At 70.0% G+C, this 55,804-nt stretch carries 55 protein-coding genes and 3 pseudogenes (1 of these 58 cut by a window edge); 36 read left to right on the top strand and 22 right to left on the bottom strand.

Annotated elements, in window-relative coordinates; genetic code table 11:
* The 4 genes in view from FLX08_RS13155 to FLX08_RS13140 are tightly spaced (at most 48 nt apart) and all read right to left on the bottom strand, a layout consistent with a single transcriptional unit that may run on beyond the window.
* Nucleotides 1-189, bottom strand: the 5' portion of a protein-coding gene (locus tag FLX08_RS13155) for a zinc-dependent alcohol dehydrogenase family protein (RefSeq protein ID WP_208761420.1). 879 nt of this gene lie to the left of the window's left edge; the window shows 189 of its 1,068 coding nt (coding positions 1-189); its start codon is at nt 187-189; the stop codon falls past the left edge of the window.
* Nucleotides 186-1,199, bottom strand: coding sequence for an ABC transporter permease (locus FLX08_RS13150; RefSeq protein WP_142619116.1), 1,014 nt, complete (start codon nt 1,197-1,199; stop codon nt 186-188). The genes FLX08_RS13155 and FLX08_RS13150 overlap by 4 nt, the downstream gene beginning before the upstream one ends.
* An 8-nt stretch (nt 1,200-1,207) precedes the next feature.
* Nucleotides 1,208-2,701 carry a sugar ABC transporter ATP-binding protein gene (locus tag FLX08_RS13145; protein WP_142619115.1) on the bottom strand — a complete coding sequence of 498 codons (1,494 nt, stop codon included), beginning with the start codon at nt 2,699-2,701 and terminating at the stop codon, nt 1,208-1,210.
* 48 nt (nt 2,702-2,749) lie between these two features.
* Entirely contained in the window at nt 2,750-3,739 is a 990-nt protein-coding gene (locus FLX08_RS13140; protein WP_142619114.1) for a substrate-binding domain-containing protein, read from the bottom strand.
* 162 nt (nt 3,740-3,901) lie between these two features.
* Here FLX08_RS13140 and FLX08_RS13135 point away from each other — a divergent pair, with 162 nt between their 5' ends.
* From FLX08_RS13135 to FLX08_RS13115, 5 genes are read left to right on the top strand one after another with little or no spacing between them, the layout of a single operon-like run.
* Nucleotides 3,902-4,666 (top strand): SDR family NAD(P)-dependent oxidoreductase, encoded by a 765-nt coding sequence (locus FLX08_RS13135; RefSeq protein ID WP_142619113.1) that lies wholly within the window; start codon nt 3,902-3,904, stop codon nt 4,664-4,666.
* 18 nt (nt 4,667-4,684) lie between these two features.
* Nucleotides 4,685-5,389 (top strand): FadR/GntR family transcriptional regulator, encoded by a 705-nt coding sequence (locus tag FLX08_RS13130; protein WP_142619112.1) that lies wholly within the window; start codon nt 4,685-4,687, stop codon nt 5,387-5,389.
* On the top strand, nt 5,386-6,531 hold the full coding sequence (gene dgoD, locus FLX08_RS13125) for a galactonate dehydratase (protein WP_142619111.1): 1,146 nt from the start codon (nt 5,386-5,388) through the stop codon (nt 6,529-6,531). The genes FLX08_RS13130 and dgoD overlap by 4 nt, the downstream gene beginning before the upstream one ends.
* Before the next feature lie 5 nt (nt 6,532-6,536).
* Entirely contained in the window at nt 6,537-7,169 is a 633-nt protein-coding gene (locus tag FLX08_RS13120) for a bifunctional 4-hydroxy-2-oxoglutarate aldolase/2-dehydro-3-deoxy-phosphogluconate aldolase (protein ID WP_208761419.1), read from the top strand.
* Nucleotides 7,166-8,110 (top strand): sugar kinase, encoded by a 945-nt coding sequence (locus FLX08_RS13115; RefSeq protein WP_142619109.1) that lies wholly within the window; start codon nt 7,166-7,168, stop codon nt 8,108-8,110. The genes FLX08_RS13120 and FLX08_RS13115 overlap by 4 nt, the downstream gene beginning before the upstream one ends.
* 62 nt (nt 8,111-8,172) lie before the next feature.
* Here FLX08_RS13115 and FLX08_RS13110 read toward each other — a convergent pair whose 3' ends face one another.
* Both FLX08_RS13110 and FLX08_RS13105 read right to left on the bottom strand, forming a co-directional pair.
* Nucleotides 8,173-8,844 carry a hypothetical protein gene (locus tag FLX08_RS13110; protein ID WP_142619108.1) on the bottom strand — a complete coding sequence of 224 codons (672 nt, stop codon included), beginning with the start codon at nt 8,842-8,844 and terminating at the stop codon, nt 8,173-8,175.
* A 53-nt stretch (nt 8,845-8,897) separates the two neighbouring features.
* A complete protein-coding gene (locus FLX08_RS13105; protein WP_142619107.1) occupies nt 8,898-13,127 on the bottom strand; it encodes an nSTAND1 domain-containing NTPase in 4,230 nt (1,409 codons plus the stop codon).
* A gap of 218 nt (nt 13,128-13,345) precedes the next feature.
* Here FLX08_RS13105 and FLX08_RS13100 point away from each other — a divergent pair, with 218 nt between their 5' ends.
* The 4 genes from FLX08_RS13100 (at nt 13,346) to FLX08_RS13085 (ending at nt 15,782) form a co-directional block, all read left to right on the top strand.
* Nucleotides 13,346-13,768, top strand: a complete 423-nt coding sequence (locus FLX08_RS13100) for a hypothetical protein (protein WP_142619106.1) — start codon at nt 13,346-13,348, stop codon at nt 13,766-13,768.
* Between the two features lie 210 nt (nt 13,769-13,978).
* Nucleotides 13,979-14,542, top strand: coding sequence for a dihydrofolate reductase family protein (locus FLX08_RS13095; protein ID WP_142619105.1), 564 nt, complete (start codon nt 13,979-13,981; stop codon nt 14,540-14,542).
* A 56-nt stretch (nt 14,543-14,598) separates the two neighbouring features.
* Nucleotides 14,599-15,138 (top strand): NUDIX domain-containing protein, encoded by a 540-nt coding sequence (locus FLX08_RS13090; RefSeq protein WP_244312609.1) that lies wholly within the window; start codon nt 14,599-14,601, stop codon nt 15,136-15,138.
* A 95-nt stretch (nt 15,139-15,233) separates the two neighbouring features.
* Nucleotides 15,234-15,782, top strand: a complete 549-nt coding sequence (locus tag FLX08_RS13085; protein ID WP_142619104.1) for a dihydrofolate reductase family protein — start codon at nt 15,234-15,236, stop codon at nt 15,780-15,782.
* A 10-nt stretch (nt 15,783-15,792) separates the two neighbouring features.
* Here FLX08_RS13085 and FLX08_RS13080 read toward each other — a convergent pair whose 3' ends face one another.
* Together FLX08_RS13080 and FLX08_RS13075 are read right to left on the bottom strand one after the other, a co-directional pair.
* The gene (locus tag FLX08_RS13080) at nt 15,793-16,218 is read right to left on the bottom strand and encodes a nucleoside deaminase (protein ID WP_142619103.1); all 426 of its coding nucleotides are present in this window, start codon (nt 16,216-16,218) and stop codon (nt 15,793-15,795) included.
* Nucleotides 16,215-17,063, bottom strand: coding sequence for a TIGR03619 family F420-dependent LLM class oxidoreductase (locus FLX08_RS13075; protein WP_142619102.1), 849 nt, complete (start codon nt 17,061-17,063; stop codon nt 16,215-16,217). The genes FLX08_RS13080 and FLX08_RS13075 overlap by 4 nt, the downstream gene beginning before the upstream one ends.
* Before the next feature lie 93 nt (nt 17,064-17,156).
* Here FLX08_RS13075 and FLX08_RS13070 point away from each other — a divergent pair, with 93 nt between their 5' ends.
* The gene (locus FLX08_RS13070) at nt 17,157-17,618 is read left to right on the top strand and encodes an Lrp/AsnC family transcriptional regulator (RefSeq protein WP_142619101.1); all 462 of its coding nucleotides are present in this window, start codon (nt 17,157-17,159) and stop codon (nt 17,616-17,618) included.
* Between the two features lie 19 nt (nt 17,619-17,637).
* On the opposite strand, the gene FLX08_RS13065 is transcribed toward FLX08_RS13070, so the two are convergent.
* Nucleotides 17,638-18,093, bottom strand: coding sequence for an SgcJ/EcaC family oxidoreductase (locus tag FLX08_RS13065; RefSeq protein WP_142619100.1), 456 nt, complete (start codon nt 18,091-18,093; stop codon nt 17,638-17,640).
* A gap of 93 nt (nt 18,094-18,186) precedes the next feature.
* Between FLX08_RS13065 and FLX08_RS13060 the strand changes: the two genes are divergently transcribed.
* Entirely contained in the window at nt 18,187-18,639 is a 453-nt protein-coding gene (locus tag FLX08_RS13060) for a MarR family winged helix-turn-helix transcriptional regulator (RefSeq protein WP_244312608.1), read from the top strand.
* A gap of 29 nt (nt 18,640-18,668) precedes the next feature.
* Here FLX08_RS13060 and FLX08_RS13055 read toward each other — a convergent pair whose 3' ends face one another.
* Nucleotides 18,669-19,196, bottom strand: coding sequence for a MarR family winged helix-turn-helix transcriptional regulator (locus tag FLX08_RS13055; RefSeq protein ID WP_142619099.1), 528 nt, complete (start codon nt 19,194-19,196; stop codon nt 18,669-18,671).
* An 89-nt stretch (nt 19,197-19,285) separates the two neighbouring features.
* On the opposite strand from FLX08_RS13055, the gene FLX08_RS13050 reads away from it, so the two are divergent.
* A complete protein-coding gene (locus tag FLX08_RS13050) occupies nt 19,286-21,556 on the top strand; it encodes an LLM class flavin-dependent oxidoreductase (protein ID WP_142619098.1) in 2,271 nt (756 codons plus the stop codon).
* A gap of 61 nt (nt 21,557-21,617) precedes the next feature.
* Nucleotides 21,618-22,790 (top strand): hypothetical protein, encoded by a 1,173-nt coding sequence (locus tag FLX08_RS13045; RefSeq protein WP_142619097.1) that lies wholly within the window; start codon nt 21,618-21,620, stop codon nt 22,788-22,790.
* Nucleotides 22,791-22,805: 15 nt separating this feature from the next.
* Here the strand turns inward: FLX08_RS13045 and FLX08_RS13040 are convergent, their stop codons facing one another.
* Complete coding sequence (locus tag FLX08_RS13040) at nt 22,806-23,759, bottom strand: helix-turn-helix transcriptional regulator (protein WP_142619096.1); 954 nt, start codon at nt 23,757-23,759, stop codon at nt 22,806-22,808.
* Nucleotides 23,760-23,855: 96 nt separating this feature from the next.
* Between FLX08_RS13040 and FLX08_RS13035 the strand changes: the two genes are divergently transcribed.
* Nucleotides 23,856-24,413, top strand: a complete 558-nt coding sequence (locus FLX08_RS13035; RefSeq protein WP_244312607.1) for a DinB family protein — start codon at nt 23,856-23,858, stop codon at nt 24,411-24,413.
* 386 nt (nt 24,414-24,799) lie between these two features.
* On the opposite strand, the gene FLX08_RS13030 is transcribed toward FLX08_RS13035, so the two are convergent.
* Together FLX08_RS13030 and FLX08_RS13025 are read right to left on the bottom strand one after the other, a co-directional pair.
* On the bottom strand, nt 24,800-25,177 hold the full coding sequence (locus FLX08_RS13030) for a helix-turn-helix domain-containing protein (RefSeq protein ID WP_142619094.1): 378 nt from the start codon (nt 25,175-25,177) through the stop codon (nt 24,800-24,802).
* Nucleotides 25,174-25,581, bottom strand: coding sequence for a hypothetical protein (locus tag FLX08_RS13025; protein ID WP_142619093.1), 408 nt, complete (start codon nt 25,579-25,581; stop codon nt 25,174-25,176). The genes FLX08_RS13030 and FLX08_RS13025 overlap by 4 nt, the downstream gene beginning before the upstream one ends.
* Before the next feature lie 142 nt (nt 25,582-25,723).
* Between FLX08_RS13025 and FLX08_RS13020 the strand changes: the two are divergent.
* Nucleotides 25,724-25,888, top strand: a pseudogene (locus FLX08_RS13020) (mycothiol transferase); the annotation flags it as partial.
* A 75-nt stretch (nt 25,889-25,963) separates the two neighbouring features.
* Here the strand turns inward: FLX08_RS13020 and FLX08_RS13015 are convergent.
* On the bottom strand, nt 25,964-26,527 hold the full coding sequence (locus FLX08_RS13015; protein ID WP_142619092.1) for a TetR/AcrR family transcriptional regulator: 564 nt from the start codon (nt 26,525-26,527) through the stop codon (nt 25,964-25,966).
* A 240-nt stretch (nt 26,528-26,767) separates the two neighbouring features.
* On the opposite strand from FLX08_RS13015, the gene FLX08_RS41350 reads away from it, so the two are divergent.
* From FLX08_RS41350 to FLX08_RS12995, 4 genes are all read left to right on the top strand, one after another.
* Nucleotides 26,768-27,046 (top strand): DUF1330 domain-containing protein, encoded by a 279-nt coding sequence (locus tag FLX08_RS41350; RefSeq protein WP_208761417.1) that lies wholly within the window; start codon nt 26,768-26,770, stop codon nt 27,044-27,046.
* 137 nt (nt 27,047-27,183) lie between these two features.
* A complete protein-coding gene (locus FLX08_RS13005; RefSeq protein WP_142619091.1) occupies nt 27,184-28,062 on the top strand; it encodes an alpha/beta fold hydrolase in 879 nt (292 codons plus the stop codon).
* A 41-nt stretch (nt 28,063-28,103) separates the two neighbouring features.
* A complete protein-coding gene (locus FLX08_RS13000) occupies nt 28,104-29,030 on the top strand; it encodes a helix-turn-helix domain-containing protein (protein ID WP_341874325.1) in 927 nt (308 codons plus the stop codon).
* A gap of 432 nt (nt 29,031-29,462) precedes the next feature.
* A complete protein-coding gene (locus FLX08_RS12995) occupies nt 29,463-29,894 on the top strand; it encodes a hypothetical protein (RefSeq protein WP_142619089.1) in 432 nt (143 codons plus the stop codon).
* A 60-nt stretch (nt 29,895-29,954) separates the two neighbouring features.
* On the opposite strand, the gene FLX08_RS12990 is transcribed toward FLX08_RS12995, so the two are convergent.
* The 3 genes from FLX08_RS12990 to FLX08_RS12980 all read right to left on the bottom strand — a co-directional run bounded on the left by FLX08_RS12990 (nt 29,955) and on the right by FLX08_RS12980 (nt 33,128).
* The gene (locus FLX08_RS12990) at nt 29,955-30,797 is read right to left on the bottom strand and encodes a carbohydrate ABC transporter permease (RefSeq protein WP_076437094.1); all 843 of its coding nucleotides are present in this window, start codon (nt 30,795-30,797) and stop codon (nt 29,955-29,957) included.
* 10 nt (nt 30,798-30,807) lie between these two features.
* Complete coding sequence (locus FLX08_RS12985; protein WP_142619088.1) at nt 30,808-31,764, bottom strand: carbohydrate ABC transporter permease; 957 nt, start codon at nt 31,762-31,764, stop codon at nt 30,808-30,810.
* An 86-nt stretch (nt 31,765-31,850) separates the two neighbouring features.
* Entirely contained in the window at nt 31,851-33,128 is a 1,278-nt protein-coding gene (locus FLX08_RS12980) for an ABC transporter substrate-binding protein (RefSeq protein WP_142619087.1), read from the bottom strand.
* 456 nt (nt 33,129-33,584) lie between these two features.
* On the opposite strand from FLX08_RS12980, the gene FLX08_RS12975 reads away from it, so the two are divergent.
* Both FLX08_RS12975 and FLX08_RS42040 read left to right on the top strand, forming a co-directional pair.
* Nucleotides 33,585-34,616 (top strand): PaaX family transcriptional regulator, encoded by a 1,032-nt coding sequence (locus tag FLX08_RS12975; RefSeq protein WP_208761416.1) that lies wholly within the window; start codon nt 33,585-33,587, stop codon nt 34,614-34,616.
* Between the two features lie 524 nt (nt 34,617-35,140).
* A complete protein-coding gene (locus FLX08_RS42040) occupies nt 35,141-36,451 on the top strand; it encodes an RICIN domain-containing protein (protein WP_142619085.1) in 1,311 nt (436 codons plus the stop codon).
* Between the two features lie 76 nt (nt 36,452-36,527).
* Here the strand turns inward: FLX08_RS42040 and FLX08_RS12965 are convergent, their stop codons facing one another.
* On the bottom strand, nt 36,528-37,790 hold the full coding sequence (locus FLX08_RS12965) for an MFS transporter (protein ID WP_167530393.1): 1,263 nt from the start codon (nt 37,788-37,790) through the stop codon (nt 36,528-36,530).
* 84 nt (nt 37,791-37,874) lie between these two features.
* On the opposite strand from FLX08_RS12965, the gene FLX08_RS12960 reads away from it, so the two are divergent.
* Together FLX08_RS12960 and FLX08_RS12955 are read left to right on the top strand one after the other, a co-directional pair.
* Nucleotides 37,875-38,513 carry a FadR/GntR family transcriptional regulator gene (locus tag FLX08_RS12960; RefSeq protein ID WP_280117098.1) on the top strand — a complete coding sequence of 213 codons (639 nt, stop codon included), beginning with the start codon at nt 37,875-37,877 and terminating at the stop codon, nt 38,511-38,513.
* 144 nt (nt 38,514-38,657) lie between these two features.
* Nucleotides 38,658-39,170, top strand: a complete 513-nt coding sequence (locus FLX08_RS12955; protein ID WP_142619082.1) for a DUF6461 domain-containing protein — start codon at nt 38,658-38,660, stop codon at nt 39,168-39,170.
* A gap of 89 nt (nt 39,171-39,259) precedes the next feature.
* On the opposite strand, the gene FLX08_RS12950 is transcribed toward FLX08_RS12955, so the two are convergent.
* Nucleotides 39,260-40,510, bottom strand: a complete 1,251-nt coding sequence (locus FLX08_RS12950) for a hypothetical protein (protein ID WP_142619081.1) — start codon at nt 40,508-40,510, stop codon at nt 39,260-39,262.
* 193 nt (nt 40,511-40,703) lie between these two features.
* On the opposite strand from FLX08_RS12950, the gene FLX08_RS12945 reads away from it, so the two are divergent.
* The 3 genes from FLX08_RS12945 to FLX08_RS12935 all read left to right on the top strand — a co-directional run bounded on the left by FLX08_RS12945 (nt 40,704) and on the right by FLX08_RS12935 (nt 42,901).
* The gene (locus FLX08_RS12945) at nt 40,704-41,156 is read left to right on the top strand and encodes a hypothetical protein (protein WP_244312605.1); all 453 of its coding nucleotides are present in this window, start codon (nt 40,704-40,706) and stop codon (nt 41,154-41,156) included.
* 103 nt (nt 41,157-41,259) lie between these two features.
* Complete coding sequence (locus FLX08_RS12940) at nt 41,260-42,003, top strand: N-acetyltransferase (RefSeq protein WP_142619079.1); 744 nt, start codon at nt 41,260-41,262, stop codon at nt 42,001-42,003.
* A gap of 88 nt (nt 42,004-42,091) precedes the next feature.
* A complete protein-coding gene (locus FLX08_RS12935; RefSeq protein ID WP_142619078.1) occupies nt 42,092-42,901 on the top strand; it encodes an AAC(3) family N-acetyltransferase in 810 nt (269 codons plus the stop codon).
* A 315-nt stretch (nt 42,902-43,216) separates the two neighbouring features.
* Here the strand turns inward: FLX08_RS12935 and FLX08_RS12930 are convergent, their stop codons facing one another.
* Nucleotides 43,217-44,317: an acyltransferase family protein gene (locus FLX08_RS12930; protein ID WP_208761415.1), complete on the bottom strand. Its 1,101-nt coding sequence runs from the start codon at nt 44,315-44,317 to the stop codon at nt 43,217-43,219.
* Between the two features lie 292 nt (nt 44,318-44,609).
* Between FLX08_RS12930 and FLX08_RS12925 the strand changes: the two genes are divergently transcribed.
* The 3 genes from FLX08_RS12925 (at nt 44,610) to FLX08_RS42915 (ending at nt 46,637) form a co-directional block, all read left to right on the top strand.
* Nucleotides 44,610-45,800 (top strand): sensor histidine kinase, encoded by a 1,191-nt coding sequence (locus FLX08_RS12925; RefSeq protein ID WP_142619077.1) that lies wholly within the window; start codon nt 44,610-44,612, stop codon nt 45,798-45,800.
* Entirely contained in the window at nt 45,797-46,435 is a 639-nt protein-coding gene (locus tag FLX08_RS12920) for a response regulator (RefSeq protein ID WP_142619076.1), read from the top strand. The genes FLX08_RS12925 and FLX08_RS12920 overlap by 4 nt, the downstream gene beginning before the upstream one ends.
* 73 nt (nt 46,436-46,508) lie before the next feature.
* Entirely contained in the window at nt 46,509-46,637 is a 129-nt protein-coding gene (locus tag FLX08_RS42915) for a hypothetical protein (RefSeq protein WP_280117097.1), read from the top strand.
* Between the two features lie 742 nt (nt 46,638-47,379).
* On the opposite strand, the gene FLX08_RS12915 is transcribed toward FLX08_RS42915, so the two are convergent.
* Nucleotides 47,380-49,524 (bottom strand): helix-turn-helix transcriptional regulator, encoded by a 2,145-nt coding sequence (locus FLX08_RS12915; RefSeq protein WP_244312604.1) that lies wholly within the window; start codon nt 49,522-49,524, stop codon nt 47,380-47,382.
* Between the two features lie 66 nt (nt 49,525-49,590).
* Here FLX08_RS12915 and FLX08_RS12910 point away from each other — a divergent pair, with 66 nt between their 5' ends.
* The 3 genes and pseudogenes from FLX08_RS12910 to FLX08_RS42035 form a co-directional block, all read left to right on the top strand.
* Entirely contained in the window at nt 49,591-50,658 is a 1,068-nt protein-coding gene (locus tag FLX08_RS12910) for an alkene reductase (RefSeq protein WP_142619075.1), read from the top strand.
* 1 nt (nt 50,659) lies between these two features.
* Nucleotides 50,660-51,091, top strand: a complete 432-nt coding sequence (locus tag FLX08_RS12905) for a hemerythrin domain-containing protein (protein WP_142619074.1) — start codon at nt 50,660-50,662, stop codon at nt 51,089-51,091.
* A gap of 216 nt (nt 51,092-51,307) precedes the next feature.
* A pseudogene (locus FLX08_RS42035) lies at nt 51,308-51,595 on the top strand (ISL3 family transposase); the annotation flags it as partial.
* A 983-nt stretch (nt 51,596-52,578) separates the two neighbouring features.
* On the opposite strand, the pseudogene FLX08_RS12895 reads toward FLX08_RS42035, so the two are convergent.
* Nucleotides 52,579-52,905: pseudogene (locus tag FLX08_RS12895) on the bottom strand (cell division protein FtsK); the annotation flags it as partial.
* Between the two features lie 107 nt (nt 52,906-53,012).
* Here FLX08_RS12895 and FLX08_RS12890 point away from each other — a divergent pair.
* The 4 genes from FLX08_RS12890 (at nt 53,013) to FLX08_RS12875 (ending at nt 55,668) form a co-directional block, all read left to right on the top strand.
* Nucleotides 53,013-53,447 carry a VOC family protein gene (locus tag FLX08_RS12890; protein ID WP_142619197.1) on the top strand — a complete coding sequence of 145 codons (435 nt, stop codon included), beginning with the start codon at nt 53,013-53,015 and terminating at the stop codon, nt 53,445-53,447.
* 591 nt (nt 53,448-54,038) lie between these two features.
* On the top strand, nt 54,039-54,881 hold the full coding sequence (locus FLX08_RS12885; RefSeq protein WP_142619072.1) for a Scr1 family TA system antitoxin-like transcriptional regulator: 843 nt from the start codon (nt 54,039-54,041) through the stop codon (nt 54,879-54,881).
* A gap of 95 nt (nt 54,882-54,976) precedes the next feature.
* Nucleotides 54,977-55,393 carry an ATP-binding protein gene (locus FLX08_RS12880; protein WP_142619071.1) on the top strand — a complete coding sequence of 139 codons (417 nt, stop codon included), beginning with the start codon at nt 54,977-54,979 and terminating at the stop codon, nt 55,391-55,393.
* An 8-nt stretch (nt 55,394-55,401) separates the two neighbouring features.
* Nucleotides 55,402-55,668 (top strand): hypothetical protein, encoded by a 267-nt coding sequence (locus FLX08_RS12875; protein WP_142619070.1) that lies wholly within the window; start codon nt 55,402-55,404, stop codon nt 55,666-55,668.
* Nucleotides 55,669-55,804 lie beyond the last annotated feature (136 nt).

Here is a 55,804-nt window from a genome sequence, read left to right as displayed (position 1 = left end):
CTTGTATGCCGCGCCCTCCTGGCCGACGTGGGTCTTGTGCCCCCGATAGATGTAGGACAGGTCGCTGCCGCAGATGCCGGACGCGCCCACGCGTACGAGCAGCTGACCGGGGCCGGGCGTGGGCACCTCCACGTCGCGGAGCACGGCGGTGAAGTCGCCGGGCAGGTAGACGCCTTTCATGGTGGTCATGCGCTACGGGCTCCGTTCCGCTTGGAGAGCAACACGTTGATCAGCACGGCGCCGACGATGATGACGCCGCGGACCACGTCCTGGAAGAAGGCGTTGACCCCGAGCAGCACGAGGCCGTTGCCGATGACGGTGATGAAGGCGACACCGAGCAGGGTGCCGAGCAGTGATCCCTTGCCGCCGGCGAGGGAGGTGCCGCCGATCACGACCGCGGCGATCACGTCGAATTCGAGGCCCACCGACGCGCCGCCGTTGCCGGACCCGAGGCGCGCGGCCAGCAGCAGGCCGCTGACCGCGGCGAGCAGGCCCGTCGTGGCGAACAGGATCACCCGGATCCGCGAGACGTTGATACCCGCGAGGCGGGCGGCCTCGGCGTTGCCGCCGACCGCGAAGACCGAGCGGCCGTACGCCGTGCGGTTGGCCACGAAGAGGAACACGACGAACACGACGGCCATGATGATGGCCGGGGTCGGGATGCCGAGGATGCTCCCGGCCAGCACGTCGAGGAAGCCGTTGGCGTCCAGCGGCACCGGCAGGCCGTCGGTCATGTACTGCGCCAGCCCGCGCAGCGCGCTCCACAGGCCGAGCGTGGCCACGAACGACGGGATGCCCCAGCGGGCGCGCAGGAAGCCGGCCCCGGCCCCGAGCAGCAGGCCCACCGCGAGGCAGACCAGCACGGCGAGGGCGAACGGGATGTGCCACTCCCCGGTGGCCTTGGCCAGCAGGACCGACGAGAACGCCACGGCGGGGCCGATGCTGATGTCGATCTCACCGGCCACGATGACGAGGGTCATCGCCCAGGCCACGACGCCGATCGTCGCCGCGTCGCGCAGGATGGCCAGCTGGTTCGTCACGGACAGGAAGCCCGGCGCGGTGGCGGACAGCACCACGAACAGCACCACGATGGCCCCGATGAGCCCGATCTCGTTCAGCCGTTGCGTGTTGCGTCCCAGCCGCCCGCCCCGGGCGTCCGCCTTGGCCGCGGGCGGGCCGGTGGGCGTGGTCGTGCTCATGTTCTCCCTCACTCCTCGGCAATGGCCAGGGCCATGACCCGGTTCAGCTCGATCTCGTCGCCGCTCAGCTCGGCCACGGCGCGGCCGCCGCGCAGGACGACGATCCGGTCGCAGACGTCGGCCAGCTCCTCCACCTCGCTCGACACGAAGACCACGGCGCGCCCGTCGTCGGCCAGCAGGCGCATCTGGTCGTAGATCTGGCGCTTGGCCTCCACGTCCACGCCGCGGGTGGGCTCGTCGAGCAGCAGCACGTCGCTTCCCGCGTGCAGCCATCGGGCGAGCACGGCCTTCTGCTGGTTGCCGCCGCTGAGCGTGCCGATCGGCGTCCCCGGACGGGCCGTCTTGATCGCCAGGCGGTCGATGAGCGCCCGGGCGGCCTGCCGTATCGCCCGGCGGTCCAGCACGCCCGACCTGCTCACCTTGCGCAGGTCGCTGATGACGATGTTCTCGTCGACGCCCATCAGCGGCACGATCCCCTCGCGCCGCCGGTTCTCCGGCGTCATCCCGAGCCCCCTGGCGAGCATCGCGGCGAACGCGCCGGGCCGTACGGCCTCGCCGCGCAGGCGGATCTCGCCGGAGGCAGGGCGGTCGAGCCCGACCAGGGCGCGCAGCGTCTCGGTGCGGCCCGAGCCGAGCACCCCGGCGATGCCCAGGATCTCGCCGGGCCGCACGTCGATGTCGAGGCCGTTCAGCCGGTCGCTGACCAGGGCGCGCGCCGACAGCACCGGCGGCTCGGCGCTGGGGCGGCGGGTGCGGGCCGCCACGGCCTCGGGCGCCGTGCCGAGCATCATCGCGACGATCTCGTGCGTCGAGGCCGTGCGCACGGGCAGCGTCTCGACGATCCGGCCGTCGCGGACCACCGTGGCGGTGTCGGCCACCTGCCGGATCTCGTCCATGCGGTGGCTGACGTAGATGACCGCCACGCCCTGCTCCGCGACGGTCCGTACGACGTCGATGACCTGCCGGACCTCGGCGGCGGCCAGGGAGCTGGTCGGCTCGTCGAGGATGAGCAGGGTGGGCCGCTGGGCGACGGCGCGGGCGATCTCCACGAGCTGCTGCCCGGCGGAGCCCAGCGCGCCGACCGGGCTGTCGACGTCGATGTCCACGCCGATGCGCGCCATCGCCTCCTTCGCACCGGCGCGCATCCTGCGCAGGTCGAGCGCGCCGCGCGAGCGCGGCCAGGCCCCCAGGAACAGGTTCTCCGCGACGGTCATCTCCGGCACCAGGCTCAGCTCCTGGTAGACGGTCGCGACCCCCAGCGCGGCGACGTCGCGCGTGCCGAGGCCCGCCAGCGACGTGCCGCGTACGAGCGCCTCGCCCGAGTCGAGGTGCTCGGCGCCGGACAGGACCTTGATCAGGGTGGACTTGCCGGCGCCGTTCTTGCCCAGCAGCGCGCGGACCTCGCCGCGCCGCACCGCGAAGTCGACGTCGCTGAGAGCGGTGACGCCGGGGTAGCGCTTGGTGCCCGCACGCACCTCCGCGACGACGTCGGTGTTCGACATGGGAGCCTTCCTGGGAGCCTTCGGTGGGGGACGAGTCGCCTGGACGGTTTACGGGATGCCGTCGGCGTGCTCGGTCAGCCACTTCTCGTTGGTGGCCTTGTCGTCGGCGGTGTAGAGGATCGGGTCGACCGGGATGACGAACGAGTCGTTCTTGGCGCCGCTCGACGCCTTGCGGGCGGCCTCGTACGCGAGCTTGCCCACGGTCTGCGCGGGGACGTCGATCTCGGCCTTGAGGATGCTGCCGTCAACGAGCGCCTTGGCGATGTCGACGGTCATGTCGCTGCCGAAGACGACGGTCTTGCCCACGCGGGAGCGCGTGGTGACGGCCTTGATGCCGGCCAGGGTGCCGCCGCCCGCCACGGCGTAGAACGCGTCGAGCTCGGGGTTGGCGGTGATGATGTTCTCGGCGACCGGGGTGGCCTTGTCGACGACCGCGCCCTCCTGGTCGGCGACGTACTGGGCGCCCGGCACCGACTCGGCCAGACCGTCCTTGAAGCCGCGCTTGCGCTCCTTGCAGACCTCGACGAAGTCGCAGTTGAGGATGGCGATCTTCGGCTTGTCGATCTTCTGGGAGGTGAAGTACGTCCCGGCCTGCTCACCCAGCTTCTTGCCGAAGACGTACGGGTCGGACAGGACGTAGCCCCACACGTACTTCTTGGCGTCCGCGTCGTTGATGCAGGTGTTGTAGCAGACGACCGGGATGCCGGCCTTGCTCGCCGCCGCGATCGCCGGGGTGGACGCCGTGGCGGAGACGGCCGAGGTGATGATCGCGTCCACACTGGAGGCGACCAGGGTCGACATGAACGAGGACTCCTTGGCCGCGTCGCCCTGCGCGTTGTTGCCCAGCAGCTTGAGCTGCGAGTCCTGGGCGGCGGCGGTCTCGATGCCCTTTTTCACGCCGGCGTAGAAGCCCTGCGAGTCCAGGTAGATCACCCCGACGCGGAGCTGTTCCTTCCCGCCCGATGCGCCGCCGGACCCGGCGGACTGACCGCAGGCGGCGAGCAGGGCGCCGACGGCCAGCAGGGCGATGCTCCGCATCGCCGTGAGTCGAACTGATGCCACGAATGGCCTCCCATGAGTCTGTCTTCGGTTGGCGACGCCACCGGGTAGGGCGCGCTGCGCCACGTCCAGATGATGAGGCGGTCGTAACGTGCCTGTCAATAAATTGTCATAAAAAAACACTTATCGTAGAGTGGCGGCGTGAACCTCCCCGGACCTTCCACGGAGGCCGGATGCTGCGCGGTCGTGACCGGCGCCGCCTCCGGCATCGGCGCGGCGACCGCCAGGCGTCTCGGCGCGACGGGCATGCCCGTCCTGCTGTGCGACATCTCCCCGGCGGGGGAGGACGTCGCCGCGGCTGTCGCCGAGGCGGGCGGCACGGCAAGATTCGTGCGCATGGACGTCAGCGACGAGAGCGCGTGGGGGGAACTCCGCCGCGTCGCCCACCGGGAGTACGGTCCGGTGCGGCAGCTCGTCAGCAACGCCTACGTCGTGGACGTCAGACCCGTCCACGACCTGGGCGCGGCATCGTGGCACCGCCAGCTGGAAGTGAACCTCACCGCCTCCTACCTGGCCTTTCGCACGCTACACGAGGATCTGCGGGCGACGTCGGGGGCGGTCGTCCTCGTCTCGTCGGTGCACGCCCTCGTCGGCCTGCCCGGCCACCCGGCGTACGCGGCGACGAAGGCGGCGCTGGTGGGTCTCGGCCGCCAGCTCGCGGTGGACTACGGTCCCGGGGTGCGCGTCAACACCGTGCTGCCCGGGCCGATCATGTCCCCCGCGTGGGACCGCGTGGCGGAGGAGGACCGGCGCCTGAGCGTGGAGGCCACCATCGCCAAGCGGTTCGGCGACCCCGCCGAGGTCGCCGCGGCGATCGCCTTCCTGCTGTCGGACGAGGCGTCCTACATCACCGCCACCACCCTCGTCGTCGACGGCGGCTGGAGCGCGACGAAGAACTCCTCCTGAGAGGGATGACCGCAGAGCATGAGCACCTACAAAGGGCGTGGCATCCACGGCCAGGTCGTCGAGATCATCGGCCGCCGCCTCGTCACCGGGCAGTTCGCCGAGAACGGGCGCATCGACCTGGTCGAGCTGGAGGCCGAGCTGGAGGTGTCCCGCACCGTGGTGCGCGAAGCGCTGAAGGTGCTGGCCGGCAAGGGCCTGGTCGACTCGCGGCAGAAGCGGGGCACGGTGGTGCGCCCCCGCAGCGAGTGGAACCTGCTCGATCCCGACGTGATCAGCTGGGAGTTCGAGAACCGGGGCAGCGAGATGCTCGGGCAGCTCGCCGAGGTGCGGCAGATGTTCGAACCGGCCGCCGCCGCGCTGGCCGCCGGCCGGCGCACCGACGCCGACCTCGCCGAGCTCGAAGCCGCTCTGGAGGACATGACCGCGGCCAGGACCCCGGCCGAGGCGGCCTCCGCCGACCTGCGTTTCCACCGCGCCGTCCTGGCCGCGACGGGCAACGAGCTCCTGGTCCGCATGGAGGTCGTCATCGAGTCGGTGCTCGCCGAACGCGACCGCATCGTCCACGACGTCGTCACCACCGACGATCCGGTGCCGAGCCACCGGGCCCTGCTCGACGCCGTCCGGGCGGGGGACGGCGAGGCGGCCAGAACCTGCGCGCTCGCGCTGCTCGACAAGTCCATGGCCGACGTCGACCGCGCGGCCCGCCTGCAGGGAGACCGGTGAAGATCACCCGCATCGAAACGTTCCTGGTCCCGCCCCGGTGGCTGTTCTGCCGGGTCGAGACCGACGAGGGACACGTCGGCTGGGGCGAGCCGGTCGTCGAGGGACGGGCCGACTCGGTCAGGGCGGCGGTCGGCGAGATCGCCGAGCTGCTCGTCGGGGCCGACCCGCTGCGCATCGAGGACCACTGGCAGGTCATGACCAAGGGCGGCTTCTACCGGGGTGGGCCGGTGCTCGCCAGCGCCGTCGCCGGCCTCGACCAGGCCCTGTGGGACATCGCCGGCAAGGCGCGCGGCGTCCCCGTCCACGAGCTGCTCGGCGGTCCCGTACGCGACCACGTCCGGGCGTACGCCTGGATCGGCGGCGACGAGCCCGGCGAGATCGAGGAGGAGGCCCGGCGCCAGGTGGAGGCGGGCTTCACCGCGGTGAAGATGAACGCCAGCGGCCGCATGTCCCCCATCGCGAGCCCGGGCGAGATCGGCGAGGTCATCGAGCGCGTCACGGCGGTCCGCGAGGTGCTCGGCCCCGGCCGGGACGTCGCGGTCGACTTCCACGGCCGGGTGTCCTATCCGAACGCCCGGCGGCTGCTGCCGCTGCTCGAACCGCTCACGCCCCTGTTCGTCGAGGAACCGGTCGTGCCGGAGTCGCTGCCCCAGGTGCGCAGCCTCGTGGAGGCGTCGAACATCCCCATCGCCCTGGGCGAGCGGCTCTACTCCCGCTGGGACTTCCTGCCGGCCTTCCAGGCGGGCGTCGCCGTGGCGCAGCCGGACCTGTCCCACGCCGGCGGCATCTCGGAGGTCCGCCGCATCGCCGCCCAGGCCGAGGTGTTCGGCGCCCTGCTCGCGCCCCACTGCCCGCTGGGGCCGATCTCCCTGGCCTCCAGCCTCCAGGTGGCGTTCGCGACCCCCAACTTCCTGATCCAGGAACAGAGCATCGGCATCCACTACAACGACGGCAACGAACTGCTCGACTACCTGGTCGATCCGTCCGTCTTCGCGTTCAGCGAGGGCCGGCTCTCCCGGCCGGCCGGGCCGGGCCTGGGCATCGTGGTCGACGAGGCGGCCGTACGTGAGGCCGACAAGCGGGGTCACGCCTGGCGCTCGCCGATCTGGCGCTACCCCGACCACTCCTTCGCAGAATGGTGACCGGCGTGCAACCACACGATCTGCTCGATCTCCTCACGACCAGGCGGCTCCTGGCCATCGTCCGCGGCGACGACCCGGCGGCGGCGCTGCGCAGCGTCGAGGTCCTCGCCGAGGAGGGCGTGACCCTGATGGAGGTCTCGCTCAGCGGCGCCGGCGCGCTGTCGGTCATCCGGCAGGCGGCCTCCGCCCTGGGTGCGGGCGTGCACCTCGGCGCGGGCACCGTGCTGACCGCGCGCGACGCCGTGGCGGCCCGGGACGCGGGCGCGACGTTCGCCGTCACGCCCGGTCTCGGCGAAGGGGTGGACGAGGCGCTGCGCCTCGGAATGCCCGTGCTCGCCGGGGCGATGACCCCCACCGAGGTCATCGCCGCGACCGCGCGGGGCGCCGCCGCCGTCAAGCTCTTCCCCGCTTCCACGGGCGGGGTCTCCTATCTGCGCGCGCTGCGGGACCCGTTCCCCCGCGTGCCGTTCGTGCCGGTCGGCGGCGTCGGCCTCGACAGCGTGCGCGACTATCTGGAGGCCGGCGCGGTCGCGGTCGGGCTCGGCTCACCGCTGCTCGGTGACGCCCCGCGCGGCGGCGACCTGGACGGCCTGCGCCGCCGGGTGAGAACGGCGCTCGACCTGGTGGGCGCGCGATGAGGGCGGACGTCCTGACCATCGGCGAGGCGATGGTCACGGTCCGCTGCGCCGGGCCGCTGCGCCTCGGCGGCGACTCGCGGGTGTCCACCGCCGGTGCGGAGGCCAACGTCGCGATCGCCCTGTCGCGCCTCGGGCACACGGCCCGCTGGACCGGCGCACTCGGCGACGACGAGCCCGGCGAGCTGGTCCTGCGCACGCTGCGGGCCGAGGGCGTGCTGACCGACCACGTCGTGCGGCGCACGGACGCCCCGACCGGCCTGCTGCTCCGGGACGTGGCCGCCGGGGGCCGGGCCCGGGTGCACTACTACCGCCGGGACTCGGCCGCCGCGACGCTGTCGTGGGACGAGGTGCGGCCCGCCGTCGAGGCCGGTCAGGCGGGCCTGCACATCACCGGCATCACGCCGGCGCTGGGGCCCGCGCCGCTGGAGGCCGTCACCTCCGCCGCCGGACACGCCCGCGCGGCGGGCGCCTGGGTGAGCCTCGACGTCAACCACCGTTCCCTGCTGTGGTCCCGGGAGGAGGCCGCGCGGGCGCTGCGCCCGCTGCTGCCGTACGTCGCGGTGCTGATCGCGTCCGACGACGAGCTCGGCCTCGTGGCGGACGGCGACGGCGAACGCGACCGCGTGGCGGCCCTGCTGGACGCCGGTATCGAGGAGGTCGTCGTCAAGCGCGGCGCGGCGGGCGCGAGCTACCACGACGCGCGGACCTCGTTCGACGTCCCAGCGCGGAAAGTGCCCGTGGTGGACGTCGTCGGCGCGGGCGACGCGTTCACCGCCGGATATCTGTCCGGGCGGCTCGACGGGCTCGACGCGTACGGCCGGCTGGAACGGGCGACCCTGCTGGGGGCCGCGAGCGTGGCCTGCGCCGGAGACTGGGAGGGGCTGCCCACCCGGGCGGAGCTGCCCGCACTCGCCCTGCCGGACGGGGAGACGCTGCGCTGACGTCCGGGATGGTGAGATCGGCCTTGCGTACGGTTGCGCACCGCCCCAGCCGTCACCCGGACCTACGTGATCTGATCGAGCCGGAACATCGCGGCCAGGTCCGCGGCCAGTTCCGCAACGGTTCGGGAGCCGTCGACGGGCACGACCGGCAGCCCGAGCTCGCGGGCCTGGCGTCGCACCTCCTCGTCCCAGAGCCGGTCGCGGGCCAGTCGCTTGGCCAGGGCGTCCGCATGGTCACCGTCTCCCCAGTTGGCCCGCGCCCGGGCGGGATCGGTGAACCGGGTGCCCAGCGCACGGGCCCGGAACTCGGGCGCGGGCAGGAGGAAGACGGCCTGTTCCGGCCGGGTGACCAGCGGCGCGACCTCCCTCGGCAGCGTACGGAAGTCGTCGACGAGGACGGGACGGTCGGCGGGCAGGGCGAGCAGGTCGTCGACGACGAACCCGAAGGTCTCGCCGTGCAGGCTGGGCATGGCGTGGAAGATCTCCTCGGCGGTGCGGCTCGCCCATCTGTCCTCACGGGGCGTTCGCAGCAACGCCCACAGGTGGGGCTGTCGCCGCGGATCGCACCTCTTGACGTAGCCGAGTTCGGCTCGGTCGCCGTCGTAGACGAGCACGTCGTGCCGTTCGGCCAGGGCCCGGGTGACGGTGCTCTTGCCGGCTCCGGTGCCGCCGGCGATCCAGCGGACGTGCGCGAGCCTGCTTCGGAGATCTGCGGGGGAAAGACGGCGTGTCATGTCCGGCAGTCTGGCAAACGCGAGCGGAGCCCGGTGCGGGACGACGGCGGCGGTCAGCAGGTGCGCCGATAGTCCACGGTGGGGAAGTGGGCGGCCCACTCCGCACGGGTGAGGTCGCGGCCGATCGCCGCGCAGAGCCTTCCTGGGAGCGGGCCGGGCCTCAGCTCCCAGCGGATGATCCGGCCGTCCTCCCCGCCAGAGATCAGGTCTCCGCCCGCGGTGAAGGCAAGACCCCTGATCGGCGCGGTGTGCCCGGTCAGCGTGGCCGCGGGCGTGCCGGTCCCGAGGTCCCAGACGATGATCGTGTGGTCGTCTCCCGCGGACGCGAGCGAACGCCCGTCCCTGCTGAACGCGAGGGCCTGGACCGGTGCGGTGTGCCCGGTCAGCGTGGCGTACGACGCCCAGGTGCGCGTGTCCCAGAGCTTCACGGTGCGGTCGGCGCCCGCCGTGGCCACCGACCCGCCGTCCGGGCTGAAGGAGACGTCGAGCACCGAGCCCTGCCCGGTCCTGAGGGCGCGCACCTGCCTGTCGCGGGCGAGATCCCAGACGACCAGGTCACCGGAGGGGCCGGTGGTGGCGAGCAGCGGATCGCGGGGGCTGAACGCCAGCGCCGAGACGAGATATCCGCCCGCGAACGGCACCTCGACCGGCCTGACCGGATCGCTCACGTCCCAGCGGAACCGGCCGAGCGCGGTGGCGACGACGAAGCGCCCGCGCGGATCGAAACCGACGTCGGTTGACGCGCCGAGCCCCTGGTAGGCCGCCGTGCCGAGCCTCCGTCCGCTGCCGGCGTCCCAGAGGGTGAGCGTGTGGCTGCGGGTGACGGTCGCGATACGACGACCGTCCGGGCTGAAGGCGACGGCCCTGACGTGATCGGGGTGGTCGCCGAGCGTGGCGACCGGCTTCCCGGTCACGTCCCACAGCCGGACCGTCCTGTCGCTGCTCGCCGAGGCCACGAGCCGGCCGTCCGGGCTGATCTCGATGTCGTTCACGGCCTGGTTGTGTCCGCTGAACGGAGGTACGGCCTGCTCCCGGACCACGACGGTCCGGCCCAGCCCGGCCGAGGCGAGCATCGATCCGTCGGCGCTCAGGGCGAGGGACAGCGTCTCCGTGCGGCTTCTGTCCTGATAGGTCTCGACCGGCTGCCGTCGCGCCACGTCCCAGACGGTGATGAGGCCGTCCTCGTCGGCGACGGCGATCCGGCCCGCGGCCGGAGCGGACATGTCCCAGGTGTACGGCGACCGCTCGGGCAGCCCGGGCAGGCGGGTCACGTGGTCGTGGGCGATCCGCCAGAACCGCACGCCGTAGTGAGACGATCCCGTGGCGAGCATTCCGCCGGCGGGATCGAAGCCCAGCCTGTGGACGTTCACGGCGTCGAGCGCCGCGATCTTCGCGCCGGAGGCGGCGTCCCACACGAGGGGTTTCTCGGTGCCGCCCGTGGCCGACACCAGGAACGCCTGGTCGGGACTGAAGGCGAGCGCCACGACCTCCTCCCGGTGTCCCTTCAGGGTGCGCATGCTTCCGTCGCGCAGGTCCCACAGCTCGACCGCGCCCTTGTCCACTCCGATTGCGATCCTCGTCCCGTCCGGGCTGAGCGCCATCGCGTCGGTGAGCCGCTCCCGCTGCCGCTGGAACACGGGCCGGCGGGAGGCCACGTCCCACACGACGACCACGCCCCTGCTCGATTGGAGCGTGGCGTCCCTGACGACGGAGGCGAGCATCCTGCCGTCGCGGCTGAACGCCGCCGCCCTGGCGTGGATCTCCCCCGGCCCGGTCCGGGGCAGCGGCCCGGGGAAGGCGGCGACGCGGGTGCGGGTGCGCAGGTCCCAGAGGCCGACCGCGCCGTCGGTCCCGGCCGCGGCCAGCCGCGACCCGTCCGGGCTGAACGCCAGCCCGAAGACCGCGGGTCCCTCCACGTTGAGCTCGACCCGGCGGCGCGCCGCGGCCGACACGCTCAGCAGGGCGCCCCGCGTCTCGGGCTCAGGGTCGAGCCGGTAGGCCGCGATCGCCAGCAGACCGGCGAGATCGGGATCGGTGGCGAGGAGCGATCGGGCCTGCAGGGACTGCTGCCGCGACAGGGCGACCAGCTGCTGGTGGCCGGCCTCCCTGCCCTGCCGTACGGCGACGCCGCCGCCGAGCAGGGCGAGCAGGAAGAGCGCGGCCATCCCGGCCAGCAGGCGTTGCAGCAGCCGGGCGCGGCGCCGCGCCGCCGTGCGCTCGCCGTCCTCCAGCGCGCGGCTGGCCCGCAGGAAGGCGCTTTCGACGTCGTTGAGCTCCTGCGGGTGGTCCTCCGCCCAGGTCCCGGCCACGAGAAGCTGGGCGCCCCGATAAAGAGCGCCCGGGTCACGGTCCAGCTCCCGCCACGTCTGGGCGGCGTCGGTGAGCCGCCGGTGGACGAGCAGGTTCTCGCGGTCGTCGGTGAGCCAGCGGTGGAGCCGCGGCCACGCCCTGATCAGGGCCTCGTGCGCCACGTCGGCCGTCTCCTCCGCGAGGACGACGAGCCGTGCGGCGGCGAGCCGGTCGAGCACACGGGCGGTGACACCGGCGTCGGCCACGCCCACCAGTTCCGTACGGGAGATGGGCCGCCTGGTGTCCTCCGTGCCGTCTCCCAGCGCGGTCAGCCGCAGGAAGATCCGGCGGGCGGCCTGCCGCTCCGCCGCAGCGAACTCCCCGAAGACCCGTTCCGCGCTCTGCGCGATGGCCCCGCGTACGCCGCCGGCCGCCTGGTAGGCCGCCAGCGTGAGCCGCGCGCCGGTCGCGTTCCGCCAGGTCTCCAGCAGCGCGTGCGAGACCAGCGGCAGGCTGCCCGGCTCCTCGGCGGCGTCAGCCAGCACCGTGGCCAGCAGGTCGGGGTCCACGGTGAGCCCCGCCCGGGCCGCGGGCCGTACGACGATCTCCTGGAGGTCCGGCGACGACACCGGCCCGACGAGCATCTGCGCCTCGCCGCCGAGCGCCTCGACCAGGGCGGGATGCTGGGTCAGGTGGGCGAGGAAGTCGGCGCGGACGCCCAGCACGAGGACGACGCGGCGGCCCGCGTCCAGTGCCAGGCCGAGGAGGGCCTCGACGAACAGGCGGCGCTCCGCGTCGCCCCCGCACAACGTGAAGATCTCCTCGAACTGGTCCACGACCAGCAGCAGGCGGGTCTCCGGCACGCCGCCCAGCGCGACGGCCAATGCGTCCGGATCGCGGGCCAGATCGTCGCGCAGCGCCACCGGGTCGCCGCCCGACGCCTTCGCCACCACGTCGGCCAGCGCGTCCAGCGGGTGTTCCCCCGGCGTCATGAGCAGACCCCGCCACGGCGCGACCGTACGGCTCTCGCCTGAGACGGACCCCAGCAGACCGGCGCGCAGCAGGGACGACTTGCCGCTCCCCGAGGCGCCGAACACCCCGACGACGGGAAGCCGCTCGACCAGTTCGCGCAGCCGCTCGGCCAGGAGAGACCGGCCGAAGAACCAGTCCGCGTCCTCCGGCTGGAACGCCATCAGACCCCGGTAGGGGCAGTCGTCCGTCTTCCGCCGCTCCGCCTCCGGGGGCGCGGCCAGGGCGGGAAGAAGGTGCTCGTCGCCCCGGAGCATGGCCTCGTGCAGCCGCTGGAGCGCGGGGCCGGGCTCGATGCCGAGCTGGGCGTTCAGGACGTCGCGGGTCTCGCGGAAGACCTCCAGCGCCTCGGCCTGACGCCCGGACCGATACAGCGCGAGCATGAGATGCCCGTGCAGGCTCTCCCGATAGGGGTGCTCCGCGACGAGGCCGGCGAGCTCCGCGGCCACCTCCACGTGCCGGCCCAGGACGAGCTCGGCCTCCGCCAGCCGCTCGTACGCCACGAGCCGCGCCTCGTCGAGTCGCCTGGCCTCGTCGGCGACGAGCGCGCAGTCGGCGAACTCCTCGAACGCCGGCCCCCGCCAGAGGTCCAGCGCCGCGCGGAGCCGGTCACGGGCGGATTCGAGGTCTCCCCGGTCGAGGGCCGCGCTCCCCTGGGCGGCGAGGCTGCGGAACCGCGCCGCGTCGAGCGCGTCGGGGATGATCGCGTAGCCGCCCGGCCGCCCGGGCAGGACGTGCGCGCCGTACGCCCGCCGCAACCGATGGACGTAGAGGTGGATGTTGCGCCGCGCGGACGCGGGCGGCCGGTCGCCCCAGACCGCGGCGACCAGCCAGTCGACGGACACCGGCTGGCCCGCCTTCGACAGCAGTGCGGCCAGGGTGAGCCGGAGTTTCGGCGCGCCGCCGACAGGGATCAGGTGACCATCGCGGAAGACGCTGAGCGGCCCCAGGACGTGAAATTCCACTCAGATTCCGCCTCTGTCGGAACACCGGAGTGAAGAATCCAGGATCGCCGCCCGATTTGTCAATGATCCGGTCAGGGCGGCCACTCGGGACCCTTCCACCGCCCGCCGAACATGCCCCCGCCAGCGGCTATACGCCTCGTATACCGGTCCGTCCGAAGCTCGATCCGACCCGATCCCGATTCGGCTCGAAGCCGTTCGGACCACGAAGAGGAGACACGATGGCCACACACGGAAGCGGAACGCGGATCTCGTTCCGGCGGCTGACGGCGGCGGGGATCATGGCGTCGGCGTTCCTGGGCACGGTGCTGGTCGCCGGGCCGGCCTCGGCGGAGCCGTACGGCACCCGCAGCTGCAACAACGCCCCTCCGCTTATCTCGTGTGGGGCGGGGACGCTGGAGCCGCACAGCTCGGAGAGATGGCTTGAGGTGAAGCTGAATCCCAGCGGCGCCCTGGTCTGCCACGTCCGCTGGGACCTGTACGACATCTCGAACAACTGGAGCTGGGCGGCGGGAGGCACCAAGTATCTCGCGACCAGCAGCACGACGTTCAAGGTCTACAACCTCACGGTCGGCCACCAGTACAGGCTGGAGGCCGTCTCCGACAACTGCATGCTCTCGATCCGGCTGCGCAACTGGACCTGACCCCGACGGCCGGCGGGCGCGGGGCCACACCCGCGCCCGTCGTCCTCTCCAGGGCGAGCGGACGGATCACCAGGCGGGATATCGGCAGGGGCATATCCCGCCCGGCGCCACCCGCACCCACCGTGGCACCGAAAAAAAGAATTGTCTTGACAGTGGAAGTGGTCGGCTGCGAGTCTGGGGTCACGCAAGCGCGAGACCGAGGAGATCCAGATGCGCAAGATCGTCGCCAGCTTCTTCATGTCCCTCGACGGCGTCGTCGAGGCGCCCGATCAGTGGCACTTCCCCTACTTCAGCGAGGAGATGGGCGCGGCCGTCGGCGCGCTGATGTCCGAGTCGGACGCGATGATGATGGGCCGGGTCATGTACGAGAGCTGGGCGGCCTACTGGCCCGCCAAGGCCGGCACGGACGACCCCTTCGCCGACTTCATCAACGACATCCCCAAGTACGTCGTCTCCTCGACCCTCGACACGGTCGAATGGCACAACTCCACCCTCGTCACCGGCGACTTCGTCGAGGAGATCACCAAGCTCAAGCAGCAGCCGGGCAGGACGATCGGCATCAGCGGCAGCACCAACCTCGTGCGCTCGCTGATGCGGCACGACCTGCTCGACGAGCTCCGGCTGCTGGTCCACCCGATCGTCGTGGGCAAGGGCCAGCACCTGTTCGAGGAGGGCCTGGAGATCCCGATGACGCTCGCGTCCTCGGAGACCTTCCCGACCGGCGTGCTGTCCCTCGCCTACCGGCCCGCCGCCGGCCAGACCACGGAGAAGTGACCGCCGGGCCGAGCGCTCACGGACGTACGGCCCGAGCGTGGGTAGGATCCGGCCACGTGACCGAAGCACAGCCCGTGATCCGGCAGGTGTCCTCCCGCATCGTCTACACCAACCCGTGGATGACCGTCCGTGAGGACGCGATCGAGCACCCCGACGGCTCTCCCGGCCTGTACGGATACGTGGTAAGGCCCGACTTCGTGCTGATCGTGCCGGAGGAGGACGACGGCTTCCACATCGTGGAGGAATACCGCTATCCGATCGGCCGCCGTTCGTGGAGCTTCCCGCAGGGGTCGGCCGAGGCGGACAGCCGTGAGGACGAGGCCCGGCGCGAGCTGGTGGAGGAGACCGGGCTCCGGGCCGACCGGCTGCGCTACCTGGGACGCATGGACAGCGCCCACGGAATGACCGACCAGGGGCTGCACGTCTACGTGGCCACCGGCCTCACCAAGGGCGAACCCCGCCGCGAGCACACCGAGCAGGACATGCGCCAGCGGTGGGTGCACCACACCGAGTTCGAGCAGATGATCCTCGACGGCGTCGTCAGCGACTCCTCGTCCGTCGCCGCCTACCTGCTCTGGCGGCTGCGCAGGCCGTAGCCGCGGGCCGTGTCGTTTTTCTACAAGACCCGCGCGGGCGTCCCCGCCTAGCCTCCCTCTGCAGCCACCGTCACACGGCTTAAGGAGCGGAGCACATGGCCAGGATCGTCGCCAACTTCTTCATCTCGCTCGACGGCGTCGTCGAGTCGCCCGACCAGTGGCACTTCCCCTACTGGAACGACGAGATGGGCGCCGTGGTCCAGGCGGGCATGCAGACCTCGGCCGGGATGCTGATGGGCCGCAGGCTCTACGACGAGTGGTCCGCCTACTGGACGACGACGGACCAGGACCCGGAGATCGCCGCGGCCTTCAACAGCGCCCCCAAGTACGTCGTGTCGTCCACCCTCGAGAAGGCGGACTGGAACAACACCAGCGTCGTCAACGGCGACGTCGCCGCGCGCCTGCGCGAGCTCAAGGAGCAGATCCAGGGCGGCGACCTGCAGATGTCCGGCAGCGCGACGACCGTGCGGTGGCTGCTCGCCAACGGGCTGCTCGACGAGCTGAACCTGCTCGTCCACCCGATCGTCGTCGGCCGGGGGCAGCGGCTGTTCGAGGACACCCCGGCCCACAAGCTGAAGCTGGTGAAGTCGGAGACGTTCACGACCGGCGTGCTCAACCTGAGCTACGTCCCGGACGCCGGCTGAGAGCAGCGCGTCAGAGGTAGTACCCCTCGACCGGCACGCGCGCCTCGTCGAAGAGCGCCGGCCCCTCCTGCCGGAAGGACGACGGGCCGGCCGGCGGCTTGAGCGTGCCGAGCTGCTCGGTGGAGAGTGCGAAGACGACACGGCCGAGCCCGGAGCGTTCGATGGCGCCCGCGCACATGCCGCACGGCTGGCAGCTCGTATACATGGTGGTGCCGGCCGCGGCGCCCGGGTCGAGCTCGCGGGCGGCCCAGCGCGCGAGCTTCAGCTCGGGATGCGCGGTGATGTCGGCCTCCGTGATCGAGGTGTTGCGCTCCTCGGCGAGCACGTCGCCGTCCGGGCCCGCCAGCAGCGAGCCGAACGGCGGGTTGCCGCCCGCCCGCGCCTCGGCGGCCAGCTCGATCGCCCTGCGGAGGAACTTCTCGTCGGCGGGTGTCATGAATGCTCCTTCGTGTGAGCGGCGGCCACGGTTTCGAGCATGTGCCACGCCGCCTCCGGATGGTTCGTCTCTTCGGGGTCCCCCTGATAGGGGTCGAGCAGCACGGTCTCGGCGCCCAGGAGGCGCAGCCGTTCCAGGTCGTCCATGACCTGGTCGAGGGTGCCCTCGCCTGCTCTTCGGCCCTCGCCCGTCACCGGGGTGGCGGTGAGGCGCAGCAGGATGCGCGGCGCGAGCACGGGGGCGGGACGCCCCAGGCTCTCCGCGACGGCGGCCAGCCGGTCCATCCGCTCGTCCAGCCACGGGAGGGTGAAGCGCAGGGGATGCCACGCGTCGCCGAGGAGCACCGCCCTGCGCAGAGCGGCGTCGCTGCCGCCGCCGACCCAGATCGGAATGTGCCCGGCGCGGTAGTCCTCCTCGTCCTGCCAGGCCAGGCGCATCGCGCGCAGGTGCTCGTCGGTCAGCGCGCCGCGCCGCTCGTACGGCACGCCCAGCGCCTCGAACTCCTGCCTGGCCCAGCCGACCCCCACGCCGAGGACGAGCCGTCCCCCGCTCAGATCCTGGAGGTTGGCCGCCATCCGGGCGGTCAGCAGCGGGTGGCGGTAGGGCACGATCAGCACGGTGGTGCCCAGCCTGATCCTGGTGGTGATCCCGGCGAGCCACGACAGCGTGGTGAAGGGCTCGTAGAACGGCGCGGGATACTGCTCGGCCACGTCGGGGGTCACCACGACGTGATCGGACACCATGAGCAGGTCGAACCCGAGCCCCTCCACCGTCTCGGCCCAGCCGCGCAGCACGCCGGGCCGGGTGCCCGGCCCGAAGTTCGGGACGTTGACGCCTAGTTTCACCGCACCAGCCTATTGAGGCGATCACGCCATCCGGAAGAAAGAACTCCCTGCTTGTCGGCGGTTCCGCCGTGGATCCCCCGGTATATTCGGCCGATGGCCGAGAGTCTCGACGCGACCGACTGGTCCATCCTGGCCGAGCTGCAGCGCGACGGCCGGGTGCCGCTCACCGAGCTGGCACGGCGGGTCAGCCTCAGCCCCTCCGCGACGACCGAACGCGTACGGCGGCTGGAGGCGGCCGGCGTCATCAGCGGCTATCGCGCGGTCGTCGACCTGGGGAAGGTCGGATATGCCGTGCTCGCCGTGGTGCGGCTGAAATATCCGGGCAACCGGCACGAGCCGCTGCACCGGCTGCTCGGCGAGCGTACGGAGATCCTGGAGTGCCTGCGCACCACCGGCGACGACTGCTACACACTGAAGGTCGCCGCGACCTCCATGGCCCACCTGGAGAAGGTGATGGACGAGCTCGCCCGGTTCGGCAGCACCACCACCAACATCGTCTACAGCGAGACGCTCCCCTACCGGGGACCGCATGCTCCCGCGCCGCCGGGCGGGTAGGCGAGGTCCCCGACCACGCTCAGGACGAGACGGCGGCGGGCCTGGTGGCGGGCTGGGCCTTGAACGAGACGGCCTCCATGAGGGCCTTGTGCTTGGTGTTCTGGAAGGCGGCCACCTTCCAGCCGCCGTCCGCCTGACGGACCAGCGTGTAGGTCTGGATCTTGCCGAGCCTGCCGGGCCTGCCCTTGTGCACGTCGCCTCGGGTGACGACCAGGGCGGTGTCCGGGCCGGAGAAACGGACGCCGACGATCTCACTGGCGAGCCGGGTGCCCTTGAGGAAGCTCTCGAACAGGGCCTGGTGGGCGCGGCCGATCTCGGCGCCGCCGACATAGAGGGTGCCGACGTAGGTGACGTAGGTGGCGTCGGCGGTGAACTCCGCGCCGTACGCGGCGCCGTCCCCGGCGTTCCATGCGGCGGTGAGGCGGTCCAGAACAGCGGTGACGGCGGCGACCTCGGAGGTGATGGAGACGTTCATGGCGCATACCCTCTTCGTGATAGCTTCTTCAAAGCAGTTACTTCTTTGGAGATTTCTCTTCTCTGAGGAAGAGATTAGGAAAGGGGTCGGCACGTGTCAACACCCGACGACCCGGGAGCGGTCTACCGGCGCTACCTCAGCGCCGTGATGCTGCACGGTCACGCCGGCGCGAAGGCCGTCGGCCTGGGCGCGACCGACCTGTACGCGCTGAACATCCTCGGGCTGGGCGGCGCGATGACCCCCGGCGAGCTGGGCCGGCGCACCGGCCTGACCACCGGGCCCACGACGAGGCTGATCGACCGCCTGGAGCAGGCGGGCTACGTGCGCCGGGCGCCCGACCCGGACGACCGCCGCAAGGTCATCGTCGAACTCGTCGCCGGCCCTGGCGGCCTCGACGAGGCCCTGGCCCCGGCCCGCCGGAAGATCGGCGCCATCGTGCAGGGCTACTCGCCCGAGCAGCAGGCCGTCCTCTTCGACTACTTCGCCCGCGCCGCCGACGCGTACGTGGAGGCCACGGCGGAGCTCAACGACAAGCGGGCCGACTGACCGACGCCGGCCGGGTCACTCCTCCCGGGTCACTCCTCCCGGGTCAGCACGGCCGATCGCGCGACGGCCGCGCAGCGGTCCTCGCCGGCCGGGGCCGCCCCGGTGGCGGCGTGCTCCAGCAGCGCCAGGAGGGCCCGCCGGTCCTCGGGCGGGAGGGTGGACAGCAGCTCGTCCTCGGCCTTGGCGACCCGCGCGTCCACCTCGGCGAGGAGCCGCCGGCCGTGCTCGGTCGGCACGATGCGCCGCGCCCGGCGGTCGGACGGGTCCTGCTTGCGCTCCAGGAGATCGCACCCCTCGAACTTGTCGAGCAGATAGGTCATGACCGTACGGTCGATGCCGAGGCGGGCGGCGAGCGCGGCCTGCGTGGGCGGGGCCTCGTGCACGACCGCGGAGAGCACCTGATAGCCGCGCACGCCCTGCGGCAGGTCGCGTGAAGCGTCCTCGACGCGCGTGTTCCACTCGCGCAGCAGCACGGCGAGGGACCAGCCGAGCACAGAGCCGTGTGACGAACCCTGCGGGGAGTGCGTCGCGGTTTCGGCTGCTTCGCGTGTGGTCACCTCTCCACTCTAACGCGGAATATGATGACTTCTCGATAAGTTGTGCCGCATATAGTCTGTTGGACAGATTACTTTCCGGAGAGGTCGGCATGACGGACTACGGCCACGAACTGGCCTTCGGCACGTTCCTCACCCCCCAGAACCGCGACCCGCAGGGGCCGGTCCGGCTCGCCCAGGTCTCCGAGGCCGCCGGTCTGGACCTCGTGACGTTCCAGGACCACCCCTACCAGCCGGGGTTCCTGGACACCTGGACGCTGCTGTCCTGGGTCGCCGCGCGCACCGAGCGGGTCACGCTCTCGGGCAACGTCATCAATCTGCCGCTACGCCCGCCGGCCGTGCTGGCCCGCGCCGCGGCGTCGCTCGACCTGCTGTCCGGCGGCCGGTTCGCCCTCGGCATCGGCGCGGGCGGCTTCTGGGACGCGATCGAGTCGATGGGCGGCACCCGCCTGACACCGGCCGAGTCGGTGACCGCGCTGGAAGAGGCCATCGAGATCATCCGCGGCATCTGGGACGCGGGCGAGCGCCGCATCCTCCGCGTCGACGGCAAGCACCACCGCGTCGCGGGCGCCAAGCGCGGCCCGGCCCCCGCGCACGACATCCCCGTCTGGCTCGGCGCCTACAAGCCGCGGATGCTGCGCCTGGTGGCACGCGAGGCCGACGGCTGGCTGCCCTCGCTCTTCTACCTCAAGGACGGCGACCTGCGGCGCGGCAACACGATCATCGACGAGGCCGCCGCGGAGGCCGGGCGCGATCCGGCGCAGATACGTCGCCTGCTGAACATCGGCGGCGCGGTCACCGAGACCCGCCAGGGCTTCCTCCAGGGGCCGGTCGAGCAGTGGGTGGAGGAGCTGACCGCCCTGGCGCTGGAGGACGGCATCGGCACCTTCATCCTGGGCTCCGACGACCCGCGGCTCATCCAGGTGTACGGCGAGGAGATCGCCCCCGCCGTACGGGACGCGGTGGCGCGCGAGCGGACGGCCGCCGGCACCGTCCCCGCGACCGCCCGCCGCGGCGCCGCCGCCATCGCACTGCGCCGCGAGGGGATCGACTACGACAGGGTCCCGGCGAGCCTCGCGGCCGACACCGTCGAGCCCGGCGACCGCGCCTACGAGTCCGTGCGGCACAACTACCTGCGCACCGGATCCCCCGGCCTGGTGCTGCGCCCCCGGACGACCGGCCAGGTCGTCGAGGGGCTCGCGTACGCCCGGTCCCAGGACGTCCCGTTCGGCGTACGCTCCGGCGGGCACGGGATCAGCGGCCGTTCCACGAACGACGGCGGCATCGTGCTCGACGTCGGCGCGCTCAACGCCGTCGAGGTCGTGGATCCGGCCACCCGCCGGGTGCGGCTGGGCGCGGGCGCGACGTGGGGCGAGGTCGCCGAGGCGCTGGTGCCGTACGGCTGGGCGATCAGCTCGGGCGACTTCGGCGGCGTGGGCGTGGGCGGCCTCGCGACGACGGGCGGCATCGGCTTGCTCGGGCGCAAGTTCGGCCTGACGATCGACCGCGTCGTCGCCGCGGAGGTCGTGACCGCCGACGGGCGGGTGCTGCACGCCTCGCAGGAGGAGCACCCCGACCTGTTCTGGGGCCTGCGCGGCGCCGGGGGCAACCTCGGCGTGGTCACCTGGGTCGAGATCGAGGCGATGGAGCTCGGCGACATCGTCTTCTCGCAGATGACCCTGGACGCCCGCGACACGGCCGGGCTCCTGGAACGCTGGGGCGCGGCGGTCGAGAAGGCGCCGCGCGAGCTGACGAGCTTCCTCATCCTCTCCCCGCCGCGCCGCGGCCGGGAGGCGGTCGCCCAGCTCCTGACCGTGTACGCCGGCGCGGACACCGAGGCCGCGGTGAGCGAGCTCGAACGGCTCGCCGAGGCCGCCCCGCTGCTGGGGCACGAGGGATACGTGCTGCCCTATTCGGGCGTTGTGCAGCCGGCCGAGAAACACCACACCGGCGGCGGGAACCCCGCCGTACGCTCCGGACTGGTCAGCCATCTCGACGGTGACGTGAGCCGCGCCTTCGAGCGGATGGCGAACTCCGGGGTGTCCTACTTCATGCAGATACGCGCCACCGGCGGAGCATCGCACGACCTGGCTCCCGACGCGACCGCCTATCCGCACCGGCACCAGAACTTCGCGCTCACCGCGATGGGCGCCTCTCAATCGGCCGTGAACGCCGCCTGGGACGCCGAGGTCGCGCCGTATACCGACGGCCTCTATCTGTCCTTCGACACCGACACCCGGCCAGAACGTCTGCTCGACGCGTTCGGCGAAGCCAACCTCGCCCGGCTGCGGCAGGTCAAGCGCGCCTACGACCCGGACAACGTGTTCCGCGCCAACTTCCCCATCCCCCCGGCGGACGAGTGACAGACGGGTGAGTGGATCACCCGTCTGTGCGGGTGATCCACGTGCCGACTACCCTTCAGGCATGTCCGGTCGGAAGCCGAGCTCACCCCCGCGGCCGATCGCACCGGGGGACATCGTCATCGCGTTCTCCGAGACTCTCGACGCGTGGACGGCCGCGCAGATCACCGGCCTCGACCCGGACGGGCAGATGGCGGGAGTGCTCGATCTGGACTGGTCGGGGCCGGAGCCCACCTCCGTGGCGGACCTCGGTGAGGTGTCGCCCCTGGTGTTGACGCACACGAACTGGGGCGATCACCTGTCCCATTGCAACTACGAGTGGGTCCTGCCTCGCAGTTACAGGGTCATCGGCTCGTTGCCGCTGTTGTGCAGCGAGCCCGCGCAGAGCTATTCGACCGGATGGCGGCTCGGCGAGCGGCTCGCCCTGCAGAGGCGCCGGGACAGGGGCGAGCGCACCCCCTGGTCGGATCCTCGCGAGCTGAGCATCACGGGCACGGACGTCGGCCGGATGACGAGCGAGCCGGTCGAACCCCGCCGGGACATCAGGCACCTGCGCGTCACGGAGGTCGAGTCGCTCGACTGCGAGCGGCTCGCCGAGCACTTTCCCGAACTGACGACGCTCTCCCTGTCCGGCGATCTCGGCCTGCTCGTCCACGCGTCGGGTCTCAACCGGCTGGCCTCGCTCCGGCAGCTGTGGATCACCGATCTCTTCGGCATGAGCGCGTCCGATGCTCTGCTGCCCGAACACGTTCCCGCGCTGGAGTTGTTGTATCTGGGCAGCATCCCGCACGAGTACGCCGTGGCCATGCGGTCCAGATGGCGACCCCAGGTCGCGTACGGCACCTACGTCGACATCACCGCCGCCCGCACACCCGAATGGATCGCGGAGAACCGCGACAACCCGTTGCGCCACTGGGATGGTCGCGAGCAGATCAGCAGGACCTGCTTCAGAAAGGCCGTGGCGCAGTACAAGAAGACGCGGGCGGCGCTGATCGCGGCGCTTTCCGACGGCTCTCAGGAAGACCGGCCGGCCCGGCTGCACGAGATCGGCCGCGAGTATGGCGAGGCCTTCAACCTGCTCGATCGACGGACGGGATTCATCGAGACCGTGGAACGCGAGGAGCTCTACGCCGCCCTCGACGTCATGGTGAGCGACGCCGAACGGGCCCTCGGTGTACGGCTCGAATCGGCGGCGGACATTCTCGCGGCCGGAGTGGACGCCGTACGCGACTGGTAGGACGCCCCCAGGGCGTCAGGCGCGTTGGAACCGGGCCGCCCATTCGTGGACGCGGTCGAGCAGTTCGGGCGGGTGGACGACGTGGAAGTCCGCGCCGAGCACGCCCAGCGACATGATGGGCCAATCCAGGGAGTGCGTGGTCATCCGGATGCGGCAGTGCCCGGCGTCGACCTCCTCGACGGTGCACCACCGGCCGATGCGCTCGCGCGCGACGGAGGCCGGGGCGTCGGCGAGCACCTCCACCCGGTAGGGACGCGGCAGGTTGTCCAGGCCGGCGCGGACGAAGTCGGCGGCGTCGGCGGCCGGCAGCTCGCGGGGACGAAACCGGGCGCCGGTGCTCTCGGGCCCGACGAGCCGGTCGACCCGGAAGCTCCGCCAGTCGTGCCGGGTGAGGTCGAACGCGACCAGATACCAGCGGCGGCCGAGACGGACCAGCCGATGCGGTTCGACGTGCCGCTCGGTCCGCGTGCCGTCCGCGGAGGTGTAGGTGATGCGGAGCCGTTCACGGTCGCGGCAGGCCAGCGCGGCCGCGGTGAGCACGCCCGGGTCGACGCTCGTCCCGTCCTGGCCGTCCCATCCGGCCGGCACGGTCATCGTGCGCAGCGCCTCGACCCTGTGCCGCAACCGGGCGGGCATCACCTGCACCACCTTGGCCAGCACCCGCACCGACGACTCCGCGATGCCCTCCACCGCCCCGAGAACGGCGGTCTGCAGTCCCACGGCCAGCGCGACCGCTTCCTCGTCGTCGATGACCAGCGGCGGCAGCGCCGCCCCGGCGGCGAGCTGATAGCCGCCGTCGACCCCGCGCTGCGCCTCGACCGGATAACCCAGCTCGCGCAGCCGGTCGACGTCCCGGCGCAGGGTGCGTACGGAGACTCCCAGCCGTTCGGCCAGCTCCCCACCCTGCCAGTAGCGGTGGGTCTGGAGCAGGGAGAGCAACCGCAGCGTCCGCGAGCTGGTGTTCGCCATGTTCTCGATTGTCGCGTCGATTCAGGCCAGAAAGTGACCGCTATGGTCCCTAGCGTGGTCACCGACCGACGAACGGAACAACGGAAGGCGGAGCCCGTGACCACCACCGAGACGAGCATCGGCGACCTCGACGACGCCCCGGCCGTCGGCGGCGAGCGCGCCGACCTGCTGGCGGCGCTGGCCCAGAGCCGGCACTTCCTGCGCTTCACCACCCGCGACCTGACCGACGAGCAGGCCGCGCAGCGGACCACGGCCAGCGAGCTGTGCCTGGGCGGCCTGATCAAGCACGTGACCCTGGTCGAGCGCAATTGGGTGGACTTCATCCTGAACGGCCCGTCGGCGATGGGCGACGCCGCGACCATGACCGAGGCCGAGCAGACCTGGTGGACCGGCCAGTTCCACATGCGGCCCGGCGAGACGCTCTCCGGCGTGCTGGCCGCCTACGCCGAGGTGGCCCGCCGTACGGACGAAGTGGTGGCCACCCTGCCCGACCTCGGCGCGACCTGGCCGCTGCCGAAGGCCCCGTGGTTCGAGCCGGGTGCGCGCTGGTCGGCCCGCCGCGTGCTGGCGAACATCATCGCCGAGACCGCCCAGCACGCCGGCCACGCCGACATCATCCGGGAGTCCCTGGACGGCGCCAAGAGCATGGGCTGAGCCGCGAGAACGGGCAGGCCCCTCGCCTGAGGGCCCTGCCCGAAGCTCACCCGGCCGAGACTCCGGCTGTGCCCGATCACGGAGCTGTACCTGCGCTCGATCTACCTATAGGCCGTCCTGCTGGGCGTGCCCCAGAAGCAAGGGCTCACCCTTCTGGAGGAGCGCATGGTCGCCGCGCTCGATACCTCGCTGGCGGCGACAATGACCGAGCTCGAACGCGAAGTCAGCTCTTTCGCCATCGGCTGTGGGCGCAGCATCTGAACCCCGTACGGGGCCCCAGCCATCTGCTGACCGCCTACCAGCGCCGGCACGTGCTCTGCGAGCGCTCTACGTCGCCGTTTCACGCCCTGAAACAGCGCCACCGTCCTGCGCTCTGTCAGCTGAATTCAAGCTGAGCGCTGCTCGGGCTGGGACTGGCGCAGTTGTGCGAGGTCCAACTCAATCCGGCGCCCGTGGACGGTGACTACGATGCTGGCACCCTCGGCACCGGTGGCCACCAGATAATCGAACAGCGTGGACAGCAGCATGTCGTTACGGTTCTCCAGGCGGGAGACGACCCCTTGGCCGACCCCGAGCTTCCTGGCCACCTCCACCTGGGTCATCTGCCCGGCCTTGCGGATCATCGCGAGGTTCATCGCGTGGACGCGATCCATCTCCTCGGCCGACTCGTGTGCCTTGGCGACCTCGGCCGCGATGTCCGGATCAGCCAGGAGTCGCTCCAGGTGGTCATTGCCGCGGACGAAGGTCCGCTCCGGCTCGGTCATGGCTTCTCCTCGTACGAGGTTTCCCGTTTCCACTGAGCGATGAGGGCGTCCGCCCGGGTGGCGACGCTGTTGTAGAAAACATCCCCGATCCGGGCCTTGTCACCGGCGAACAGCGCGACGACGACTGTCCCGCTTTCGGGCGGAAACCAGCAAATCAACCGGATCGCCACCTCCGGATGGTAGGCGTGCGAGACTCGCCACAGCGGATAGCGCCGTGACTGGCGTACCCACCGGAGCGTGGCCGTCTCCTCGTCTCTGTGTGGAGGTTCGGCCAGCTTCCGCAGCTGATCCAATGCCCGGGCGGTGAGGACCAGCTTCAGTCGAGATCGATGGTCACCTGCCCTCGCTTCCGCCTCAAGCCGGTCGAGCCAGGCCCCGAAGTCAGCCGGCCAGTCGATGTCCACAGCCCACAGTATGGCATGGAAGGCATATGACTTGCACGTCATATCAAAAAGGTGAACCTTCTCAGCACCCCGTCCAATCGGACCCCCGACTTGCCCCAGCGCGCCCGGGTGACGTCCCCTTGGGTGGTGTAACTCCAAGCTGTCGATGCAAACCCCCAGACCGCTGCCGAAGGCCCCGTGGTTCGAGCCGGGTGCGCGCTGGTCGGCCCGCCGCGTGCTGGCGAACATCATCGCCGAGACCGCCCAGCACGCCGGCCACGCCGACATCATCCGGGAGTCCCTGGACGGCGCCAAGAGCATGGGCTGAGCCGCGAGAACGGGCAGGCCCCTCGCCTGAGGGCCCTGCCCGAAGCTCACCCGGCCGAGACTCCGGCTGTGCCGATCACTGCTCAGGTGTCTCGGTCAGCCGGGCCGCCGCCTTCCTCGCCGCGCGCAGGATCTCTTCGGAGACAGGGGTGCCCGCCGTCGCCCGGGCGAGCAGGAGGGCGCCCACGAGAGTGGACAGGGCCGCCAGTCCGGTGTCCCCGGGAGCGATCCACCCGGCCATGTCGCGGATCCCGGCGGCGTAGGTGTCGCGCCATTCGGGATCCCGGGCGAAGTCGCCGGCGAACCCGGCCGCCGGGCATCCGTTGCCGGGGTCGTCACGTGCTTCGGGTGACAGGTAGGCGTCGATCAGCGACGACCACGCGGCATCGTGACCGGCGTGGTCGCCGTCCAAGGCCGCCAGACGCCGCAGCATGTCGGAGAACGCCTCGGCCGTGGCCTCGTCGACGAGCGCCGCCTTGGAGGCGAACTGCTTGTAGAAGCCGCCCTGCGTCATGCCGACCGACTGCATGACGTCGGCGACGCTCACGTCGCGCACGCCCTTCTCACGGAAGAGTCGCGAGGCGGATTCCACCACACGCTGTCGGTTGGCCCGTGCCTCGGCCTGTGATGCTCGGCTCATCTTCGATCCCTCGTCGCTCCGATCGAGAACGTGTCGGAGGCTTGATGCCAGGTGTCCGGGGGGCGGCGTACCGCGGAAAACCGGATTACAAGCGCAATCTATACCGGGCGGGCCAGCCGGAGACTCACCGTGAGGTGCGTCACGAAACCCGGCCACCCGTACGCCCTACTTAGATTACGACTGTAATCTAAAGACGCTGCGGCGAACTCGCGTGCGCAGCCACTCGACGGGATGGCCGACATGAGCACCTACCTGATCAACCACCTCCGCATCCCCGGGGACATCCCCAACGAAGCGGGCCTGTCCTACCTCGAACAGGTCGAGGCCACCGTGAAGCCCTACGGCGGCAGGTGGCTCGCCAACGGCGAGGTCAGCGTCGTGGAGGGAGCCTGGCCCGGCACGGTCGTCGGCGCACGGCCCCGATCCGTACGCCGAGGCCGGTCACAAGATCCGCCGGCGGCAACGGTACAGTTCAGCAGGCGTCACCGAGCCCCCCCGCCTCGCCAGCCGCTCGTGTGAGGCGGGAGACCGCCTGCGCGCATCACGGACGGGGAAACCCTCCCATGAGTCCCGATCTCGCGACGACCGCCGAGTCGGCGAAGTGTCCCCGTCCGAGTCCGTCAATCGGTCGTCGGCTGAAATACAAGGGATGACGCATGAGCTCCACCATCTCCCGCTCCCTCGCGCAGGGCAGGCATGAGATCAGCATCGAGGGAACGCGGCAGGTCTTCCACGTCGCGGGCACCGGCCCGGTGTGCCTGGTGCACTCGGGCGGCCCGGGCATCGCCTGGGAGTACCTGCGGATGCCGGCCCTGGAAGAGCACCTGACCATGGTCTATCTGGAGCCGATCGGCACCGGGTCCTCCGGCCGCCTCGACGACAGCCGTGACTACCGGATCGACACCTACGCCCGGTTCGTCCATGGCGTGGTCGAGCACCTGGGCGCGCCCAAGGTCTACCTGCTCGGCCACTCGCACGGCGGATTCGTCGTCCAGCGTTACGCGCTCGATCACCCCGATCGCGTCGCCGGAGCGATCCTCTACTCCACCTCGCCGGTCACGGGAGAGGAGTTCTGGGCCGACGCGATGGCGAACATCGGCAGGTTTCCACAGCGCCTCCCCCACCGGCCCGCGGCCGGCGAGATCCCGGCCGCGTTCCAGCGAGCGCTGGCGGCCCAGGACGACGAGGCGTACACCACGTCCCTGCGGGAGATCCTCCCGCTGTACTTCGGCGACTACTGGACGAACGAGCAGGGCCTGGAGCCACTGCGCGCCGGCCTGAGCGCCTGGATCGACCCGATGCGCGGCGAGGAGCCCGCGCCGTTCGACGTACGGGACCAGCTCCGCTCGCTCGACGTCCCCACGCTGATCATTTCCGGTGTGCACGACTTCTTCGGCGGCACGCGCTGGGCACGCCTCGCTCACGAGATCATCACGGGTTCCCGCCTGAAGGTGCTCGAGAACAGCGGGCACATGGGCCATCTCGAACAGCCCCAGGAGTTCGTCGGCGCGATCCTCGAATTCGCGCGCGCCTGAGCCGCGTACGTCGTCCGGCTTGAGTCTCGAGCCGCTCGAAGGTGCAGGCTCGTCGTGTGACTGACGGAACAGAGCTGTACACCGTAGGCCAGATCGCTCGGCGTACCGGTCTTTCGGTGCACACCATCCGCTTCTGGTCCGACAGCGGCCTGATCGCACCCACCGGCCGCTCGGCCGGTGGATACCGCCTCTACGACGCCGCCGCAGTGGCCCGGTTCGACCTGGTCCGGGCCCTGCGCGAACTCGGCATCGGGCTGGAGGCCGTACGGCGCATCCTGGCGCGGCAGGCGACGGTGGCCGAGGTCGCCGAGGTGCACGCCCAGGCGCTGGACGCGGAGATCAGGGCTCTGAAGCTTCGCCGCGCCGTGCTCCGCACGATCGCCAAGCGCGGCGGCACAACCGAGGAGACGACGATGACGCACAAGCTCGCCCATCTGTCCGCCGCCCAGCGGCAGCAGGTCATCGACGAGTTCGTCGAGAACACGTTCTCGGGGATCGCGCTGGACGGCGACGCCGAGGTGGTCGCGGAGTGGATGCGGGAGCTGCCCGACGAGCTGCCGGACGATCCGGCGCCGGACCAGGTGGACGCCTGGATCGAGCTGACCGACCTGGTCGCCGACGAGGACTTCCGGCAACGGCTCCGGCGGATCGCCCTGGCCGGCGCCTCACCCGTGGCGTCGCGCCACGGCTACGAACTCCGTGCCCTGGCCCTGCGGCACGCCGGCCGGGCGACGGCCGAGTCCATCGCGCCGGACTCGGCCGAAGGCCGCGCGGTTCTCGACCGGATCATCAAGCCCGGCGTGCCGGCCGCCGAACGCGACGAGCTGCGCCGCTGGCTCGAGACCGTCGCCGACGCCCGGGTGGAGCGCTACTGGGAGCTGATGGCCGTGCTCAACGGCCGTGCGCCCGCTCCGCCGGCCGTACCCGCCTTCACCTGGCTGGTCGCCGCCATGCGCGCCCACGGCTGAGCCGTACGCGCGGCTCCGGGATGTACGGGGCGGATGAAGAGGTGGGGGCGGCCCGACCCTTGAAGGGCCGCACAAAAAGGCACAATCGGTCCGGCTCGCCGCATTGGCCGGATGCGCAATGGCGACGCGGTTCCGGCGTTGATAACGGCAATGAGGAACACCCGATCCTCATCGGACAGTGGCCCGGCATGACGGCGATGCGGCGCTTCTACGGACCTGTCCCAAGCCGGGATGGTGCTGTGAATCCGTCCCATCGCGGGCTCTGATATGAACCGATTTTTCCAGTGCGGCCGGGTCCAGCAGTTGGACGCGACCCGCTTGACTGAAATTTTCAGGGATTCTTGTCCGGACTTGTCGGGATAAGGCGACCACGCCAGAATCAGTTCATCCTTCAACTATTTGACGAAGGGTCCCGCACGGATGAGGAGAGGCATGAAGCGCACCATCTCCGTTCTCGCCGTCGCCACCGGCGTCCTCGGCGCCACGCTCACCGGCATCGGTCCCGCGTCCGCGGCCACCCCCGCGGTCGACTGCTCCACGGGCGGATACACACGGACTCTGACCAGCTACGTCCCCACCAATGTCCAGCGGCCGGCGGTGGACGGTCGCAGCTACAACATCGGCGGTCCGCTGGCGTACACGTATGAGGTCTGCCTCGACATCCCGGACACCGAGACGTTCACCATCGAGGTACGGATCTGGAACAACGGGACACAGACCGTGTTCGTGGACGACCGGCCCGGAGACAAGGTCTTCCGCTACTCCCTCGACCCCAACAGCTTCTGGCAGGTCTACGGCACGATGACCGGGCCCGGCAGCACCTACATCTACTACACCTGGAACGAGAAGCAGATCCAGACCTGACTCTGAACGGGCCGGCCGCCGCGCTGAGCCGAGGCGGCCGGCTACAGGGGGCCGGCGGCCTCAGCCCTTGAAGGCACCGTTCATGATCCCGGCCACCATGCGCCGCCCGACGAAGACGAACAGGACGAGCAGCGGGAGGGTGGCGAGGAAGGAGCCGGACATGGCGAGGCCGAGGTCGATGTTGAAGCTGTTCTGCAACGCCTTGATCGCGATCTGGACGGTGTACATCTCCGGCGACTTCAGCACCACGAACGGCCACAGGAAGTCGTTCCACGCGGTGACGAAGCCCAGCAGACCGAGCACGAAGGCGGCGGGACGCACCAGCGGAAACGCGACGCGCCAGAAGATCTGCCAGGTCGAAGCCCCGTCGATGCGGGCCGCCTGAAGGATCTCGTCACTGATCGCGGACGCGATGTGCTGGCGCATCCAGAAGATGCCGAAGGCGTTGGCAAGCCCGGGGACGATCAGCGCCTGGAGCGTGTCCACCCAGCCGAGCGACGAGATGATCATGTACTGGGGGACGATGGCGAGCTGGGTCGGCACGGTCATCGTCAGGACGACGAACAGGAACAGCGCGTTGCGGCCGCGGAAGCGCATCTTGGCGAACGCGAAGCCTGCCAGCGCGCACAGCACCGCCTGGCCCACGCCGATCGACCCGGCCACGATCAGGCTGTTGACGATCGACCGGACGAACGGCACGGTCGAGAACACCAGGCCGGCGAGGTGGAAGAAGTTGCCGCCCGGCACGATCTCGGGCGGCAGCTTGATCGCCGTCGCGGTGTCGGTGGTGGCGACGATGAACATCCAGTACAGGGGGAACAGGCAGGCGAAGGCGGCGAGCGCCAGCAGCGCGTAGACCCACCATCGGACACGGTCACCGGAGCGTGGCCTCGTCGTGCGCATGATCGCCCCCTCAGCCCTTGACCGGGCGGATCCGGGTGGACAGGAAGTAGTTGAGACCGGCGAGCGCGACGACCATCACGAACAGCGCCACGCCGATCGCCGCGGCGTAACCGAACTTGAACTGGATGAACCCCTGCTCGAACAGGAAGAGCGTGAGCGTCTGGCACTGACGGATCGGCCCGCAGGTGTTGGCCGCGCCGCGGTTCAAGAGCAGGGCCTCGGTGAAGATCTGCAGCCCGCCGATCGTCGAGGTCACGATCGTGAACACGATGACCGGGCGTAACGCGGGGAGGGAGATGTGCAGGAACTGCCGCACATTTCCGGCCCCGTCAACAGCGGCCGCCTCGTAGATCGCCCGGGGAACGGCCTGCAGGGAAGCCAGGTAGAGGAGCGTCGTGTAGCCGAACCACCGCCAGGTCACCATGACCGCGATCAGCACATGGCTCCCCGCCACCGACTGGGTGAAGTCGATGTGCTCGAAACCCACCAAACCGAGCAGCCAGTTCAGCAACCCGTAGTCACGGTCGAACATCTGGGCGAACACGATGGCGGTGGCGGCCACCGAGGTGATGTACGGCACGAGCATCGTCATGCGGAAGAACAGAGCGAGGCGCAGCCGCACGTGGTTGAGCAGATGCGCGAGCACCAGCGCGACCAGCAACTGCGGCACTGTGGACAGCAGCCAGATGCTCACGGTGTTGCGCGCCGCGTTCCAGAACCGCACGTCCCCGACCAGCCGGCTGAAGTTGTCCAGGCCGACGAACACGTGCTCGCCGATCGGGTTCCAGTCGAACAGCGCCACGTAGAAGGTGAACAGCAGCGGGATGAGGCCGAACACCGCGAAGAGCACGAAGAACGGGGCGATGTAGGCGTAGGGGGCGACGATCTCGGTGAAACGACGCCGCGCCGTCTCCGCCGGCGGGGCCGGGGGCAGGCCCGCCTTGGTGGCGCTGATGCTCGTCGTCACGGTCTGCTCACTTCCTCGCCGCCGGCGCGGGCGTGGGGACGGCCCGAGCCGGCGGCGTACGCGAAAGGTCCGGGGTCGTGGTCTCCCTAGCCGCCGATCGCGGTCTTGATATTGGTCACCGCCGCGTCCCACGCCTTCGCGGGATCACCCTTGCCCTGCTCGACGTTGGCGATGGCGTTCGTGAACTCGATGCCGATCGTGGTGCTGTCCGGACCGATGAGGAACGGCTTGAGGCCGAGCAGCGAGTTGGTGTAGATCGTGCCGATGGGCGCGCCGGAGAAGAACGGGTCCTTGACCGAGGTGAGCTTCGGGTCCTGGTAGACCGACGGGGTCGAGGGCAGTGACCTGGCCTGAGCGAAGTGGTCGAGCTGGCCCTGCGGCGACTGCGTGGCGGCGATGTAGTCCCAGGCGGCCTTCGGGTTCTTGGCGCCCTTGGGGATGGCGAGGAAGCTGCCGCCCCAGTTGCCCGAGCCGCCGGGGATCGTGGCGATGTCCCAATTGCCCTTGGTGTCGGGGGCGTTGTCGCGGATGGAGCCGAGCATCCAGACCGGTGCGGCGATGGCGGCGAAGTCCCCCCTCTTCATCGCGGCGCTCCAGCCCTCGGTGAACGTGCTCTGCTTGGCGGTGATCCCGGCGGCCACGGCCTTGAGCGCCAGGTCGAAGGCGGTCTTGACCTGGGGGCTCTGTTCGTACACCAGACTGCCCGCGGGGTCGTAGTACTTCTGATCCCCCTGGTTGACCACCTGCGAGTAGATGCTCCCGCCGGCGTTGTCGACGAACGCCTTGCCGGTGGCCGCCGTGTACTTCTTGCCGGTCTCGATGAAGGCGTCCCAGGTGGGCCAGAGCTTGCCGACCTCCTCGCGGTCCGTCGGCAGCCCGGCCTTCTTGAACAGGTCGGTCCGGTAGGCGATGGCCATGCCGCCGACGTCGGTCGGGATGCCGATGATCGCGCCGTCCTTGGTCGTCGACTGGCTGATCACCCAGTCGAGGTAGTCGCCCTTGATCTTGTCGGCGCCCATCGTGCGCAGGTCGACGAAGTTCTGCGGCTGCTGGACGAACTTGGGCAGGTCGTCGCCCTGGATCAGCACCAGGTCGGGCACTTTGCCCCCGGCGAGCGCGGTGGTGAGCGCCTGCGCCGTCTCCTGTGCGTTCCCCACCTCGGTCAGCTTGATCTGGACGTCCGGCCTGATCTTTTTGTACTCCTCGGCGGACCCCTTCGCGTTGATCCCTGTGAACGACCAGAACTCGAACGACTTGTCGTCGGAGCCGCCGGAGGGAGTCTCGGACGACGAGCCTGAGCACGCTGCCATGCCGAGGGCCGCGGTAGCGGCGAGCGCGACCGCTGAGACGTTGCGGAGCTTCACGGCGACCTCTTTTCGCTTGCTGATGGTCAGGGATGTGATGCGCGGCCCGGCAGCGGGAGAATGCGCTGCGCTCGCCGGACACCTCCTACGCATGCAGGACGGCGACGGCGCCGTGCCGCTTCAGGCTTCGGTTCGCACGTGCCCGACAGGTTCGGCACCGCCATGCCGACCTGGTCTTTCGGTTGCTGAGCCCTCTGACATCACCCTTGAGTATGAAACTTTCGGAGTGTCATGTGGATCGTTGATCCAGGACAATAGGCGTCCGTTAACCGGAGCGTCAAGATTTTCGGGGCAATGTTCCTGAAACAATCGGCCCCGCTGCTTTATGTTTTCGGGCGCGCTCGCCCCTGGCACAGAGCACCGGCGGCTCGGCGGGTACGCGATCGCGCGGCGGCCTGGTCCCCGCGTGGAGGGCGATCCGGCGGCAGGGGCGTCGTCGTGAGGCAAGCTGATGGCGTGAGTGACCACGTACCTCGCGGCGACGTCGGAGCCCCACGGGCGCAGGTCGGCCCCAACCCGCAGCACCTGCTGACGACCCTGCTCGGTGAGTACCTCGACTCCGACGACGCGAGCCTTCCCTCGATGGCGGTGGTCGCGATGCTCAGGGAGTTCGGCATCAGCGAGCCCAGCGCGCGGGCCGCGCTGTCCCGGCTGACCAAGCGGGGATTGATCGCCGTACGGGGATCCGGGCGGCCGCCCGTCTACCACCTCACTCCTCAGGCGATCGCCCGGCATCGCGTCCGGATGGATCAGTTCCTGAGCTTCGGTGCTCGCCCGCGGCAGTGGACCGGCGACTGGGTGACGGTCTCCTTCTCGATCCCCCAATCAGGGCAGGCACAGACCGGGCAGGCGCAGTCAGGGCAGGCGCAGTCAGGGCAGGCGCAGTCAGGGCAGGCTCCACGGCACGCGGTCCGCAAGGCTCTGGGAACGCTGGGTTTCGCACGGCTGTACGACAGCGTGTGGATCCGGCCAGGATCCGATCCAGGCCCGGTCAGTCAGGCGCTGCGTGACATCCTCGACGACGTCGACGGCGCTCGATGGTCGGTGATGAACACGCGGTTCGCCGAGGAGGCGGGTCCGCACGGTCCTGCCGCCGCGTACGATCTGGCCGGCCTCGCCTCGGCCTACGAGGCTTTCCTCGCGCGGTATTCGGACCTGCGGGTGGCCGTCCGCAACGGGGAGGTCGACGCGACCCGGGCCCTGGTGGCCCGGACCTCCGTCATGGACTCCTGGCGGAAGTTCCCGGACATCGACCCGGACCTCCCCGAGCACCTCCTCCCGGCGCCGTGGCCCCGCCAGGCGGCCAGGGAGCTCATGCTGGAGATCCACTCCGCTCTGGGCTCGCTCGCCGAGGCGCGGCTCATCGAGGTCGCGACGCCGCACTGGCCGGACGCCGCGTCATGGATCACCCACTTCGAGGCATCGGAGGTCGCGGCCCCCGACGGCGGGGACGGCTTCGGCGGGGGCGGCTTCGGCGGGGGCGGCTGAAGAAACTTTCACGCGCTCGAACGGCGTGCCCGGCCGCCGGATCGCGTTCCGTGCCCGCCGCGGCGCGCGCCTTCCCGACCGGCCCGCGGCCGGCGAGATCCCCACTGATGCGTCAGGCCGGCGGGCGTCGTGACCTGCGTCGGAGTCGCCCGCACCGGTCCGTCCTCCCGGCACGGAGCAGGAGCCGGTCATGCCCTCCCGATGGCCGGCCGGCCCACGCCCGGAGCCGGATGATCCAGCGGCGTAATCGGTCCATACGCGTGCCGGCCGGCCCACCGAATGCCATTGCTTGACACTTTTTATTACGGCAGTGATAGTAACTGCACGCTGCTCTCATCGGCTCGTTTCGCCTGACACGGGCGAAACTTGCAGTCGATTGTTCGCCACATCGATCTCCAGATTCGGTCGGCGCCCACCAGCCTGGCCGCGGTGGGAGCTGTCGTTCCGTTGTCGGACTCCCTCGGCGTGCGCCCCCTATGCGACGTCCTGTGCGGAGTGCCGTCGTGACCCTGTCGGAGGGCGAAATGAGAAAACGCTCGATCATCAGCGCATTAGTGGTGGCCGCGGTCGCCCCGGTCTGCGCCGGAATTGTGGCGCTGACCACTACGCCGGCCGCCGCGGCGACCGGCGGCTCGGGCCCTTACCCGGCTGATTACGAGACCTCCACCAGCCTGCCCAATCACACCATCTATCGGCCCAACACCCTCCCGTCCGAAAAACTCCCCGTTTTCGTATGGGGCAACGGAGGGTGCTCCGCCGACGGGACGGGGCAGCTGCCCTTCCTCCGCGAGATCGCCTCGCACGGGTTCCTGGTCATCGCCAGTGGCAGCCCGGGCGGTTCCGGATCGACGACGTCCCAGATGCTCACCCAGTCCATCGACTGGGCGGTCGCGGAGAACAGCCGCCAGGGCGGCAAATACAACGGCAGGATCGACACCGGCAAGATCGCCGTAGGCGGCTGGTCCTGCGGCGGGCTGGAGGCCTACGCCGTTTCGAACGACTCACGTATCACCACGACCACCATCTTCAGCAGCGGATTGCTGAACGACTCCGACGACTACCAGCTCCGCCGGCTGACGAAGCCGATCGCCTACTTCATCGGCGGTCCCAGTGACATCGCCTACCCGAACGCCATCGACGACTGGGGCAAGTTGCCGGCGGGGCTGCCCGCGTTCATGGGCAACCTGAACGTCGGGCACGGCGGCACCTACACGCAGACCAACGGTGGCGAGTTCGGCCGTGTGGCGGTGCTCTACCTCAAGTGGCGGCTGAAGGGCGACACGACGGCCGGCACCAACTTCGTCGGCCCCAACTGTGGCCTGTGCAACACGCAGTGGCAGGTCCAGCAGAAGAACCTCACGCTCGGCGACAGCAGCCCCTCCCCGTCGCCCGGCGGCAGCCCGACGCCCAGCCCCACCCCCAGCCCGACCGTGTCTCCGACCCCCGGTGGCGGCAGCGGGGCGGTCAAGGGGGTGGCCTCCGGCCGCTGCCTGGACGTGCCGAACGCGAGCACCTCCGACGGCACCCAGGTGCAGCTGTGGGACTGCAACGGCCAGACCAACCAGACCTGGTCCTCCACCTCCGCCGGTGAGATCCGGGTGTACGGCAACAAGTGCCTCGACGCGGCCGGCACCGGCAACGGCGCCAAGGTCCAGATCTACAGCTGCTGGGGCGGCGACAACCAGAAGTGGCGCCTCAACTCCGACGGCTCCATCCAGGGCGTCCAGTCCGGGCTGTGCCTGGACGCCGTCGGACAGGGCACCGGCAACGGCACCAGGATCCAGCTGTACTCCTGCCACGGCGGCACCAACCAGAAGTGGACCTGGAACAGCTGACCCGCGCCCGTGGCCTGCGGTGCGCACCACCCACCCCGCACCGCAGGCCACGCCGGCCGTCCCTCGGCCGCTGCGACTAACCCCGTTCGAGCGGCTGCTGGCCGGCGTCGGGCTTCGCCGGCTGCGGCGCGTCGTCCTCCACGAAGCGAGGACGGCAGGCGAACCAGCCGGCGATCGCCCCGGGGACGGCGGTCGCGGCGAGCACCAGGAGCGGGACCGACCACGATCCGGTTGCCTCGCGCAGAAGGCCCAGCCCGATCGGGCCGACGCACGCCAGTCCATAGCCGATGCCCTGGACGAAGCCCGACACGGCGGAGGCCGTCTGCGGGCTCCTGGTCCGGCGGTTGATGAGGGTCATGCAGAGCGGGAAGGTGCTCACCCCGATCCCCAGCGCGCACACCCATACCAGCGTGCCGCCGAGCGGGGACAGGAGCAGGCCCAGGTATCCCGCCACCAGGAAGATCGCGCACCCGACGACCACGATGAACGGGTTCGTCATGCGCGTGGCCAGGTGGGGAACCACCAAGGCCGCGAGCATGCCCCACGCCGAGTAGAGCGCGACCATGGTTCCGCCCAGGGCCGCGCTGCCTCCTGCGTCGGTGAGCACGGCCGGGACCCAGGTGATGATCGCGTAGTTGGACAGCGACATCATCGCGAAGAGGATCACCAGGCCCCAGGCCGTCGATGACCGGCTGATCCTCGGTCGCGCATCGGCCGCCGTCACGGCCGCGGGCGCGTGGTGATCGGCGGGCAGCCTGAGTGCCAGGACGAGCCAGACCACACCGGCCACCGCGGCCGGTCCCGCCCAGACGCCCACCGAGAGCCGCCACGTCGCCGCTTCCGCTATCGGGACCGCGAGGAGCGGGGCGGTGAACTGGCCGGCCTGCAGGAGGATCAGGTAAAGCGAGGTTCCCAGCGCCACTCGGTCGGCGAACCAGGCCTTGACCAGCGGAACGATCACGACGTTCGCGGCTCCGATTCCGGCCAGCGCCAGCACGGTCGAAAGCAGCAGCAACGAGGGCGCCGGCGAGAAGGCGCGCATCAGGAGCGACAGAGCCGTCAGGCCCAGCGCCACAGTGGCCGTGCGCTCGAGTCCGAACTTCCTCGTCACCGCCGGGGCGAGAAACCCGAAGACGCCGAAGGACGCCGCCGGCACAGTGCCGAGCAGGCCCGACAGCGCCACCCCGAAGCCGAGATCGGATCCGATGATTTCCAGGAGCGGAGTGAACCCGGTCACGGCCGTTCGCAGGTTGACCGCCGTGAGGGCGATGGCGACCCAGGCCCACAGGGTCAGGCGCCCGCGGCGTAACGGAACGAGCGACGAGGAGAGCGCTGTCACGTTATACTCCAGTGTAAGGTCAGCAGATGATGGGATTATGGGATGACCCACGAAGAGTCTGACACGCGACAGCCCGTCCGTCGAGTGGGCCTTATCGATCAGGCTGCCGAGCGCTTCCGCGAGGAGGTGACCTCCGGACGCTGGCCGGTCGGTGAGCGGATACCGTCCGAGGCCGCACTGGTGTCGGAGTTCGGGATCGGCCGGAACACGGTGCGCGAGGCGGTGCAGTCGCTGGTGCACGCAGGCCTGCTGCGCCGTGAGCAGGGCCGCGGCACCTTCGTCATCTCCAGTTCGGAGCTGACAGGCACTCTCGAACGTCAGCTCGGCGGCGGCACCCGTCGCCACTACCTGGAACTACGCCGTGCCCTGGACAGCGCCGCAGCGTCCCTGGCCGCGATGAACCGCACGGATGCCGACGTCGAACTGCTGCGCGAGCTGTGCGACCGGCGGGAAGCGAGCTGGTCGGCCGACGACCCCGACCTGCGAGCGAGCGCGGACCTCGCCCTGCATCGAGCGATCGTGGCGGCGACGCACAACCCTCTCTACGTCAAGCTGTACTCCAGCATGCTCGACATCTTCGCCGCCCACATGCGCGACGAGAAGATCGAGGACGAGGCCGCGGCACACCGCCACCACCACGAGCTGGTCGAGGCGATCGCGGACGGGGACGCCGACCGTGCCGCCACGAAGGTGGGTGCCATCTTCAAACCCTTCATGCGCTGAACCGCGCGACCACCCGCTGCCCCAGGTGATCGCTGCCGGCCAGAGACCCGGCGCCGGAGGGACGGCGAATCGAATGCCCGAACCTTTTGTCGCACTCGTATGCCAGGATCTCCGTGATCTGTCCCCAGAAAAAACAGGATTCCCATGAGCGGCTACGAGTGGCTCGATGACGACGCCTTCTGCGCGATCTTCGTCCGCGGCCTCACCCCGCACGAGGCGCTGGCCCGCCTTGGCATCGACGTGTTCGACGGCGATGACGAAGAAGGCGAAATCGATGAGGGCCTCATCTGTGCCCGGCCGGCCGAGGGCGGGACCATTCTGAGCGAGTGGAACGGCTACGCCGGCACGCTGGACGAGGTCCTGCGGCCCTTGTCGGCCGGGACGGTCACGGCGAGTGTCTTCGTCAACGTGAACAGGCTCGCGTCCTTCGTGCATTACGCTGACGGCCGCGAAATCCTCTCCTTCGATCCGCTGTTTCCCGGCGACGAGGATGGCATCCCGGAGGACTACCTGGCCGACCGGGCCGAGCTCGGATTGGTCGGTGACAAGTCGGAGGGCGGGCTCGCCGCTGCGCTGCTGCTGGCCGAGCGCATCACCGAAGTGCGGCCCAACGCCTCCAGCGACACCGTGGCCGCCCACGCCGTTCTCGAATACTGAGCCGCTTCCGCCGCCACCGGCGGCGGGCGCGGCGGCCCTCGCCCTGTTTCCGGCCCGGACACGCCCTCCGTGAGCGACAGGGACGGCCCTCACCTTTCCCGGCTCCGGTAGGTGGCCCGCAGCTCGATCAGCTTCTCCCGGGCCACCTCGTCCAGGGCCCGGCGCTGATCCGGGTCCTCCTCCCAGGTGGCCTCCGCGCACAGAACCCTGGCCGCCTCGTGCGGCTCGGCATCGCGCACCACGTACCAGACGCTCTCGCCGCGGCTTGGCCTCTCGTGATCGCGGCGGAGGATCGTCACGATGCCGGAGACGAGGATCTGCCTGGTCCACGGGTTCCTGGCCAGAATCTGCCGGTCCACTGTCAGCCCGCCGTCCATGAGCTCGCCGCCGAGCAGGTCGTCCTCCCACCGCCACACACGGCGGCTGACACCCGGCGGTATATGCAGGGCGCCGCGGCCTTCGACGGGCACGGAGAACGTCAGGGTGCCGCTGCGGCACAGCTCCTTGGCGATGCGCTCGCCGTCGGCGTACTCACGCAGCTGCTCCTCGCCCAGGTGCCGCCCCGGCAACGAGCCCCACCGTGCCTGCTCGGCGTAGTAGCGGTCGATCAGCGGATCCTTGAACCGCCCCGCACGCGCGAGCGGCGGTGTGCAGGAGGCCGGAGTGACGTCCATGCCGTCCTCGATGTCCGCCCCCGCCGCGCGCAGCAACTCGTACAGGGAGCCGCCCCTCTCCTCGGCCTTGCGGCGCATCCTGTGCAGCCAGCCGTCGAAGGTGTCCAGGTCCGGGTCCGTGCGCAGCGACGCCCAGTCCGCCACCGCCGAGACCGGCACCGGCACCTCCCGCCTCGCCGGCGGTTGCACGAGCTGCTCGGGCTCGAGGTCGATCGAGTAGTACAGAACCCCGCGCGCGATATAGGAGAACGGCGCCGCATGCTTGATCGGGTCGAAGACATCCCGGATCGGCCAGAACCTCAGCAGCCACGACTCCTCGCACTCACCTGTGCCATGTCCGTCGCCCGGCTCGGGCTCACGCAGGTACATGTCCACGCCGTACTCGAAATGCGGCGGCCCGATCAGGAAGTCATGTCTCCTGCCGTCCGCCATCGAGTCGATCGAGACCACGCCGCTCTCCGCGACGAACGTCGCCGAGCTGACCGGCGTCCACGGGGCATCCGCGCGCTCGGGCTCGGCGTCCCAGGACTCCATCCGTACGGCCGCGAGGAAGTGGAGGATCTCCTCGGTCGGGGAGCTCCACGCCGGCAGGTCGGTGCCGTCCAGCCCGAACGTGTTGTACTCGATGTGGATCTGGTCGTCGAGCCTGCGCAGCAACTGTGCCATGTCAGCGCCTTCGCCCTTGTCGGTGATCATCCTGGCTTGGCGGAGTATGACCCATACCACCGACAATCCGCGTCGCGCCGCACACAGCCTGATCGCATCGCGGGCGCATAGGGCGGACCGCCACCCGGCTATCGTGCACCGTCATCAGGCTTGATGAGACAACGGCGAATCGAGCGAATCTGTGAGCGACATCTTGTCGATCATCCCCACCGACCCGCACTGGCAGCCCGCACGCGACGCGGCCGAACGTACTGCGGCGATCATGGCGGACCTGGCCCCGGGCGAGCCGGACGGCGTGGACGCCGAAGTGGACGTGGAGTGGCACGACACCATCGCCGTCATCCCCTGTGGCGAGAACCTGGAGCGGATCGGCTGCCCGCACTGCGGCGCCTCAATCGGCACCGAATGGTGGCACGATCTCCTAGAAGCCCACATCGACGAGGGCTTCGCGAGCCTCGCCGTGAAGGCCCCCTGCTGTGGTGCCGACTCGTCGCTCGATGCCCTGGAGTACGACTGGCCATGCGGCTTCGCCCGCTTCGAGATCGCCGTCTGGAACCCCCAACGTGACTGGTTCAGCGACGAGGAACTGGCCGTCCTCGGTGCCGCGCTCGGACATCCCGTACGACAGATTCGCGCGCATATCTGACGTTCTCATCTGGGGCAGCGCTTACGGATGTCGTGCTCACCACCCTGGCCAACGGGGACAAAACGCTTTGATGACAACGAGTGTGGTTTGCGAGGATCCGGCCATGGAGCTGCAGATCACCACGCTTGCGGAGCGTCCCGAACTCGAACCGCAGATGTGGAGCATGCCCCACAGCTGGCCGGCCTTCATGAATCAGGATCCGGCCGCCAACCTCTTCTATCCGCTCGTGGCCGGCGAGTACGCGGAGTTCGCGCTGGTCGCCGTGGACCGCGCCGATCCTGATGCCGTCGTGGCGCGCGCCTTCTCTGTGCCCTTCGTCCTCGGAGACGACGAGTTGCCCGACGACGGCTGGGACGGCGTGCTCTGGCGCGCCACCGCCGCACGACGACGCGGTAGCACGCCCGACGCGGTCTCTGCGCTGGAGATCACGATCAGGACCGATCTGCAGGGTAAGGGTCTGTCGACCGTCATGCTCGACGCCCTGCGCGCCCAGGCCGCCGGGCTCGGCTTCAGCGAGCTGTTCGCTCCCGTACGTCCCAACAGGAAGCACCTCCAGCCCCGCGTCCCGATGGCCGACTACGCCGCGCTTCGCCGCGAGGACGGCCTGCCCGTCGATCCCTGGCTGCGCGTGCACGTACGTGCCGGCGGAGTGATCGAAAAGATCGCCCGGCGATCCATGGTGGTGGCGGGCACCCTTGAGGAGTGGCGAGGCTGGACCGGCCTTCCGTTCGACAGGACGGGCGACGTAGAGGTTCCGGGGGCGCTGGTGCCCGTCCACTGCGACACCGACCACGGCCGCGCGGTGTACGTCGAACCCAACGTCTGGGTGCGCCACCGGCTCCAGTAGCCGCCGCAGGCAGCGCGTGCAGTGTTAGAGAGGACGGCCCCGCGACGGGCGGCGGGCCTGTGGGCGCGCCCCGGCTACACTCCGCCGAATGGATCAGCCCCTGCCCCACACGGCTCAGTCTCTTGCGGCGGACCTGCATGCGCTCGGCGTGACCGCGGGCGACGTCGTGCTCCTGCACTCGTCGATGAGAAGCATCGGCTTTGTCGCCGGCGGCCCCCAGACCGTCGTGCAGGCGTTGCTCGACGTGCTCGGCCCGGAAGGCACCCTCATCGTACCGACCCACACGCCTGCGAACACCGATCCGGCCGGCTGGCGGCATCCGCCCGTCCCTGTGGAGTGGTGGCCGGTGATCCGCGAACAGGCGCCCGGCTTCGACCCGTTGCGTACACCGAGTCAGTGGATGGGCGTCATCGCCGAGACGGTCCGCACCTGGCCCGGCGCCCTGCGCAGCGATCATCCACACGTCTCGTTCGCCGCGCTTGGCACGCACGCGGCGGACATCGTCGACGGGCACCGACTCGACGACGCGCTGGGGGAGCGCTCACCGCTCGGCGCGGTGTACCGGCTGGATGGGAAGGTGCTGCTGCTGGGGTGCGAGCACGGCTCGAACACGTCACTCCATCTGGCCGAGTGGCGGCAGGTGTCACCGCCACGTGCCCTCACCGGCGCCTCTGTCCGGCAGCCCGACGGGGCAAGCCAGTGGATCACCTGGATCGACGTGGTGCCCCATACGGACGACTTCGAGCGGCTCGGCACCGATTTCGAGGCCACGGGCGCGGCCATGTCCGGCAAGGTCGGCTGCGCGACGGCGCGCTTGATGTCCCAGCGTGCTCTGGTCGACTTCGCCACAGACTGGATGGCCGCCCACCGTCCCGCGGCGGCGAAGGAGCCCCAGTAGAAAAGTATTTCACCGCCGTACAAAACCGAAAGGCAGCCCCAACCCTTTTGTCCTGAAGGCCAGACTCGCCGAGACGTCGAAAACCGCCGAATCACGGAACGCGGGCGCGAGAGGCCGCGCTGTACCCCTTGCCGGCGGCTGGTTGCTCGGTGAGCCAGGGCCGACGAACGGAGCTTGGACCATCGACCACCCCCGCCGCGTACGGCTAATTGGGCACGATGAGACGACCGTGAGGTGGATTGCGGTGCAGCGGCGGCCCGAAGTCCGCCGACACCCCCGGACGCGGTTTCGTCGAGCGATCCATGGGTGAAGCGCTCAGGTCCGCCGCGGTGCGGCCGGTCGCCACCGTTGGGGAAGTTCGAACAGCCACGTCGCGCGCACTGCGAGCAGCCCACGATGGATCGCCAGGCTCAGGCCGATCACCACGGCGGTCAGCACAATCGGATACTCCGCCACCGTAAGCGCCTGTCCGTCGCCACCCAGCCCGGACATCGGACCGACGAGGAACCCGTGCAGCAGGGCGAGCAGCGGCATGTGGATGACGTAGATCGGCAGCGTTCGTCGTCCAAGGGCGGCGAGCGCGTCACCCACCGGCCGCCACTTGCTCACTCGCTCAGCGGCGGTTACGCCGAAGGCCACCGCCACGACGGACACCGCCGGCCACACCCCCACCCACCGCTGACCGCCCATCATGGCCATGGCCGTCAGCGCCGCCGCGTACACCACGAAGGTCAGGGCCAGGCGGCGGTTCGTGGCGGTCGACGCCCACCGTTCGACGTACGGCTTGAAGTACAGACCACCGAGGAAGAACACCAGGTTCTGGTAGACGCCGCCGCGGTCGCCTGGGGTGGCGAGCACGCCGGCGGCCGTGATGACGGACAGGGCCGCGGCGGCCGCGAGGATCAGCGGCCGCGGCACCTGCCGTACGGCCTTGGCGAACGCGAAATAGAGCGCGAGGGCGTACAGGTACCAGAGGTTGGACGGGGTGATGGTGAGCTGTTCCACCAGCCCGAGCACGGAATCGGCGTGGGCGGTGTCGAAATCCGGGGCCGCGGCCAGGATCGCGGTGTGGATGAGCAGCCAGACGGCGTACAAGTACAGGAATTTGGCGAGGCGGGATCTGCCCAGCACCCGCCACGGGCGATTTACGGCGTTTGCCGCGAAAACCCCTGAGATGGTGAAGAACAGCGGCATCCGAAGCGGCAGGAACTGCTCGCCCAGTGTGCCCCAGGCACTGGGGACGGGAGAGCCGGCATGCCAGCTGATCTGCAGATAGTCCTTGACTACGACATGCCACAACACCACGAGGATGATGCATGCGCCCTTGGCGACGTCCGCCCACTGTGCCCGTTGCCGGGTCGCGTCGGCGCCGGGCGCGGTCCGGGCGTTCCCGTCGTGAATCCGAACGGTCGTCACGATTCTCCTTGGTCAGCGTGAGGAAGGGCGCGCGGGAGCCCCCGGGCGGCTGATTCGGTTTCCGGCCGGGTTCCTGCTTCAGGGGGGCAGCGGCCTGTCAGGGCCAGAGCGCGCGGGGGTGGAAGGTCCCGCTGAGCGGACCGGGGGGCCTTTCGAAGGCGGCTGTCGGCTCTGGAAAAGCTTCGCTGCCGGGCCCGGGGCGGCGCATCGGCCCCGGGGCAGGGATCTGCCCGGCACCGGGTCTGCCTTTCGGCCGATATCGGCATCCCGCACTCTGACTACGCTGGTCACGATGACGACGCCGCAGATCCGACGCTTGTGGTTACGCCTGGGCCAGGTGGCCGGGCTCATCGCCATGGCGTTGCTCGGGATCATCGACATCCGCTACGGCATGCTCCAGCTCTCCCGTGTCGGCCTTGTGCTGACCCTGGTGCGGGTGGGGCTGGCCGTGGCCACCGTGAGGGTCTGGCTCCCCGAACACCCGCAGAACTCCCGGCGCCTGCCGTCGCTGGCTCTGCTGCTCGCCGCCGCGTCGATCGCCGTTACCGTCGCCACGCTGACCGCCGGGTTCGGCCCGACGGGCGCGTGGGGCTTCGCCGAGACGTGCGGCCTGCTCGCGAGCATTTACGTGGTGGCGCGCCGGGGGGCGCCCAGGTCGTCGGTCGCCGCGGTTCTGGCCCTTGGGCTGGCCGGCATCCTGCTGCCGTTGCGCGGTGTCGCCGACGACAATTACGTCATAGCCGCGCTCCTCGTCGCCCTCGGCGTGGCCGGCGCGACCGCGGGTGGGGCCTACCTGCGGTTCCTGGACCGTGGGCGGGAGCAGGTTCTCGTCACGATGCGGGCCGAGCAGCGCGCCGAGTTCGCCCGGGAACTGCATGACTTCATCGCCCACCACGTCACGGGAATCGTGGTTCAGGCGCAGGGCGCGCGGTTCATCGCCGAACAGGATCCGCAGCGGGTGATCCTCGCCCTGGAACAGATCGAGCAGGCCGGCGCGGAGACGATGAACTCGATGCGGCGGATGGTGGGCGTGCTGCGCGACCCGCACGCCGCACCGGACGCGCCGTTGACGCCGCTGGCCGGGCTGAGGGAGCTCAACCCGTTGCTGGCGGGCTTCAACGGTGCAGGTGCGCCGGTGGCCCACCTGCACGTCGACGGAGATCTGGACGGGATCCCCGTCGAGGTCTCCACCACGGCCTACCGGGTGGTGATGGAGGCGTTGACGAACACCCGCAGACACGCGGCCGGCGCCCGATCGGTCGACGTGCAGATCTCCCGCGGCCCGGGGTCGCTCTTCGTCCGGGTGACAGACGATGGCGCCACCCCGCGCGCCGCCGGGCCCCGGCGACAGCACCGGTACGGTCTGATGGGCCTCACTGAGCGGGTCCATGCCCTCGGCGGACGGTTCTCCGCCAGCCCCGGCGCCGAGGGCGGCTGGGTGGTCGACGCGGTGCTGCCGCTCGATCACGAGGCGGCGCGGTGATTCGAGTAGTGATCGCCGACGATCAGGCCATGGTCCGGACCGGCTTCAGCATGATCATCGACAGCCAGCCGGACATGGAAGTGGTGGGCGAGGCGGCGGACGGCGTGGCCGCGGTCGACCTGGTCCGGCGGCTCCGGCCCGATGTGGTGTTGCTGGACATCCGGATGCCTCGGATGGACGGCCTGGAGGCGCTCCGGCTGCTGGCGGGCAAGGGCGTCGCCGACCCGATCAAGGTGGTCGTGGTGACCACCTTCGATCTCGACGAATACGTGCACACGGCACTGAGCACCGGAGCGTGCGGGTTCCTGCTCAAGGACTCGGGGCCGGCACTACTGGTGGAGGCGGTCCGGGCGGCGGTGTCGGGCGATGCCATGATCAGCCCTTCGATCACGGTGCGGCTGCTGAAGCACCTCAGTCCCCCGGCCCGGGCGCACGACGACGCAGGCCTGTCGCCGCGGGAACTCGACGTGGTGAAGTTGATCGCCCGAGGCCTGACCAACGCGGAAATCGCCGAGCAGCTGTTCATCGCCGTCGGCACCGTCAAGACGCATCTGGGCAGCGTGCACATGAAGCTGGGCGCCCGCAACCGGGTGGAGATCGCGGCCTGGGCGTGGGAACACCGCCTGGTCGATTGAGCCGCCGGGCTACGGCGAACAACGGCCACGACCTGGCGGCTACCGCATCGCGGCAGGGCGCGTTACGGAGGAGGTGACCCGCGTCGAGATCGACTGGGCGGACGGCAGGCACACGGACGCCGCGGTGGCCAACGGCTCTTTCATCGGGCGGGTGCCGGCGCGCCTGGAAGCGGACGGCAAGCACCTCGATACCCCGCGGTGACCGTGACCGCGTACGACGGGACGGGTCAGGTCATCGGCCGGAAGGCGAAGGTCCTCTTCGCTCCTCCCGGTCCCGATGACAACAATGCAGGTCGTGATGCCGACCGTGCTACGGAGAAGGGCGCCATGACTGAGCACGAGGCAGCCTGGCCACCCGAAGACATCGAACTGGCCCTGGACGACGACTCCGATATCGACAGCGACTCCGAAGAGATCTACGACACCAAAGGCAACCCGATCACGGACGAGTACGTACGGGACGCGATCAGCGACGTACACCGCGCGATCGACGAAGGCCGCGTACTCGTGCCTACCAGTCGCCCCGGACGTCCGTCGCTCACAGGCGAGAGCACACATCCCCCACGGGTCTCCTTCAGACCCCCCAGGAGTTGCGTGAACGCGCGAGGGCCCGCGCCGAGCAAGAGGGCAAGAGTGTGTCCGCGCTGGCACGGGAAGCCTTCGAACAGTTCCTCCGGGCGGGATGAGCACACGACCGACACGGATCGGACGTGCAAGACCGCCAAGCCGAATAACGATCAAAGCCCAGGCGGGGGAACGATCCCTGGCCTGGGCTTTCGATTAGGTGGGGTGTTCACGAGTGGGTCCAGCCTGGGAGGAATCAGCCGACTTGGAGATCGCTTCCCGCCTGCCGAATGATCGCTTCCCGTAGGTCGGACGCCGGTAGCACCGTCGATGTGCTTGCGTATCGGGTCGGACAGCACGCAAGCTGCACCTCTTTCTGCTCAAGAACTTCGCCGGGAGATCTTCCGGCGAAGATCTTGGCGCGAGTTGACACCGAGCTTGGGGTAGGCGCGGTAGAGGTGGTATTCAACCGTGCGGGTGCTGAGGAAAAGCTGCGCAGCGATCTCGCGGTTGCTGACACCTGCTGCGGCCAGCCGGACGATCCGGCGCTCCTGCGGGGTCAGCCCACCGAGTGGGTCCTCGTCCGGCGAGGCGGCGGTCATGGTCGGCGCTCCTGCCGCGCGCAGTTCGCCGCGGGCACGCTCGGCCCACGGCGTGGCGCCGAGGCGGGCGAACTGTTCCGCGGCCAACTGCAGGGGGTGCCTCGACTCGGCCTTGCGTCCCGCTCGTCGCAACCACTGGCCGAACAGCAGCGCCGTCCGTGCCTGCTCGAACGGGCGGCCTGCCCCTTCGTGCAGGTGGACGGCTCTCGCCAGGAGCTCCCCCGCCTCCTCCGCGGGGGACACCAGAGCGCGGGCACGAAGCGCGACAGCCTGGGCCCAGGGCCGGCCTCCAGCCCGGGCCCAGGCAGTGAGCCGGTCCAGCGGTTCGGCAGCGAGTTCCGGCCGGCCCGCCCGGACCGCGGCCTCCACCAGGTCGGCGGCGACCGTCATGGCCTCGGGCCGTGCCCGCCAGGCCGCCTGCAGGTGTGGGAGCGCCTCCTCGTAGCGGCCCTGCCCAAGCGCCAGTAGCCCCGGCTGGCCCGAAGCGTCTCCCTGGATGGCGGCGATCTCCGCCAGCCGCTCGGCGGACGGCTCGCTCCCACCGGTGGCGCCGGCGATCTCGGCCGCCTCGTCGAGGGCGGCCCGGGCCTCGCCGTACTGGCCGGCCGCGATCTGGGCCTGCGCGAGCAGGCCCAGGATGCCGGGCAACTCGCCCGGCGTGCCGCGCTCGCGCAGCTCGTCGATCTGCTTGGTCGCCAGGGCCAGGGCGGCCTGCTCGTCTCCGGCGAGCAGGGCGTCGCGGACGCTGGCGTGCCCGGCCAAGCGCGGCAACGCGCGCTCGTAGTCGTCGGAGCGCAGCAAGTTCCTCGCCGCCTCGCTGCTGCGCCGGGTCCGCTCCGCCGGAAACGGGCTGATCTGCGCCGCGTGGTCGAGCATGCAGGCCGCGAGTGCCGGATCGGCGCGCCGTGCGAGATCTTCCAGCTCGGCCGCGACCTGCTCGTCGGGAGTGAGCGTGGCCGCGGTGAGGTGTCCGAGGCGGCGGATCGGATCCGCGCTCGTCTCCGCCAGTACGCGATGAACCCGCAGCCGGTCGGTCAGCGGGACCAGGTAGTAGGCCGCACTGCGCTCCAAGGGATGGCGGAAAGCGAGCCGTATCCCGCTCACCCTCAGCGCCCCTTCGGCTCCGGCCAGGTCGCGTTCCGATAAGCCGAGCGCTGCCGCGGCGGACATGACGGTCGCCAGGTCGCCGTCCCGCTCGGCGGCGGCCAGGGTCAGCAACAACCGGCTCTCGTACGGCACGGCCGTGGCGATGCGATGTCCGAACCTGGCCAGCACGGCGTTGCTCGCGGGCAGCACGGACACGGGCAAGACCTGGCCGAGGCGTTGCTCGGCAGTGAGCGCGCGGGCGAACTCCAGCAGCGCCAGCGGATTGCCGTCCGCCTCCTGCAGGAGCCTGACTTTTACCTGCGGATTCAGCTCGATGCCGTCCAGCAGGCCCGCCGCGTCCGCCGAGCGATCCAGGGCGAGTGCGCGCAGACCGGGCGCGTCGAAACCGTGCTCGGCGGCGAAGATCATGCTGATGCCATCGGCGTCCAGCCGTCTCGCGGCAAACAGCAACGCCTCGGCCGACTGCCGGTCCAGCCGATGCGCGTCGTCGATCAAGACCGTCACGGGGGCCAGGTCCGACAGCAGAGTGACGATCGCGAGGCCGACCAGGTACGGATTCTCCTCCGGCCTGATCACCAGGTCCCGCAGGACGTGCGGCAGGGCCTCGATCCGCGCGAGGCGCAGCAGCCGGTCCAGCGCCGCGTACGGCAGGGCCGCCTCTGCCTCGATCCCGCCGATCCGCATCGTCGCCGACACTCCGTTCAGCAGCGTGGTCTTGCCGATGCCCGGCTCGCCGTACACGATGACGGCGGCGCTGGCACCGGCTGCCGTACGCTCGGCGGCGGCCAGGAGCTCTGCCCTTTCCTCCTCATGCACATCGGTAACGCTATCCAGTGGCGCTACGGAATCGGCCCCAGTAGTCCCGTCCGTAGCGTCGGAGCCATGACGAAGAGCCTTTTCGACAGCGTCACCCTGGGCAAGCTGGACCTGCCCAACCGCCTGGCCATGTCGCCCATGACCCGCAGCCGCTCCTACGACGGCCTGGCCTCCGAGCTGATGGTGGAGTACTACGCCCAGCGCGCGGGCGCTGGACTGATCATTACCGAGGGCATCCAGCCGTCGGTCATCGGCCAGGGTGCCATCAACACGCCCGGCCTGCACACCGACGAGCAGGTGGCTTCATGGCGGAAGGTGACCGACGCCGTGCACGATCGTGCCGGACGTATCTTCGCCCAGCTCTGGCACAGCGGCCGGGTTGCCCATTCCAGCCTCTACCCGGATGGGCGGCTACCCGTGGCCCCGTCGGCGGTGCCCTCCGGCGGCCACATGATCAGCTACACCGGGGAGCAGCTCGACCACCCCACCCCGCACGCGCTGACGCTGCAGGAGATCGCCGAGACGATCGCCGACTTCGTCGCCGCGGCACGCAACGCGATGGCTGCCGGGTTCGACGGGGTCGAGCTGCACGCCGCCAACGGGTACCTGATCCACCAGTTCCTGTCCGACAACGTCAACCTGCGTGACGACGAGTACGGCGAGCGGACCCGCTTCGCCCTCGACGTCACCCACGCGGTGGCCGACGCCATCGGGCCCGAGCGGACCGGCATCCGTCTGTCACCGGGCAACCCCTACAACGGCATCGAGGAGCGCGACCCGTCGGCGTTGTACACCTCGCTCCTAGGCGCCCTGCGGCCTGACCTGGCCTACGTCCACCTCCTGGAGATCGGTAACCGGCCCCTGACCGAGCACCTGCGATCGGTCTGGCCGGGTACGCTCATGCTCAATCCGCACACCGGGATCAAGCCCGTAGCGGGGATGTTCGCCTCCGCCGAGGAGGCCGAGGCAGCGCTGCCCGTCGCCGACGTCATCGCCCTCGGCGGACTGTGGCTGGCCAACCCCGACCTGCCCGCCCGCATCCGAGCCGGCGGGCCGTACAACGAGCCGGACCCCGAAACCTTCTACGGCGGCGACCGTCGAGGTTACACCGACTACCCGCCGCTGGCCCGCTGACATGGCCGACGACCTTCAGCGCGCCCTCGCCGTGGGCAACGAGCTGATCGCCATCCACGCCCGCTTCCGCGACCAGCTCGCCACCTTGCGTGCTCAGGCCGCCGGCCACCCGCCGCAGCTGGACATGGACCTCAAAACCCACTGCCTCACCTTCTGCGAAGCCCTCCACGAGCATCACCAGGGTGAGGACCACATCGGCTTTCCCCTACTCGAACAGCACTTCCCCACGCTGCGGCCCGTTCTGGAGAAGCTGAGAGATGAGCATGTCGTAGTGGCACGCATCTACCATGACCTGACCGAGGCCCTCAGGCGGGAGGATCTCCGGCAGCTCCGGGCCGATCTCGACCGTCTGACCGCTGAGCTGGAAAGCCACTTCGACTACGAGGAGGAGCAGCTTGTGGCCGCGCTCAACCAGCTGCCCGGTCCGGCCTGACGTGACGTGGGAATCCCTGAAACTGTTCTGTCGCAGCCAAGGTTGAGCGATTCTCATCGAAACTTGAGTGATCTTAGCTCGGTCGTCCCTCAACCGCCTGCCTGCTGACGTTGCTGTTTCCAGCGTTTTCGATAGGCCCGCATGCGGGACTGTAAGAACAACGACTCTGGCCCGTATCCGGTGGTGACGCCGAGTGATCAGCTGCCAGGCTGGGCCGTGCTCAAGATCGACAATCTTACGGATGTGGTGTTCGCGGGGCTGTCTGCCCTGGTCATCGAGGGAGTAGTGGACGACCTCATTCGGGTTATGGCGCGTACTCGCGACGAGCCGGTGCCGTGCCAGGTATGTGGGGCGCTGACCGACCGGGTGCACGGCTACGCGAGCCGGACGGTCACGGATGTCCCGGCCGACAGGCGGCGGGTCGTGGTGGTGTCGCTGCAGGTACGGCGTCTGCTCTGCCCGGATTGGGGATGCCCTCGGCGGACGTTCCGTGAGCAGGTGCCCGTGAACCACTCCGACCTTCGTGGAGACTCTGAAGCCAGCATCATCTGCTGGCGGAAGGGAGAATCACGTCACGATGCCAGCCCCGAGGAAGTACCCTCACGAGCTTCGCGAGCGCGCGGTGCGCATGGTCTTTGAGGTCCGCCGGCAGACCGGCGGTGCCCCGGCGCGATCGCCCGGGTGGCCAAGCAGCTCGACAGCCTCGCGCGAGGACAACTCAAGAGTGGATCGGGCACGCAACGAGCACGGAAGAGCGCGAAGGCCGATCAACGATCAAAGCCCAGGCGGGGAAAACGGTCCCTGGCCTGGGCTTTCGATTAGGTGGAGCCTAGGGGATTCGAACCCCTGACTTCCTGCTTGCAAATCGGCCTGATCGCCAGGGGATACGGCCCCGACCTGGGCGAACGACAGCCCGCGAGTGACCGTGAGTGCCCCCCGTTAACCGCCCTTAATGGCACGCTAATGGCACGACGATCACGCCACCGACCTTGCCCGGACAGGGCCGGCACGGCCCGTCTCCTGGACCGCCCCCGTCCTCCTCGTAGCTGCCGACCCCCACGGGACCGTCGTGTCAAGGGTCAGCGAAGCCGAAGGCGCCCTTGACACGACGGGCACGGCCGGGACACTCAAGCAGCGAGGAGGAAGGGGGTCTCAGGAACGTAGATCTTTCTGCGGTCAAGCTCTCGCTCTACAAAATCGCTGGGGCGCTATGGTCATCCTCGACAGTCTGGCCAGAAGGCACAGAGGAATCCATTCGCCTACGATCTGTCGAAGTTGAGCCTGGAGTATTCAGGATCGAGCACGAAGGTACCTCTTCCCGTGACAGTCATTCTTTCCTTTGAGCACCTAGAACCATCTACATCGGCACACAAAGGCCGTTGATTCACTGGGAATCCAACTAAACCTAATCATCCCCGCTACGAACTGCGCCATTCCATGTGATGTGGACGCGAGATCCTAAGACCAGGATTGACTTCAGCACTCTCGCCCACCGCGCGCCCTTGCGTAGTCAGAGTGGCCAGGGCCGCCGTGATGCGCTGGCGAAGCTGCTTGTCGGATTGGTAGGCGGTCAGGAACGCCACCTCGTCCACGAGCACCAGGACGAACGGGTCAGCGGGGGTTGGTGTGTGGGAGCGCTGGAGGCCGGCGAACCGGTCGGCCCGCTCCTGCATCACCGAGACCGCCTCATCGAGCAGGTCGGCGCACTCCTTCGGATCGGCGGCGTACCGGGAGCCGAACAGCGCCCGGCCGAAGGACAGTTCCATCCGCTGGGGGTCGAGCGCCCAGACCTGCACCAGGACCCTTCGACGGGCGAGGCGTTCAGGCTGGAGGTGTGGATCTTTTCAGGACTTCGCCAATCCGGCCAGGGTGCACGATGGGCGATTACGGTATGCATAGTGATCTATGGCAGGATTTTCCCATGGTATCCGTTAAGCAGATTCAAGTCGCCTTCGATTGCGCTTCACCTGAGCGTGTCGGTCGCTTCTGGTGCGAGGTGTTGGGGTATGTCGCGCCGGCGCCGCCTGAGGGGTTCGCCAGTTGGGACGACTTCAATCGCACGCTGCCGCCCGAGCAGCGGGACTCATGGTTCGCATGCAGCGACCCCTCGGGTGTCGGTCCGCGGCTGTACTTCCAGCGCGTTCCCGAAAGCAAGGTCGCCAAGAATCGGCTGCACCTTGACGTGCGGGTCGGCACCGGACTCGTCGGTGCAGAGCGCCTGGCAGCCCTCGAGGCCGAATGCGCACGATTGATCCCTCTCGGCGCGAAACGCGTGCGGCTCCTGCCCGCCGATGAAGAAAACGAGTCGTGCCTCGTGATGCAGGACATCGAGGGCAACGAGTTCTGCCTGAGCTGACGAACGTCTACCTCGTTGAACGCGACACAGACCTGACTCGCTGATCGGCTTCCACGGGGATGGCTGTCCGTCAGCTCTCCCCTCGCACCGCGCCGCTGTTGATCTCGGGAAGATCGGGGATCTCGCCGAGTTCGCGCAGTCCCTCGGAAGGCCTGGACGAAGCGATGGCATAGCGGCCCAGGAAATTCACGTGGGCGTGGCCCAGCGGGCTAGGCCGGGCGACTGCACGCGGTGATCAGCCACGTTCCTCGGTGAGCCAGGGTGAGGAACGAACCCTGGATCGTCGATCGCCCCCAACCACGTGCGGCGTCCAGCCATGCAGTGGCGATCGTAGGGCTGCATCTGTGCGGCGGCGCGGCAACCCCGGTCGGCGCGTTCGGGAAGTGCGGCGGGGCCGGCGTGCGGTGCCCGGCCCGGTGTCCCGCCGCCGTCCGGGACCGGCCCCCAGGCCGCATGCCCGGACGGCGGGCGGGCGGAGGGCCGGAGGTACGGCGGCGCGCCGCGCCGCCGCTTGATCCCTATGAGCACAATTCAGCAGAGTTCCGAGTGACCGTGGGCCACTTGGTCAAGCTCCGGTGGTAGAACGCCAGCATGGAGGAGCGGCGGGATCGGTTGCGGGAGCTGGGAGAGCTGCTGCGGCGGCTGCGTAAGGATGCGGGGTTGACGGGTAAGGAGCTAGCGCAGCGCGCTGGGGTGGCTCAGCCGACGATCTCTCGGATGGAGACGGGGCGGCTACTACCGACGCCGGAGACAGTTGAGCGAGTTTCCGCAGCTCTTCAACTCGATGACGACGCGCGCTCTGAGTTGGACGCGCTGCTCGTGCGGTTGCGTGACGAGGTATCGCGGCTCAAAGGTGGGCTTGCTGGCCGGGAGTCGGCGAACGCTGCGCGGGTGCGCTCGTCCAAGTGGCTGGCCGTCTTCTCCTCGGCAATGATCCCCGCACTGTTGCAGACGGCGGAGTATGCGCGGCTGGCGGTGGCACTTGGCCGGGATGTGGATGAGGACGATGCGGCCAAGGCGGCGGCTGTACGGGTCGATGCTCAAGCGGTGCTGTTTGAGGAGGGCCGGCGGTTCGCGTTCGTGCTGGCTGAGGGTGCGGTGCGTACGTGGCCGGGGTCTCCGTCGTTGATGCTGGCGCAGCTTGACCGGTTAGCTCAGGTGTCGACGCTGCCGCATGTCCGGCTCGGGGTCGTGCCGTGGAAGACAGAGGCTCCGGCCTTCCCGCTGCACGGATTCTCCATCTTCGACGGGTCGGTGAGCGTGGTGGAGAGCCTGACCGGTGACCTCACCCTGACGGAGGCGGCCGAGATCGGCGCTCATGAAGAGGCGTTCGAGGCGTTCGCGGGCGCGGCCGTGTACGGGGACGAGTTGCGGGCGCTGCTGGGTGAGATCGCGGCGGACTTCCGGGAGCTGGCGAAGCAGCTCGATAACTGACGCATTTATGCGTCGTATTCCTTGAGAACCTTCTAGCGTTGGTCATACGCTCCAGTCAAGGCATGTCTAGCCCCCTATACGACGGAGCGTCTCCCATGGCCCCTTGGCGCCTATCCCGGCACTTCCTCGGTCGTCCCGCCTCGGTCACCGAAGCCCGCCGCTTCATCACCGGAACCCTCGGTGCCTGGCCCGTGGTGGAGCAGGCCGAACTCATCGTGAGCGAACTGGCGACCAACGCCGTCCGGCACACCGCCTCGGCCCGGTTCGGCGGCAAGTTCATCGTCAGCATCCAGGCCGAACCCGATCAGGTCTGGCTCGGCGTCGCCGACGAGGGCGGCCCCGGCCTTCCCCGGCTCGTCCGGCCCAGCGATGACGAGGGTGGCCGGGGGCTGCTGCTGGTCGCCTCTCTGGCCGACAACTGGGGCGTGTACGGCAACCAGGCTGGCCGTACCGTCTGGGCGCTGCTCAAGGTCGATCCGATCGCTGCCGCCGCACAGGCGACGTGCCGGTGATGAGCTGCGTGAGCGCGCACGTCCCCGATCGCCGGCAACCCGGGTGCAAGAAGCTGGCCTGGTTCGAGCCCTCGGACGGCACCCGGGTGCTCGTGCTCGCCTGGACCTGCGACTGCCTGGCCATGGTGTACGAGTTGTGCCAGGCGGGTGGACAGGGGTTCATCCGGCGCACCCTCCAGAACGAGGACGCACCCGAGATCCGCGAGACCCACCGCTGGCCCCTCGCCCAGGCGCGCGAGATCTGGGCGGCCCTGCTGACGGGAATGACGCGGTGAGCCCGCGCGGTGTCCCCAACCGGCGCTCGGCGATCCGAGCCGTGGACCCAACCACTGGCAAACCCGCCAAAACCGTACTGTCAAGAGGGATAGACGGCATTTCGTCTAGGGCCCTAGACTCGGCTGTGCACCACCA

It is taken from the genome of Microbispora hainanensis, assembly GCF_006874475.1.
Lineage (GTDB): Bacteria > Actinomycetota > Actinomycetes > Streptosporangiales > Streptosporangiaceae > Microbispora > Microbispora hainanensis.
The sequence above is the reverse complement of the archived record's forward strand: the minus strand, read 5'-3'. Positions and strand labels throughout refer to the sequence as shown.

Excerpts from the sequence above, each read along its gene's own strand:
- FLX08_RS13030 (WP_142619094.1), bottom strand. The coding sequence starts at position 25,177 with ATGACCGAGCCGGAGCGGACCTTCGTCCGCGGCAATGACCACCTGGAG.
- FLX08_RS13100 (WP_142619106.1), top strand. The coding sequence starts at position 13,346 with ATGGCCACACACGGAAGCGGAACGCGGATCTCGTTCCGGCGGCTGACG.
- FLX08_RS13130 (WP_142619112.1), top strand. The coding sequence starts at position 4,685 with ATGAGCACCTACAAAGGGCGTGGCATCCACGGCCAGGTCGTCGAGATC.
- FLX08_RS13095 (WP_142619105.1), top strand. The coding sequence starts at position 13,979 with ATGCGCAAGATCGTCGCCAGCTTCTTCATGTCCCTCGACGGCGTCGTC.
- FLX08_RS12955 (WP_142619082.1), top strand. The coding sequence starts at position 38,658 with ATGAGCGGCTACGAGTGGCTCGATGACGACGCCTTCTGCGCGATCTTC.
- FLX08_RS13015 (WP_142619092.1), bottom strand. The coding sequence starts at position 26,527 with ATGAGCCGAGCATCACAGGCCGAGGCACGGGCCAACCGACAGCGTGTG.
- FLX08_RS13045 (WP_142619097.1), top strand. The coding sequence starts at position 21,618 with ATGTCCGGTCGGAAGCCGAGCTCACCCCCGCGGCCGATCGCACCGGGG.
- FLX08_RS12950 (WP_142619081.1), bottom strand. The coding sequence starts at position 40,510 with ATGGCACAGTTGCTGCGCAGGCTCGACGACCAGATCCACATCGAGTAC.
- FLX08_RS13150 (WP_142619116.1), bottom strand. The coding sequence starts at position 1,199 with ATGAGCACGACCACGCCCACCGGCCCGCCCGCGGCCAAGGCGGACGCC.
- FLX08_RS13070 (WP_142619101.1), top strand. The coding sequence starts at position 17,157 with ATGGCCGAGAGTCTCGACGCGACCGACTGGTCCATCCTGGCCGAGCTG.
- FLX08_RS12910 (WP_142619075.1), top strand. The coding sequence starts at position 49,591 with ATGACGAAGAGCCTTTTCGACAGCGTCACCCTGGGCAAGCTGGACCTG.
- FLX08_RS12940 (WP_142619079.1), top strand. The coding sequence starts at position 41,260 with ATGGAGCTGCAGATCACCACGCTTGCGGAGCGTCCCGAACTCGAACCG.
- FLX08_RS12880 (WP_142619071.1), top strand. The coding sequence starts at position 54,977 with ATGGCCCCTTGGCGCCTATCCCGGCACTTCCTCGGTCGTCCCGCCTCG.
- FLX08_RS12935 (WP_142619078.1), top strand. The coding sequence starts at position 42,092 with ATGGATCAGCCCCTGCCCCACACGGCTCAGTCTCTTGCGGCGGACCTG.
- FLX08_RS41350 (WP_208761417.1), top strand. The coding sequence starts at position 26,768 with ATGAGCACCTACCTGATCAACCACCTCCGCATCCCCGGGGACATCCCC.
- FLX08_RS13145 (WP_142619115.1), bottom strand. The coding sequence starts at position 2,701 with ATGTCGAACACCGACGTCGTCGCGGAGGTGCGTGCGGGCACCAAGCGC.
- FLX08_RS12890 (WP_142619197.1), top strand. The coding sequence starts at position 53,013 with ATGGTATCCGTTAAGCAGATTCAAGTCGCCTTCGATTGCGCTTCACCT.
- FLX08_RS13065 (WP_142619100.1), bottom strand. The coding sequence starts at position 18,093 with ATGAACGTCTCCATCACCTCCGAGGTCGCCGCCGTCACCGCTGTTCTG.
- FLX08_RS13005 (WP_142619091.1), top strand. The coding sequence starts at position 27,184 with ATGAGCTCCACCATCTCCCGCTCCCTCGCGCAGGGCAGGCATGAGATC.
- FLX08_RS13110 (WP_142619108.1), bottom strand. The coding sequence starts at position 8,844 with ATGACACGCCGTCTTTCCCCCGCAGATCTCCGAAGCAGGCTCGCGCAC.
- FLX08_RS12925 (WP_142619077.1), top strand. The coding sequence starts at position 44,610 with ATGACGACGCCGCAGATCCGACGCTTGTGGTTACGCCTGGGCCAGGTG.
- FLX08_RS42040 (WP_142619085.1), top strand. The coding sequence starts at position 35,141 with ATGAGAAAACGCTCGATCATCAGCGCATTAGTGGTGGCCGCGGTCGCC.
- FLX08_RS13085 (WP_142619104.1), top strand. The coding sequence starts at position 15,234 with ATGGCCAGGATCGTCGCCAACTTCTTCATCTCGCTCGACGGCGTCGTC.
- FLX08_RS13115 (WP_142619109.1), top strand. The coding sequence starts at position 7,166 with ATGAGGGCGGACGTCCTGACCATCGGCGAGGCGATGGTCACGGTCCGC.
- FLX08_RS13050 (WP_142619098.1), top strand. The coding sequence starts at position 19,286 with ATGACGGACTACGGCCACGAACTGGCCTTCGGCACGTTCCTCACCCCC.
- FLX08_RS12885 (WP_142619072.1), top strand. The coding sequence starts at position 54,039 with ATGGAGGAGCGGCGGGATCGGTTGCGGGAGCTGGGAGAGCTGCTGCGG.
- FLX08_RS13140 (WP_142619114.1), bottom strand. The coding sequence starts at position 3,739 with ATGCGGAGCATCGCCCTGCTGGCCGTCGGCGCCCTGCTCGCCGCCTGC.
- FLX08_RS13080 (WP_142619103.1), bottom strand. The coding sequence starts at position 16,218 with ATGACACCCGCCGACGAGAAGTTCCTCCGCAGGGCGATCGAGCTGGCC.
- FLX08_RS12905 (WP_142619074.1), top strand. The coding sequence starts at position 50,660 with ATGGCCGACGACCTTCAGCGCGCCCTCGCCGTGGGCAACGAGCTGATC.
- FLX08_RS13040 (WP_142619096.1), bottom strand. The coding sequence starts at position 23,759 with ATGGCGAACACCAGCTCGCGGACGCTGCGGTTGCTCTCCCTGCTCCAG.
- FLX08_RS12990 (WP_076437094.1), bottom strand. The coding sequence starts at position 30,797 with ATGCGCACGACGAGGCCACGCTCCGGTGACCGTGTCCGATGGTGGGTC.
- FLX08_RS12995 (WP_142619089.1), top strand. The coding sequence starts at position 29,463 with ATGAAGCGCACCATCTCCGTTCTCGCCGTCGCCACCGGCGTCCTCGGC.